Source organism: Pedobacter gandavensis (genome assembly GCF_032678465.1).
GTDB lineage: Bacteria > Bacteroidota > Bacteroidia > Sphingobacteriales > Sphingobacteriaceae > Pedobacter > Pedobacter gandavensis_B.
In genome coordinates this window covers 403,700-461,370 of the sequence record NZ_JAVTSK010000003.1, presented here as the reverse complement: position 1 = coordinate 461,370, position 57,671 = coordinate 403,700, and the positions used below count along the sequence as shown (strand labels likewise).

The 57,671-nt window shown below is 40.6% G+C and carries 47 protein-coding genes and 1 riboswitch (1 of these 48 cut by a window edge); of the genes, 11 read left to right on the top strand and 36 right to left on the bottom strand.

Annotation, left to right across the window (positions count from 1 at the left end; all coding sequences use genetic code 11):
- Positions 1-18: the 5' portion of an ABC transporter ATP-binding protein gene (locus tag R2Q94_RS08070; RefSeq protein WP_316820938.1), read on the bottom strand. The gene continues 615 nt to the left of window position 1, outside the view; the window shows 18 of its 633 coding nt (coding positions 1-18); it begins with the start codon at positions 16-18; its stop codon lies off the left edge, out of view.
- Between the two features lie 86 nt (positions 19-104).
- On the opposite strand from R2Q94_RS08070, the gene R2Q94_RS08065 reads away from it, so the two are divergent.
- Positions 105-950, top strand: a complete 846-nt coding sequence (locus R2Q94_RS08065) for a S1 RNA-binding domain-containing protein (protein WP_316820937.1) — start codon at positions 105-107, stop codon at positions 948-950.
- 65 nt (positions 951-1,015) lie between these two features.
- Here R2Q94_RS08065 and R2Q94_RS08060 read toward each other — a convergent pair whose 3' ends face one another.
- From R2Q94_RS08060 to R2Q94_RS08040, 5 genes are read right to left on the bottom strand one after another with little or no spacing between them, the layout of a single operon-like run.
- Positions 1,016-3,631 carry a BamA/TamA family outer membrane protein gene (locus R2Q94_RS08060; protein WP_316820936.1) on the bottom strand — a complete coding sequence of 872 codons (2,616 nt, stop codon included), beginning with the start codon at positions 3,629-3,631 and terminating at the stop codon, positions 1,016-1,018.
- 7 nt (positions 3,632-3,638) lie between these two features.
- Positions 3,639-5,999 carry a GAF domain-containing protein gene (locus R2Q94_RS08055; protein WP_316820935.1) on the bottom strand — a complete coding sequence of 787 codons (2,361 nt, stop codon included), beginning with the start codon at positions 5,997-5,999 and terminating at the stop codon, positions 3,639-3,641.
- 17 nt (positions 6,000-6,016) lie between these two features.
- A complete protein-coding gene (locus tag R2Q94_RS08050; protein WP_316820934.1) occupies positions 6,017-6,898 on the bottom strand; it encodes an SdiA-regulated domain-containing protein in 882 nt (293 codons plus the stop codon).
- Positions 6,899-6,911: 13 nt separating this feature from the next.
- Positions 6,912-8,909: a polyphosphate kinase 1 gene (ppk1, locus tag R2Q94_RS08045; RefSeq protein ID WP_316820933.1), complete on the bottom strand. Its 1,998-nt coding sequence runs from the start codon at positions 8,907-8,909 to the stop codon at positions 6,912-6,914.
- A 6-nt stretch (positions 8,910-8,915) separates the two neighbouring features.
- Positions 8,916-10,142: a Pycsar system effector family protein gene (locus R2Q94_RS08040; protein WP_316820932.1), complete on the bottom strand. Its 1,227-nt coding sequence runs from the start codon at positions 10,140-10,142 to the stop codon at positions 8,916-8,918.
- 209 nt (positions 10,143-10,351) lie between these two features.
- Between R2Q94_RS08040 and R2Q94_RS08035 the strand changes: the two genes are divergently transcribed.
- From R2Q94_RS08035 to R2Q94_RS07995, 9 genes are all read left to right on the top strand, one after another.
- Positions 10,352-12,751, top strand: a complete 2,400-nt coding sequence (locus tag R2Q94_RS08035; protein ID WP_316820931.1) for a heavy metal translocating P-type ATPase — start codon at positions 10,352-10,354, stop codon at positions 12,749-12,751.
- On the top strand, positions 12,748-12,933 hold the full coding sequence (gene ccoS, locus R2Q94_RS08030) for a cbb3-type cytochrome oxidase assembly protein CcoS (RefSeq protein ID WP_316820930.1): 186 nt from the start codon (positions 12,748-12,750) through the stop codon (positions 12,931-12,933). Before R2Q94_RS08035 ends, ccoS begins: the two co-directional genes overlap by 4 nt.
- Before the next feature lie 76 nt (positions 12,934-13,009).
- Positions 13,010-15,121, top strand: a complete 2,112-nt coding sequence (gene ccoN, locus R2Q94_RS08025) for a cytochrome-c oxidase, cbb3-type subunit I (protein ID WP_316820929.1) — start codon at positions 13,010-13,012, stop codon at positions 15,119-15,121.
- Positions 15,122-15,139: 18 nt separating this feature from the next.
- Positions 15,140-15,307 carry a hypothetical protein gene (locus R2Q94_RS08020; RefSeq protein WP_182959486.1) on the top strand — a complete coding sequence of 56 codons (168 nt, stop codon included), beginning with the start codon at positions 15,140-15,142 and terminating at the stop codon, positions 15,305-15,307.
- Positions 15,304-16,098 (top strand): cbb3-type cytochrome c oxidase N-terminal domain-containing protein, encoded by a 795-nt coding sequence (locus R2Q94_RS08015; protein ID WP_316820928.1) that lies wholly within the window; start codon positions 15,304-15,306, stop codon positions 16,096-16,098. The genes R2Q94_RS08020 and R2Q94_RS08015 overlap by 4 nt, the downstream gene beginning before the upstream one ends.
- 2 nt (positions 16,099-16,100) lie before the next feature.
- Positions 16,101-17,501, top strand: coding sequence for a cytochrome c oxidase accessory protein CcoG (ccoG, locus tag R2Q94_RS08010; protein ID WP_316820927.1), 1,401 nt, complete (start codon positions 16,101-16,103; stop codon positions 17,499-17,501).
- 4 nt (positions 17,502-17,505) lie between these two features.
- Positions 17,506-17,937, top strand: a complete 432-nt coding sequence (locus R2Q94_RS08005) for a FixH family protein (RefSeq protein WP_316820926.1) — start codon at positions 17,506-17,508, stop codon at positions 17,935-17,937.
- Positions 17,934-18,620 (top strand): sulfite exporter TauE/SafE family protein, encoded by a 687-nt coding sequence (locus R2Q94_RS08000; protein WP_316820925.1) that lies wholly within the window; start codon positions 17,934-17,936, stop codon positions 18,618-18,620. The genes R2Q94_RS08005 and R2Q94_RS08000 overlap by 4 nt, the downstream gene beginning before the upstream one ends.
- Positions 18,621-18,651: 31 nt before the next feature.
- Positions 18,652-19,053 (top strand): group III truncated hemoglobin, encoded by a 402-nt coding sequence (locus tag R2Q94_RS07995; protein WP_316820924.1) that lies wholly within the window; start codon positions 18,652-18,654, stop codon positions 19,051-19,053.
- 61 nt (positions 19,054-19,114) lie between these two features.
- On the opposite strand, the gene hemN is transcribed toward R2Q94_RS07995, so the two are convergent.
- The 4 genes from hemN to R2Q94_RS07975 form a co-directional block, all read right to left on the bottom strand.
- Positions 19,115-20,470 carry an oxygen-independent coproporphyrinogen III oxidase gene (gene hemN / locus R2Q94_RS07990; RefSeq protein ID WP_316820923.1) on the bottom strand — a complete coding sequence of 452 codons (1,356 nt, stop codon included), beginning with the start codon at positions 20,468-20,470 and terminating at the stop codon, positions 19,115-19,117.
- Between the two features lies 1 nt (position 20,471).
- The gene (locus tag R2Q94_RS07985) at positions 20,472-20,942 is read right to left on the bottom strand and encodes a lactate dehydrogenase (protein ID WP_316820922.1); all 471 of its coding nucleotides are present in this window, start codon (positions 20,940-20,942) and stop codon (positions 20,472-20,474) included.
- A gap of 84 nt (positions 20,943-21,026) precedes the next feature.
- Positions 21,027-22,085 (bottom strand): response regulator, encoded by a 1,059-nt coding sequence (locus tag R2Q94_RS07980; protein WP_316820921.1) that lies wholly within the window; start codon positions 22,083-22,085, stop codon positions 21,027-21,029.
- Between the two features lie 8 nt (positions 22,086-22,093).
- The gene (locus R2Q94_RS07975) at positions 22,094-23,278 is read right to left on the bottom strand and encodes a PAS domain-containing sensor histidine kinase (protein WP_316820920.1); all 1,185 of its coding nucleotides are present in this window, start codon (positions 23,276-23,278) and stop codon (positions 22,094-22,096) included.
- A gap of 2,079 nt (positions 23,279-25,357) precedes the next feature.
- On the opposite strand from R2Q94_RS07975, the gene R2Q94_RS07965 reads away from it, so the two are divergent.
- Positions 25,358-25,552, top strand: a complete 195-nt coding sequence (locus R2Q94_RS07965) for a hypothetical protein (RefSeq protein ID WP_316820918.1) — start codon at positions 25,358-25,360, stop codon at positions 25,550-25,552.
- Positions 25,553-25,759: 207 nt separating this feature from the next.
- Here R2Q94_RS07965 and R2Q94_RS07960 read toward each other — a convergent pair whose 3' ends face one another.
- From R2Q94_RS07960 to R2Q94_RS07835, 26 genes are all read right to left on the bottom strand, one after another.
- On the bottom strand, positions 25,760-28,297 hold the full coding sequence (locus R2Q94_RS07960; RefSeq protein WP_316820917.1) for a family 20 glycosylhydrolase: 2,538 nt from the start codon (positions 28,295-28,297) through the stop codon (positions 25,760-25,762).
- Between the two features lie 100 nt (positions 28,298-28,397).
- Entirely contained in the window at positions 28,398-29,519 is a 1,122-nt protein-coding gene (locus R2Q94_RS07955; protein WP_316820916.1) for a DUF5009 domain-containing protein, read from the bottom strand.
- 83 nt (positions 29,520-29,602) lie between these two features.
- A complete protein-coding gene (locus tag R2Q94_RS07950; RefSeq protein WP_316820915.1) occupies positions 29,603-31,387 on the bottom strand; it encodes a RagB/SusD family nutrient uptake outer membrane protein in 1,785 nt (594 codons plus the stop codon).
- 19 nt (positions 31,388-31,406) lie between these two features.
- Positions 31,407-34,967: a TonB-dependent receptor gene (locus tag R2Q94_RS07945; protein ID WP_316820914.1), complete on the bottom strand. Its 3,561-nt coding sequence runs from the start codon at positions 34,965-34,967 to the stop codon at positions 31,407-31,409.
- 175 nt (positions 34,968-35,142) lie between these two features.
- The gene (locus tag R2Q94_RS07940; RefSeq protein WP_316820913.1) at positions 35,143-36,189 is read right to left on the bottom strand and encodes a FecR family protein; all 1,047 of its coding nucleotides are present in this window, start codon (positions 36,187-36,189) and stop codon (positions 35,143-35,145) included.
- A gap of 73 nt (positions 36,190-36,262) precedes the next feature.
- On the bottom strand, positions 36,263-36,841 hold the full coding sequence (locus R2Q94_RS07935; protein WP_316820912.1) for an RNA polymerase sigma-70 factor: 579 nt from the start codon (positions 36,839-36,841) through the stop codon (positions 36,263-36,265).
- A 162-nt stretch (positions 36,842-37,003) separates the two neighbouring features.
- Complete coding sequence (locus R2Q94_RS07930) at positions 37,004-37,930, bottom strand: transporter (protein WP_316820911.1); 927 nt, start codon at positions 37,928-37,930, stop codon at positions 37,004-37,006.
- 46 nt (positions 37,931-37,976) lie between these two features.
- Positions 37,977-39,023, bottom strand: a complete 1,047-nt coding sequence (locus tag R2Q94_RS07925) for a cytochrome-c peroxidase (protein ID WP_316820910.1) — start codon at positions 39,021-39,023, stop codon at positions 37,977-37,979.
- 6 nt (positions 39,024-39,029) lie between these two features.
- A complete protein-coding gene (locus tag R2Q94_RS07920) occupies positions 39,030-39,881 on the bottom strand; it encodes an MbnP family protein (protein WP_316820909.1) in 852 nt (283 codons plus the stop codon).
- A 118-nt stretch (positions 39,882-39,999) separates the two neighbouring features.
- On the bottom strand, positions 40,000-41,115 hold the full coding sequence (locus tag R2Q94_RS07915; protein WP_316820908.1) for a cytochrome-c peroxidase: 1,116 nt from the start codon (positions 41,113-41,115) through the stop codon (positions 40,000-40,002).
- A 6-nt stretch (positions 41,116-41,121) separates the two neighbouring features.
- A complete protein-coding gene (locus R2Q94_RS07910; protein WP_316820907.1) occupies positions 41,122-41,922 on the bottom strand; it encodes an MbnP family protein in 801 nt (266 codons plus the stop codon).
- Between the two features lie 169 nt (positions 41,923-42,091).
- On the bottom strand, positions 42,092-42,481 hold the full coding sequence (locus tag R2Q94_RS07905) for a hypothetical protein (protein ID WP_316820906.1): 390 nt from the start codon (positions 42,479-42,481) through the stop codon (positions 42,092-42,094).
- A 4-nt stretch (positions 42,482-42,485) separates the two neighbouring features.
- Positions 42,486-43,124 carry an SCO family protein gene (locus R2Q94_RS07900; protein WP_316820905.1) on the bottom strand — a complete coding sequence of 213 codons (639 nt, stop codon included), beginning with the start codon at positions 43,122-43,124 and terminating at the stop codon, positions 42,486-42,488.
- A complete protein-coding gene (locus R2Q94_RS07895; RefSeq protein ID WP_316820904.1) occupies positions 43,124-43,558 on the bottom strand; it encodes a hypothetical protein in 435 nt (144 codons plus the stop codon). Before R2Q94_RS07895 ends, R2Q94_RS07900 begins: the two co-directional genes overlap by 1 nt.
- Positions 43,559-43,766: 208 nt before the next feature.
- Positions 43,767-44,141: a hypothetical protein gene (locus tag R2Q94_RS07890; RefSeq protein WP_316820903.1), complete on the bottom strand. Its 375-nt coding sequence runs from the start codon at positions 44,139-44,141 to the stop codon at positions 43,767-43,769.
- An 83-nt stretch (positions 44,142-44,224) separates the two neighbouring features.
- Positions 44,225-44,611, bottom strand: a complete 387-nt coding sequence (locus tag R2Q94_RS07885; RefSeq protein WP_316821054.1) for an acyl-CoA thioesterase — start codon at positions 44,609-44,611, stop codon at positions 44,225-44,227.
- 66 nt (positions 44,612-44,677) lie between these two features.
- Positions 44,678-45,682, bottom strand: coding sequence for a beta-ketoacyl-ACP synthase III (locus R2Q94_RS07880; protein WP_316820902.1), 1,005 nt, complete (start codon positions 45,680-45,682; stop codon positions 44,678-44,680).
- Between the two features lie 57 nt (positions 45,683-45,739).
- Entirely contained in the window at positions 45,740-48,058 is a 2,319-nt protein-coding gene (metE, locus tag R2Q94_RS07875; protein ID WP_316820901.1) for a 5-methyltetrahydropteroyltriglutamate--homocysteine S-methyltransferase, read from the bottom strand.
- 169 nt (positions 48,059-48,227) lie between these two features.
- Positions 48,228-48,416, bottom strand: a riboswitch (cobalamin riboswitch).
- Positions 48,417-48,473: 57 nt separating this feature from the next.
- Positions 48,474-50,228, bottom strand: a complete 1,755-nt coding sequence (locus R2Q94_RS07870; RefSeq protein WP_316820900.1) for an ATP-binding protein — start codon at positions 50,226-50,228, stop codon at positions 48,474-48,476.
- Between the two features lie 108 nt (positions 50,229-50,336).
- Positions 50,337-51,464, bottom strand: a complete 1,128-nt coding sequence (locus tag R2Q94_RS07865) for a sensor protein KdpD (RefSeq protein ID WP_316820899.1) — start codon at positions 51,462-51,464, stop codon at positions 50,337-50,339.
- Positions 51,465-51,470: 6 nt separating this feature from the next.
- Positions 51,471-51,593 carry a hypothetical protein gene (locus tag R2Q94_RS07860; RefSeq protein ID WP_316820898.1) on the bottom strand — a complete coding sequence of 41 codons (123 nt, stop codon included), beginning with the start codon at positions 51,591-51,593 and terminating at the stop codon, positions 51,471-51,473.
- Between the two features lie 157 nt (positions 51,594-51,750).
- Positions 51,751-52,821, bottom strand: a complete 1,071-nt coding sequence (locus tag R2Q94_RS07855; protein ID WP_316820897.1) for a porin — start codon at positions 52,819-52,821, stop codon at positions 51,751-51,753.
- A gap of 256 nt (positions 52,822-53,077) precedes the next feature.
- Positions 53,078-53,644: a K(+)-transporting ATPase subunit C gene (locus R2Q94_RS07850; RefSeq protein WP_316820896.1), complete on the bottom strand. Its 567-nt coding sequence runs from the start codon at positions 53,642-53,644 to the stop codon at positions 53,078-53,080.
- A 45-nt stretch (positions 53,645-53,689) separates the two neighbouring features.
- Positions 53,690-55,723 carry a potassium-transporting ATPase subunit KdpB gene (gene kdpB / locus R2Q94_RS07845; RefSeq protein ID WP_316820895.1) on the bottom strand — a complete coding sequence of 678 codons (2,034 nt, stop codon included), beginning with the start codon at positions 55,721-55,723 and terminating at the stop codon, positions 53,690-53,692.
- Between the two features lie 83 nt (positions 55,724-55,806).
- Positions 55,807-57,525 carry a potassium-transporting ATPase subunit KdpA gene (gene kdpA, locus R2Q94_RS07840; RefSeq protein WP_316820894.1) on the bottom strand — a complete coding sequence of 573 codons (1,719 nt, stop codon included), beginning with the start codon at positions 57,523-57,525 and terminating at the stop codon, positions 55,807-55,809.
- 9 nt (positions 57,526-57,534) lie between these two features.
- Positions 57,535-57,612, bottom strand: coding sequence for a potassium-transporting ATPase subunit F (locus R2Q94_RS07835; protein WP_082035969.1), 78 nt, complete (start codon positions 57,610-57,612; stop codon positions 57,535-57,537).
- Positions 57,613-57,671: the final 59 nt, after the last annotated feature.

Genomic DNA, 57,671 nt, shown 5'->3' with positions numbered 1-57,671 from the left:
TAATTCTAATCTGACCAAGTTCGTTTCTTTTTGCATTTAGATGTCTACATCATGGATATGTTACTCACGATATCGCTACCTTTGGCAAAAAAGCCTGCAAGAACATGATAGAAATAGGAAGATATAACGATTTAAGAATTATAAATAAAACAGAAAACGGCCTCATCTTAACAGAGGGTGATAAAGAAGTGTTGTTACCATATGTAGATGTTCCTAAAAACATCGAAATTGGGGATAATATCAATGTTTTCGTGTACATGCACAAAGACGGCAGATTAATGGCGACTACAAAAAAACCTTACGCCTGCGTAGGTGATTTCGCTTACCTGACCGTTGTTGACGAAACTGAAGATGGTGTGTTTATGGACCTTGGTATCGATAAAGACATTTATGTTCCTCAGCGAGAGCTGAAACGCCCGATGTTTAAAGGCGACAAACATGTGGTTTATGTTTACCTGGATGAAAGTAATGACCGTATGGTCGCTTCTTCCCGATTAACCAATTATGTGGAAGATCAGGACATCGATCTTGAAGAAGGCGACGAAGTAAGTTTATTGATCGTTGACCGCTCTGACCTGGGTTACAATGCCATTGTAGACAATAAATACATTGGCTTGTTGTATGCCAACGAGCTATTTGATCAGTTAAATCCTGGAGAAATCAGAAAAGGATGGATCAAAAAGATTCGTGTGGGAGGTAAAATTGACCTAAGTCTTCAGCCAATGGGTTATGGACATATCCTGGATAATAAGGACGTGATTCTGGATGAATTAAAAGCCTGTGGTGGTGTGGTTCATTTGGGCGACAAAAGTGCTCCGGACGACATCTATGACCGTTTCAAAATCAGCAAAAGCGCGTTCAAGAAAGTAATTGGAGGTTTGTATAAGGACCGTTTGATCACGATTTCTGACCACGAAATCAAGTTATTCGTAGACGAAGAGGCAGACTAAGCCAGTTTAAATATTAAGCATAAAAAAACCGGTTTCTTTATAGGAACCGGTTTTTTTATGTTCATTTAGAAATTGAAACCTACTGAAAAATAAGGCATGGTTGCTTCATTTGAAAAGCCCAGTGTCCCTTGAATCAGGAACTGATCACCCGGCATCACGTACAATCCCGCTCCGTATCCCTGATGCCATTTATTACTGGATTCCCCTGGCTGCCATACCCTGCCCACATCATTGAAGGCAATCATGCCCACTGTTCCAGGCACCAGATAGGACGTAAAATTAAACAGCTTCATCCTCAGATCCAGGTTATGATATAAGCCTGTCCGCCCTGTAAAACGTCTGCTATTGAACCCTCTAAGACTGTTTACGCCTCCCAATTGAATGTGTTGAAAGAATGTCGGATCCCCAACCGTAGTCCCGGCACCAATTCTATTGGCAATGACAAAACCCGATTTCCCAGGGTTTAGGTAAAAGCGAAATTCCGTATTCAGCACACCATAACGTTCATCACCACCACTGACCCGTTGTTGTGCAGAGATGGTCGTTTTCCAGAACACTCCTTTAGTAGGAATCGCAATATTATTGCGGGTATCATAAGTCAAACCTCCGGTTAAACCTGCATAAAAACGATTGGTAAACACCTCTTGCTCTGGATGTAAAGCATCATAATCATTTAAGAAGCGTTCTTCATTTTCCTTACGATTGCTGGTATAATAAGAAAATAAAAGTCCGCCTTCCACCATCCAAGACTTATCCAATATTCTCCTTAACCTGATATTGGCATTCAAATAGTTATATCTGTTGCGGTAATAAGAGATCCCGTCTTCCCGATCCTGCCCTTCCGGGAGCTGCTCATCATGGTCATCTTTCTGATATACCGTATTATTTCCCAGGCCAAAGAAATTACTTAAATTATTGGGGCCCAACATATTGATGGCCACATTCAAATCGTTATTACCGATTGCCTTTTTAAAATCCCCGGTATAGTCCAGAATAAAGGATTTTCTTCCTGTTGAATAATGTGCCCAAATCTCTTGTTTAGAAGCATAAGGCGATTTTCTGAAACCTTGTTTCTCTATGATATAGCCTAATCCAACCTGAATGCCCTGGTCGATATTATAGTTTCCATCAACAAGTATCCCTTTTCTATCGTATAAGAATCCGTTTTTATTGAATTGGTTGACTGCAGAATCCTTAGCCAACCTTAATTTGGCATCACCTTTAGCGGGGAGTATATTCTTCTCATCTGCGCGATCATAAATGAAAAGATTTGATTTATCAGGTACATCAGTAGCTACTTTAAAATCATCAACATCCTCTCCTCCAATCATTCTCACTTTTATTGGAGATTCATTTCTTCCCCGGACATTAAAAATATCCTTCCCCCCCAGTCCGAATAATCGGATTTCTTTAGTTACCTGAGGATCGAAAGTACGGTTAAAAAAACGGCGTCCTTTTGTCCCATCTTTCTTGATATTGAAAACATGGAGCTTTACTTTTCCATCTGCTTCCTTAATAATATCAAAATATTCAGCCTTATCAGAGGCTGGAATATCTACATTAATGGATAGAAAACGGTAATAATGCAGGGCCAACTCCTCCAGCTGATCTCTTCGGGAAGTAAAATTGAAAATCAACTCCTCCCCACACTGTTTATAGATCGGTGCAGGCATTTCTTTGAAAGCTTTAGCAATCAGCTCATCCGTCATCCTGTTTTGTACCAGTTTTATCGCTTCTTTCCAATCTTCCTCGTTGAGTTCATTCAGGAAATACCGATCAAAATACCGCTCATTAAAGTTCCAATGATCCACATCTCTAATCGTAGGTGAATAGGGCTGTAAATGGGATTTAAGCCACTGGTGGCTCAATATCCAGGGAAATACGCCTGAAGTTTTATAGAATACTTTATCGCGATCCCGGGGCACTGGCGTATATGTTGTACCATCTACCGTTTTATCCGCAGCCCAGCGCCAGTTGTCCTCATGCCTATCCCAATCTCCCAATAGAAAATCCAGCAAGCGTGCCCTCAGCGTCATTTTCTGATCTGCTTTGGTATCATTATCCTTTTGAATTTTCTTTTGAACTTTCTCTGTATTGTCTGTCTTCTCCTCTGAAGGGGACCTTTCTTCGAATATATAGGCGGCATTGGCGAACTCTTTACGGTACTCCCCAAGCCCTGGATCATCCGCTATGTATACCATTTCCGGTTTTGCATGATCCAACTCTAGTGCTTCAGCCAATGGGGGTACGATTAAAGCGGCAAAAGGATGGTTGGTAGACACCTGATCCTGAGTAATGTCTTTGGCAATAGTTGCCCTTAAATTCTCTGGCAAGCTTCTGTCTGCATATTTCTGAACAGTTCTCAATACCCATTCTTTTCCTGTTGGATCCACCAAACGTAGAGAACGCGTCTGCATCCCACCACCTAATTTGATGATTTTTAGTCCGCCTTTTTCCTTCTGAAGGTCCATAACCCTTAAAGTTACCGGCGTTGCCCATAACTTACGATAGCTTTCTCCCAGCCAGAACCGGTGAAAACCACTTACTTTATCATATTCCGGAGCAATGGCCACCGTTATAGAATCTGATTTTACTGTGCCTTGTGAAAAAGCCACAGCTGGAATGGCTCCAAGCGCCATATTTATCATTAGTGCCGCTTGCAGCTCCTTTTTAAAACGCATATTAACTTTATTTAAGCGTTACTCCTACTCTTAGGGCTTTTAAGCCTTCAACTCCTTGCAATTCTTCAATATCCAGATACTCCAGGTCGTCATTTAACAATCCTATTTCCTGAAGTGCTTTGATGTAGCCCAGGTATTCTCTGGCTTCCCAGCTATTGAAATAGACAATGGCAATCTTTCCTGGTTGTGTAATTCGCTCTGTGGTGTCCTTGACATGGGCTTTATCAATCCGCTTTTTAACCATCTGGTAACGGATATTATAACTCCCTTCTACATCAAACCGCTGCTCATCAGTCCTAAAACTGATATCTATCAATTTTTCATAAACAAAGATGAGTTGCGTAGTTTCCAATGGCAAGGAAAAATAAGGAGCTAAACTATGACTCGTTTGTGCCACTTCTGCCAGGACTTTGAGTTGCTTCAGTCGAAATTCATGTAAAATCTCTTCTGTAAATTCGGTATCCGGAGCAATAGAATTCCCCAGGTAAATGTCGAATTCTACCCCATCTGTACGAAACTTTTCAAAGTAACATGGATAAATTTCTTGGATTTCTCTATTGAACACATCTAAATGCCTGGTTACCGCCAGATTAATCATCTGTAAACTTTTTTCATACCTATCACGATGTTCATAGCTTTTTCCATCGACGGCCGTCCAGGCCAGGTATTCATCTACAATAGGTTTAAGTTCCGGATGTGTTTCTTTTAAATGTATCAAAGCCGAAGGAATCTGCCTTTGCAGGTAATCTTCCGTTTTTAAAATTTCACGGTCTGTCAGGTCTTCAAATCTGGTCTTAGTCCAGATTTCATACTTCTTGGGAAGCTCATTATCCAGTGATTCACAAACCCTCTTTTTAATGGTATCCAATGTATTTTGCAGCATTTCAAAATGCACCTGCAGATCTTTACGAACTGCCATATTTCTCAATATACTGGAATTTCTGATATCTACAGCACCATAAAAGGGGTGTACATTTCTGAAAAACACCTGTTCAACGGGCAGGTTACGTTTTTTTCCTCCTGAACGCAGGTAATGATAGGCTGCTTCATTAAATCTCCATTGAACTGAAGGTTGCAATGCCGTAAATTTATCTGTTACAATTTCGGCGATTTCCTGATTGAAATCAGTGACGATATTCTGATATAATTGTGCGAGTAATGGAAAAGCCAGGTCTATTTTAGTGAGTGCATTCCCATTAAAATGAATAGATTCTTTGGTGTATAATTCCAGACAACCTACCAATTTCGCATTGTAGTACAACGGAAATAAGCCATAAGACTTGATTCCTGTTGCCCAAAGCAGGCGAAGCATCGGATATTTCTCTTGTTCCTCCAGGGTAATTTCTGGGAAGATCAGGGTTCTGGGGTGTTTCAGGTAATCATTTACAAGCTGGAAATCTTCATTGTCCATCCATCCGGCCTCATCGGCCAGTTTGATCAAAACACTTTGAAAACCAGACTTCTCATTCAGCAAAAGTTTATTATTTAGCTTCAGATAAGGCAGCAATCCAAATTCCAGATGGTTAGATCCCGCTAATGCCTTCAAAGCATTATTGATCTCTTTACCATAATCTACGGTTTTGGATTCATGGTGGTCAATCATCACATTCTTAATTGATTCCAGTGCATATTCTCCTGTGACATCTGTTAAGGTGACAATAGAGATGCCTTCAATTTTGAAAATTGAAGGTGGAATCAGTTTGGTCAGGATATCAAGGGTATTGTTTTCATCCTGGATATAATCCTTTACAATATTCAGGTCATATTCCGGTAACTCCGCATCAGTGCTGATGGTAAGAAATCTTGTATCGACGTTTAAGCGGTAATACTTTGGCAATTTTGTTTCCGGATCAACAATAGAGTTGACTGTAAATTCGCTGGCTGTTAATGAAAAGTTATAAAAGCGATGTAATACCATATTATAAAAGGCAGACAACATGCTTTTCTTCATTTCTGATTTTGAAGGCAGCGAGAGGTCGGCTTTTAAGGTGCAGGTAGAAGGTTCCAATAGCACATTGTAAAAGGCATTGGTTCCATAATGAAAACAAGGCATCAATGGTGTGCTTATCGCCCAAAAATGTTCCTTTTCTTCATTAATGATCGGCGATAAAGCCGTATATATCAATTCAAACAAAGTATTGTACTTACGGACATTCTCCATTGGAATGGGATCCTTCAGCTCAGGATATTGTTTGAATTGTTCAAGAATATAACGGTAGAAGTTGATTTTTGCAGTCTTCTCTGTATTTGCTTTCTCCTCCACAAAAGAAATAAAGGGTTGCAAAGACAGTTTAATCTCAGCACCTAATGGAGGGCGTTCTCTTAATTCAGTAATACTATTATTCAAATCCAGCGTGATAGCTTGCATTTTTCGTACTTATTATTTTACTTTTTTACTGATTTCGTGTATTTAAACTTTAGGATATTCCCATTGGTCAGCTCATCTCCTTCATTTGAGATATACAAGTTCATATTTTTATCAAAAGCTATGCCTTCCGGTTGATTGTAGACCGAAGAATTGAGACGATGCACTTCTTTTACCTTCCAGTGCTCATCTGCAATGACTAATAACTTATTGGCAGAAGCGAGGATATACCATTCTTTTGTGACTGGGTTTTTAGTCAGTGCCGAGGGACTAAGACTGGCTTTTAGCTTAGGGTTCAACGCTTTTATTTGCTCAAGATCAATGCTAAAACTACTTTCAGGAATTAAGCTATCGAGTTTGGCATCGTAATTTAACACATAACCGGTACTGGTTTTCCTTTTCTTATCTACCGGACAGGTTTTGCATAAAACATACACTTTATTGTTTTCCGGATCGGCATATAAACTCTCATATTCCCCTTTAGGCACCAATTTCTTATGCACCTTCACCTGCTCCGCTTTTTCTTTCATTGTTTCAGAGAATGGAAAAGTATAAAGCTGTCCATTACTTTTTAAGACAAATACTTTTTCATTGAAAATCGCGATGTCTTCGTAATCTCCTTTACCCGCAAAACCTACGTTCTTTTGCTGTTTTACGTTCCATTTTTGTCGGAATACACTCCCTTCCTCATCCTGTATAGAATAAATAGTATCTGGAATACCTTTATAAAAAGCAATTCCTGAGATTTCCAATAAGCTTTCCGGCATACTGAACTTTTCCGGATGTTCCAGATCGTAACCTATAGGGTTGCTAAATTTTGAAGCGGCCGGTTTACAGGCATAAAATGCGATTAATGCCAGAAAAGGCAAGATATATAATATTTTAGTAGAGATTTTTTTCATAAAATAGGTCCATTTACTCCTTATTAAACGATTGTAACAAATGATAAATAGCTTCCTGAGAACGAATTGCAGGCGAACCATTGATTTCTTCATTCTGCAGCTGATCTGTAATATTTACTGCCTGAACATTATCTTGAAGCTGCAAGGTAATAATTTCCTCGATTAGACGTTTCAGATCCAGGTCATATAAAGGAAAACAAACTTCAATTCTACTGTATATATTCCGATTCATCCAGTCTGCCGAGCCTAAATAGATTTCCTGCTGCCCATTATTCGCAAAGATAAAGATCCTTCCGTGTTCCAGGAAACGGTCTACGATTCTCCTTACATGAATATTTTCGCTGAGCCCCTGCTTTCCCGGAACTAAACAGCAGATACCTCTGATAATGAGTTGTATTTTTACCCCTGCCCCTGAGGCCTCATACAATTTATTGATGAGTACCTGCTCCTCCAGGTTGTTCAGTTTTATGGTAATACTGGCCTCTAAACCCTGTTTGGCATGCTCAATTTCCCGCTGTATCAGGTTTAGAAAAGTATCATGCAGGTTAAATTGTGCAACTAATAAATGCTTAAAGTCAATTGGTTCTTCTGCTGCAGGGCTTTTATCCTTTCTACTCAAAAAGCTGAACAAAGATTCTAATTCCTGTAACATTGGTTGATGTGCAGTCAACAAAATATGATCGGTATAAAACTTTGCAGTGCTTTCATTGAGGTTTCCGGTTGCCAGAAGGCCGAGATACTGGTTTTCTCCATTGATAGATCTTTTAACCAACGCCACTTTAGCATGTACCTTCAGGTCAATACTGCTGTAAATAATTTTTACACCTGCTGATTTCATTTGTTTTGCCCATTTGATGTTATTTGCTTCATCAAATCTGGCTTTCAGCTCTACGAGCACCAGCACCTTTTTTCCATTTTTGGCAGCAGTCATCAATGCATTGACGATTCTTGAATTCCGGGCAACCCGATACAAGGTCACATAAATTTCAGTAACATGGATGTCGTTTGAGGCTTCATTAAAAAAGCGCAATACAGCATCATAATTTTGATAAGGAACATTCAGTAACAGGTCCTTGCGGAGGATATGATCGAATAGGCTTTCATTTTCAGCAATTTTAACTCCGGTTACAGCTGGCCATTTCGGATAGCCAAAAACCTTTTCATCAAGAGGAAAAGCACTCAGATCTTTCAGGTTATGATAGGTTCCTCCCTGTACCAATGCTGCTTTTTGCAGCTTAAGTGCATAGATTACATAATATAAATTTCTTAATGGGATTCCAGGTTCAAAAAGGACACGGGTGGCAAAGCCATAATCTCTGACTTCCAACTGCTTTTCCAGTGCAAGGGTAATGTCTTCGGCATCATCCTGCCCGATTTTTAAGGCTGCATTTCTGGTGATCTTCAGGTTATAAGCACCCTGAATTTGATCATTAGGGAACAAATAAGCCAGATTATATTTAATGATATCTTCCAGGAACACAATATACTGTGCCCCATTCACCGGAATCGCATATAAGCGCAATAAATCTTCAGAAGGAATACTGATCAATTCCATCCGTTCCTCCCCTGCATGGTTTCTAAGGATTACCACCTGATAAAGCCTGTTATTTTCAGCAAAGAAATCCAGCAATCCATCCGCTATACATTCCGAATGGATATAAGTCAGAACTTCGTTAAAAAACAAGGCTGTTACTGCTTCGGAGATCATGGAGGGAATTGGTTTATTGTATAACCAATATATTTTTTGTGCTTCCAGTTCCGGTAAAATCTGTGCACCGATAATCTCACCATAGCGTTGCTGCTGTTGATCTATTTTCATCTTCGCAGCTTCATAATCCCACATCATCACCGGCATCCTTACCCGATAAAACTCATCCAGATTCGAGGAATAAATCGACAGAAAACGGATTCTTTCCAAAATGGGCAGGTTTGGCTTTGCAGCCTCCATCAGCACGCGCTCATTAAAGCTCAGCCAGCTTAAATCCCGGTTAAAATATACAGCAGACTTCATATTAATCTATAAGGTCACCAATACTGAGGCCGTAATAAAAGCGAGTACCGAGGCGATAATACCAAACATAAATACATTGTAAGCGACCCTTAGAAGACGATATTTACGACCTAAGACCACGCCCTGCGCATATAAATCCCGGATCAGACTGCCATAAAGAAATTCACGGTCTTCCATCATTTTGAGCATTCCCCCTTCATATTCCGGAAGAGACATTCTATAAAAATTCCCAAAAAACAAAAGGTTTACTCTTTTCTGTGCAATGTCTTCCGGAGTAAACACTCCTTTTGGTATGGATGGTCTGGTTGCTAATATTGAGAATACCATAGTGACCACACAAATGATCAGTAAGATCAGTGTAGGGATAATTAAATGTGGATTATCTTCCAATTTCCTAAGTAGAATACTCAGGATCACGGAAAGAATAATGGAATTGGTAGAAATCATGATGTGTGCCTTATTATCAGCCATATCACTTAACCTTTGGTGATTTCCGGAAGTGATTCGGAACATCGTTTCAATTCCTTTATCAGGTCGGTCGCTCTTTTTCTTCTTTTCCTTTTTCAATTCAGGATGATTGGTCTTTTCCCTTAACAAAGGTGTATTTATTCCCGCATTACCATTATCCTCATAAACTGCTTTTTCAGCTTTACTTTCTAACTCGGCCAAATTCTGGGCCTTTTTAGCATTGAGTAAATGCTGGCAATAATCGGTATGATAATGGTGTGTTTTAAACAACTGAATGGTTTTCAACCTCCATTCATCTTTGTCTAATGCCCTGGAGCAAAAAGCTTCTGCTTCCTTTCGCATCAATTTATTTCTTTCCTTAAAGCTATCGCTTCCCAAATGGTATAAATCTGCATCACAGACAATCTGTTCCAGTAGAATTTCAGGGTGTTGTGGCATTTTAGTGGCTAGAATACACTTCACTATTTTATTAATGACCTCTTCATTGAGCCCTTTTTCCTTTAAAAACTCAGCCGCAAGACCTGCACCACTCCGTTCATGTTGTGTACAATCGAAAAAATAGCCCAGATCATGAAACCAACTGGCAGCTGTAACGATAAAGAAGTCTTCGTCGGAGAGCTGATAATGGTTGGCAATCTTAATGGCATTCTCTACAACTTGTTCTGTATGATTTAAATTATGATAGATGAGTCTGGAATCGCTTTGCGCCTGAAATACATTCGCAACATGTAACCTCAGCTGATCTAATATTTCCCTATAATTCATGCGATGTATTTTTGTTTTTCATTCTTAAAACAATTTGTTCCATTTATGGTTGATGATATAAATATGAGGCTTTTAATTTTTATAATTAATAGAAAGTTTAAAAGATGTCATTACAACAGTTTTTCTGATTTGTATCAGGACCGAAAGTGATGAGCATCATATTTATACTTGGGGGGAAGATAGAACTTTGACAACATCAATTTGCCCCTATGATTATACAAAAAAACATAGCCAAGGAAACCCAATGTTATCATTGTGGTGATGATCTTCCGAATACACCTTATCTACTGGACAACAAATCTTTCTGCTGTCTGGGTTGCAAAGGTGTCTACCAATTGCTCTCCAATCATAATTTGGGTAACTATTATGCGTACAATGAGGTACCCGGACAAACCCAAAAAGCAAAAGCCTCACATTTTGACTATCTGGATGAAGCTGCGATTGCTGAAAATTTAGTCGATTATACCGACGAGAAAGTAAGCATCATCACACTTTACATTCCAGCCATTCATTGTAGTTCCTGTATATGGCTACTTGAACATTTACACCAGATCAATCCTGCCATCATGCAATCCAGGATAGATTTCCTAAAAAAACAGGTGGTTGTTACCTTCAAAAACCAGGAATTATCTTTACGTCAGCTGATAGAGATACTGGCTTCCATAGGCTATGAGCCATTGATTAGCTTACAGGATATCGTAAAAAAGCAAAAATCAGATCATTCTGAAAACCACCTGATTCGCAAAATTGCTGTAGCAGGATTTTGCTTTGGAAATGTGATGTTACTCAGTTTTCCTGATTACTTCGGTTTAAGTGCGCTGGAACAAGAATTCAGAACCTTCTTTGGCTGGTTAAACCTTGCCTTTGCCATCCCGGTAGTATTTTATAGTGGCCGTGATTATTTCAGTTCCGCCTGGAACAACCTTAAAAATGGCATTTTAAACCTAGATTTCCCCTTGGCTTTAGGGATCGCAGTGATGTTTATCCGTTCTATAGTAGAAATCCTGGGGAATACCGGAGCTGGTTTTGTAGACACCCTATGCGGGCTCGTTTTCTTCCTTTTGATTGGAAAATGGATGCAGCAACATACTTACCATCACCTTTCCTTTGAACGAGATTACCGCTCCTATTTCCCTGTTGCGGTGACCTTAATTGAAGAGGAGAAAGAAAGGCCGCTCCCGCTAAATGAATTGAAAGTAGGCAACAGAATCCTGATCCGCAGCAATGAAATCATTCCGGCGGATGCTATCCTTTTAAAAGGAGAAGCAGAAATGGACTTTAGTTTCGTCACCGGTGAATCCTTACCTGTTAAAAAAGTACTGGGTGAAGTGGTTTACGCTGGTGGCAGGCAGCTAAAGGGCGCAATAGAACTGGAAGTCGTAAAACCTGTCTCTCAAAGTTACCTGACTCAATTGTGGAACAATGAGGCCTTTTTTGGTGATAAGACCATGATCAGGACCTTTGCTGACCGTGCCAGTAAATACTTCAGCATTGTTTTACTCAGTATAGCCATCGCTTCAGCAGCTTATTGGATGTTGCATGGAGATCCCACTAAAGCCCTGGCTTCTTTCACTGCAGTGCTGATCATCGCCTGCCCCTGCGCACTCGCTTTAAGTTCTCCATTTACCCTCTCTGCAGTATTGAGCATTTTCGATAAGAACAAGTTTTACCTTAAAAACACAGCTGTAGTTGAAGAACTTGCCCGTATTAACACCTTTGTATTTGACAAAACCGGTACGATTACCAATCCGGAGAATACTGGTTTCAGTTTTGAAGGGCACATCACAGAACAAGAAAAACAATGGGTAAATGACCTGGCCAGAAACTCCGGTCACCCTCTAAGCAGGGAATTGGTAAAATGGTTAAACCTTCCTTCCAAATACACTGCCCTAAAATACATGGAAAAAGTGGGACGCGGAATCTCCGGAACCATCAATGGACAGGAGCTGAAACTGGGAAGTGCTTCCTTTTTAGGACTTAAAATGAAATCACCTTCACAAGGCGCTGTAGTCCACATCATTATTAACAACAGGTACCTGGGATTTTTCTGTTCTAAACAACAATGGAGAAATGGTTTTAAAGACCTGATTTTCAGGCTAGGTAAAGATGCAGATTTGCATCTTTTATCCGGCGACCAGGATCAGGATAAACAAACATTGATTCCATTTTTTCCCAGAGCACAGCAAATGCACTTTGCCCAAAGCCCGCAAAACAAACTTGATTACATTCGTAACCTACAATATTCGGGTAGAAAAGTACTCATGTTTGGGGATGGATTGAATGATGCAGGCGCCCTCAAACAAAGTGACCTGGGAATTGCCGTCACAGACAACATCAATAACTTCTCGCCCGGCTGCGATGCCATTCTTGATGGCGCTAGTTTTCAAAAGATTCCCTTGTTTATCAAACAGGCAAAAGATGCGGTAAAAGTAATCCACATCAGCTTTGCCATCTCTTTGACCTATAATGCGGTAGGCTTATATTTTGCCGTACAAGGTATGCTCTCCCCATTGATTGCAGCTGTATTGATGCCCATTAGTACCATCACCATCATCCTATTCACCAGTATTGCAGTGAGACTGTATGCGAAGAAAAATCAACTCTTATGAACATCCTCTACCTCCTGATCGGCTTTAGTATTTTATTGGCATTGATCTTTCTTGCAGCCTTTTTCTGGGCCAGTAAAAGTGGACAGAATGACGACACTTATACTCCTGCAATCCGGATACTCTTTGATGATGAGGTTCAGGAGAAAAATGACGACATAAAAAGTGATCAAGATCACGCATAGCCACAATTGATGTCATTCTGTACCTAAGCACACCGACCTAATTTTACATCCATAAACAAGCAATCCATTTTTTAACATGACTGAAAAATTTTACTACGACAACAAGATCGTCAGAAACTTCGCAGTAGCCACCATCATATGGGGCATCATCGGAATGACGGTCGGATTGCTCATTGCCATGCAGCTCTTCAAACCTGCATTAAATATGGGCTCCCAGTACACTACTTTTGGCCGGATCAGGCCCTTACACACCAATGCAGTTATCTTTGCCTTTGTGGGGAATGCGATCTTTATGGGTGTTTACTACTCCCTGCAGCGATTGCTCAAAGCGAGGATGTTCAGCGATGTACTCAGTAAAATTCATTTCTGGGGCTGGCAGCTGATCATCATTTCGGCAGTCATCACACTTCCTTTAGGATTCACTTCCTCCCATGAATATGCGGAGCTCGAATGGCCAATCGACATTGCCATTACCTTGATCTGGGTGGTTTTTGGTGTGAATATGTTTGGTACCATTATTAAAAGAAGGGAGAAACATATGTATGTAGCCATCTGGTTTTACATTGCGACTTTCGTTACTGTTGCTGTATTACATATTGTAAACTCCTTCCAGCTACCAATTTCTGCCTTTAAAAGTTATTACCTATACGCAGGTGTACAGGATGCACTTGTACAATGGTGGTATGGACACAATGCGGTTGCATTCTTTTTAACCACACCCTACCTGGGGATGATGTATTATTTCCTTCCAAAAATGGCAAATCGCCCGGTATATTCTTATAAACTGAGTATTCTCCATTTCTGGTCATTGATTTTCATTTACATCTGGGCAGGTCCTCACCACTTATTATATACTTCTTTACCGGGTTGGGCACAGTCGCTTGGTGTAGCCTTCTCTATTATGCTGATTGCCCCTAGTTGGGGAGGGATGATCAATGGATTGCTCACCCTTCGTGGCGCATGGGATAAAGTAAGAGAAGACTCCAGACTTAAATTCATGGTGGTTGGGATTACCGCTTACGGTATGGCCACTTTTGAAGGACCAATGCTTGCTTTAAAACAGATCAACGCCATTGCACACTATACCGACTGGATCGTGGCTCACGTACATGTGGGTGCCCTTGGCTGGAATGGTTTCTTAACCTTTGGTATTTTATATTGGTTGATTCCAAGAATCTACAGAACAGAACTATACTCTAAAAAACTGGTTTCATTCCACTTCTGGATCGGAACCTTAGGTATCATTTTCTATGCGGTACCTTTATATTTCGCCGGTTTCACACAGGGCTTGATGTGGAAAGAGTTTACAGAAGATGGAATGTTACGTTATCCTAACTTCCTGGAAACCATCATCCAGATTCTTCCAATGTATGTGCTTAGGGCTATTGGCGGTGCATTGTACCTGATTGGTGTGATCGTAATGACCTATAACTTAATCAAAACCGTTCGCTTAGGTAAATTATTAGCGGATGAGCCTGCAGAGGCGATGCCATTGCCTGAAAATTATGTTCCTCAAGGATCTGAGAAGAAATTCCACAGGGTATTGGAACGTAAACCAATGGTTTTCATGGTACTTTCTTTGATTGTTATCCTGATTGGTGGTATGATTGAAATGATGCCGACGTTTACGATCAAGTCGAACATTCCAACCATTGCCAGTGTAAAACCCTACAGTCCACTTGAATTACAGGGAAGAGATTTATACATCCGTGAAGGTTGCGTAAGTTGTCACTCTCAAATGATTCGTCCATTCCGCTCAGAAACAGAAAGATATGGCGAATATAGTAAAGCAGGAGAATTTGTTTATGACCATCCACATCTATGGGGCTCTAAACGTACTGGTCCTGATTTGCAACGTGAAGGTGGCAAATATGGTAATGCATGGCATTATAACCACATGTTAGATCCGCAAACGATGTCGCCGGGAAGTATCATGCCTCCTTACGAGTGGTTGATTACCCAGACGCTGGATACCACCACCACCATCAGCAAAATTAATGCGATGCGCACTTTAGGTGTTCCTTATGAAGAAGGTTACGAACACAAAGCCAATCGAGACCTGGATAAGCAGGCTAAAGAAATTGCTGCAGACCTTCGTCAGAACAACATCAAAGTGAAAGATGATAAAGAAATCATTGCGCTTATTGCCTATCTGCAACGATTGGGAATAGACATTAAAGCACAATAAAACCTAAACAACTAAATTATGTTTAAGCAATTTTTAGATCAAGTAGATGGAAGCCAGGTGTATTTAATCACCTCCCTTGGCATATTCCTGCTCTTTTTTATCCTAGTCGGCATTCTATTGCTGACCATGAAAAAAGAAGAAATAAAATATATGAGTGAATTACCTTTAAAAGACGATGTACAATGACAGATTTATTAATTTGGGCCCTACTTTTTACTGCAATCATCATATTGGTGGTTTCCTTACTAGTACTGAGGGTCATCAAAGTCTACATCAGGGAGACACTTCATCCCACCCGATTTGCGACTGAAGAAGAAAGGGAAAAATACAGGCTTGAAGAAGAGAGACGTGCTGCTGAAGAAGCTCAAAAACCATCATTCTGGACCAAATTAATGGGACTAAGACCGATATCTGAGGAGAAAGATATCATGATGGAACATAAATTCGATGGCATTGCTGAGCTGGACAACCCTACTCCTGCCTGGTTTATGGTATTATTTTACGGAACGATCATTTTCGCCATCGGCTATATGCTCAATTACCATGTATTTGGCTGGGGCAAATTACAGGAAGAAGAATATGCTGTAGAACTTCGTCAGGCAGAGGCGGATCGCATTGCATTCTTACAAAAACCGGGTTCCGGAGGTCCTAAGATCAACGAAAACAACATGGAAAAAAGTGATGATCCTGCGGTGATTCAAAAAGGTGCGGCTTTATTTAAAACGGTTTGTACCCCTTGTCATGGCGAGCATGGAGAAGGTGGTGTTGGGCCGAATTTAACGGACGAATACTGGTTGCATGGCGGAACACCAAAAGACATTTTCAAGACCATCAAATACGGTGTTCCTGAAAAAGGAATGGTGGCCTGGGAAAAATCTATGAATGCCCAGCAAATATCAGACATTACCAATTATATCCTCTCTATACAGGGAAGTAATCCTGCTGGTGCTAAAGCACCTCAGGGTAAAAAAGAATAAATATGTCATCACAAAGCCCAGATCATTTCAGAGATCAGATCTCCACTTTAACTGACGATGGACAGCGCCGTAAATGGCTTTATCCAAAGGTGATTAAAGGAAAATTATATCAATACCGCTCGATGGTCAGCTATTTTTTCCTGACCTTACTATTTGCCGCCCCATTTATTAAATTAAATGGGGAGCAACTAGTCTTACTTAATGTTTTAGAGCGGAAATTTGTATTCTTTGGGGTCATTTTCTGGCCTCAGGATTTCTACCTCTTTGTACTGGCCTTGCTCAGTTTTATGGTATTTATTGTGTTATTTACCGTAGTTTTTGGACGGGTCTTCTGCGGATGGGCCTGTCCACAAACCATCTTTCTGGAAATGGTATTCAGGAAAATAGAAATCTGGATAGAAGGTGATTCCAACAAACGCAAAAAACTGGATGAAGGACCTTTAACCGGAGAGAAGTTTTTTAAAAAAGCACTGAAACACGGACTTTACCTGTTGATTTCTTTTTTTATTGCAAATATTTTTCTCTCCTATCTCATTGGTTCGGCTGCACTCCTCAATATCATTACAGAACCTGTATCCTTACATTTAAGCGGCTTCATTTCAATTTCTGTATTTACATTGGTATTCTACCTGGTATTTTCCAGAATGAGAGAACTCGTGTGTACCGTAGTTTGTCCATATGGACGCCTGCAAGGGGTGCTATTGGACAACCAGAGTATAATTGTTGCCTATGATTATCAACGCGGGGAACCTCGTGAGAAGCGTGTCAAAGGGCTTACCAATTCCGGTGGAGATTGTATTGACTGCAAGCTTTGTGTACAGGTTTGTCCGACGGGAATTGACATCCGCAATGGAACTCAAATGGAATGTGTGAACTGCACCGCCTGTATTGACGCCTGTGATATGGTCATGGAGAAAATTCAGCGTCCTACCCGTTTAATTGGTTTCAAATCCGAGGATGAAATCAAAACGAAACAAGCCTTCAGGCTCAACAAAAGAGTCTATGCTTATTCGGCGGTTTTACTGGTACTGATCTCCGTACTTAGCTATCTGCTAGCCAGCAGAACGGATGTTAAAACCACCATTTTACGTGCCAGTGGAACACTGTACCAAATCAGAGCTAAAGAAAAGGAAGTGAGCAACTTATTTAACGCTGAACTGATCAATAAAACCAGTAAAAGCCTTAAATTTGAAATTGTACCGGATGATCCGGATGTGAAAATACAGTACATTCAAAAACAAGATTCCATCGCTTATGGTGGTGTGGCAAAACTTACTTTTTTTGTGATTATGCCACAAGAGAAATTAAAGAAATACAAATCAGATATTGGTTTCAAACTGGTGTCGGATGGAAAAATAGTGGACACTTTTGAAACTACTTTCATCGCACCGCTTAATGATTAAAGAAATGAAATGGAATTGGGGAACGAAATTAGTAATTGGGATGGTATGCTTTATGAGTTTTATCATCGTGCTTGCCATAAAAATGTTTAACAGCTCCCCCGATGCGCTGGTAGACAATGACTATTACGAAAAGGGACTGAATTATGATAAGGAGTACCTGCTAAAAGAGCAAGTAAAGAAAGACCAGGCAAAACCTGTAATTGAGCTTAGTCCTGAAGGGATTATCCTGACTTTTAAAGATTCCGCAGAAGGCAAAATAAACATGGTCCGTACAGCGGATAAACGAATGGATAAAATTATTCAAATCCATACAGATGAACTTCATCGGGCAGCGATCCCCTTAACAGGGATTGCAAAAGGTCACTGGAAACTGATCATCAATTGGAAAAGTGCAGGCAAATTCTATTTAGACGAGCAGGAGGTCATGGTAGAATGAGTAATGAGAAGCTTGCCTTCATGATTGGATTGTTAGGGAGCGTACATTGCATCGGCATGTGCGGTCCTCTTGCTTTTGCCGTCCCATCCTTAAAAAAGGGATGGGCTTTCCTGGTAATGGACAAATTACTGTACCAATTGGGAAGGATAATTTCTTATTGCTTTCTAGGTCTGTTGATCGGTTTAATCGGACAGCAACTATGGATGGTTGGTTTGCAACAGGGACTGAGTATACTAAGCGGGGTACTGATCGTCATGGCAGCCTGCTCCAGATTGTTCAAGATCCAGATGCTAAAGAATACCCCATCTGTATTACTTAGCCCTTTTCATCGATTATTTGGCTACGCTCTTCAGCATAAAGCCAATCACTTGATCATTGGCATTATCAATGGTTTTCTGCCTTGTGGTTTCGTTTATCTGGCTATGGCGGGAGCACTAAATACTGGCAGTGTCAGCAGCGCTGCACTTTATATGGCTTGGTTTGGCTTTGGAACCTTACCACTAATGTTTATAGCCACACTCAGCATTGGTTTCACCGGAGCTTTAGTCCGCAAAAGGATCAACCGGATCATCCCATATTTCATGCTCTGTCTGGGCATCTGGTTTATATTGAGAGGAATGGAATTGAACATCCCTTATCTCAGTCCCCCAGCTATGGAGCAAGGCGCTCCGGAATGCAGGTAATCCCTTAAAATTATCGTAAATTAGCATCATAATGACAGCTTCTATAAAATCAGACATTCAAGATCAGAAAGACATCCGTTTTCTGGTGATCGAATTTTACAATCAAGCCTTAACAGATGAAGTCATAGGGCCGGTCTTTAAAGCAGCAAACTTCTCTCTGGACGCTCATATTCCTGTAATGGTTCGTTTCTGGGAAACCATTTTATTAGATGTAGTCACCTATAAGGGAAATCCAATGTTGAAACACATTGCATTAAACCATGAAGTACCACTACATGCTGAACACTTTGAACGATGGATGAAAATATGGGAAGAGACCATCAGGGCTCATTATGAGGGGCCTGTAGCCGATCAGGCGATTTCCAGAGCCTCTTCTATCGGACAGCTGATGCAATACAAAATTAAGCAGGTTACGACAGCAAATGGCTTATAATGCAAAATTGGTGAAGCTTATCGCTGTCACCAATCTTAACATTTGAGCACCAAAAAATTCTTTAAGTGAGGCTAAACAACTCTGTTTTAGGCTGATCTGCCCAATATCTGTAATCGAGTGCCATACAGATGTTTCTTAGGAATCTTTTTCCTAATGGTGTGACGCTTAAGCTATCTTCCGACAGGAATACCAATCCATCCATTGCCAACCAGCGCATGCGCTGCAATCCCTCTGAAAAATCCTCAGATCCGGCTTCTTCTTTTGTCCATGAAGTGTGTCCTTTACACATGATGTTCAGAATGTGCTTACGGGTTTGCATATCTTCTGCATTAAGCAAATGTCCCTTCACTACCGGAAGCTTTCCTGAGTTCACAATTTCCAGGTACTCCTCTACTGTTTTTACATTTTGAGCAAATGCAGTCCAGGTATCGCTGATAGAAGACACGCCCAAACCAATCATTAACTTACTATATTGATGGGTATAGCCCATGAAATTCCGGTGAAGCTTTCCATTGCGTTCTGCATCATACAGACTATCTGTTACGAGTGTAAAATGATCCATTCCGACATCCAGATACCCACCTTCTCTCAGTCTTTTATATCCAAGATCATACAGTTGCTGCTTTAATTTCTGGGAAGGAAGGTCTTGTTCTGTATATCTTCTTTGGCCTGGTTTAACCCATGGAACATGTGCATAACTATAAAAGGCGATACGGTCTGGTTTTAACCTCAATACCGAATCCAGCGTGTTAGACAGCCCTTCTATTTTTTGGTGTGGAAGACCATATATCAAATCGTAATTAATAGAAGTATAGCCCAATGCTCTTGCTTTTAGCGTCACCTGCTCCACCTCTTCATAGGTCTGAACCCTATTGATGACCAGCTGTACCTGAGGATCAAAATCCTGAATGCCTAAACTCAGCCTTTTGAAACCCAATTCATTTAAGGTCGCTAGATGTTCATCTGTCGTATTTCCAGGATGTGCTTCAAAGCTAAATTCTGCCTCTTCATGCAGATCCGCATATTTTAAGATTCCTTCCATCATGAGTTTTAAATTCTCTGCGCTGAAGAAAGTTGGGGTTCCACCACCTAAATGCAATTCCTTGATGAGTGGCTTAGTCACAAAAAGATTGAGGTACAACTGCCATTCTTTCAATAAAGCTTCAATGTAAGGGGATTCTACTTTATGGTTTTTGGTAATTCTGGTATTACAACCACAATACGTACACAAACTCTCACAAAATGGAAGGTGGATATAAATACTGATGCCTTCTTTATCATTACTTTCCCTAAAAGATTGGGCAACAGCTCTCTCCCAGTCTTTTACAGTAAAACCCGCTGTTTTCCAATATGGCACAGTGGGATAACTGGTGTAACGGGGAGCAGCAACATGATATTTTGAGATCAGATGATTCATATTAGTGGTGATGAGGTTTACGATTTGGATTCACTAAGGCATGTGGCTGATCACAGGATCTGGAGCACACGCAAGAGGTACCTAAACACTTCTTTTGTTGCCATTTATCAAGATTAACAATCGTTTCTATCGCAAGTGCCATAGGCAATTCTTTCTCCGAAAGCGCCAGCAAAGCATCTAAAGGAACATTGGCAATCTTTATATTTCTAAGAGCAGCAGCTTCCTGATCGATATGACCAGTAGCAGTAGATCGTGTCGCAATAAATTTCACCCCAAGATCAGCCAATCGATTGATGACCTGAGCAGAAACATCGTCCTCACTGAATACAATTACAGCTTCTTTGCCTGCGGCATAAGAAGCTGTCTCAGAACCCAAAGAATTGGATATCAATGTAATATCATGTTTTTTATTATTGGCGATTGCCAATGGTTCTTTTTCAAAAGATTTTATACTATATGCGACAACTCTCATGCTGGTTCGATTTATTAATAATCAAAGTTAGCATGTAGCGATATCGGGGGGAATGAGTTTAATCAATTGAAAAAATGATCTTCGTCAGTTTTTCATCTGTTGAAGCCTTAGCTGATCCAGAACAATGATCTGACTTCCTTTTCTTTCGATGATCCCTTCGTCTTTGAAGTCGCTCAGAATCCTGCTCACAGTTTCTGTTGCCATTCCAGCCATTGCAGCGAGGTTATCCCTGGAAACCCTCAACACCAATTCCATTCCCTGTGCTTCCTGTTTGCACAGTCTGGCCAGTACTTCGGCCATTCGTTTCCTTACAGAATGATAAGCCAATTGCAGCAATTGCTCTTCTTTATCCTGCAGATCATTGGAGATCAACTGAATAAACTGCCTGGCTACATCAGGATAACGATTCAATAAATCTTCCATTAAATCCTTTGGAAGCATACATACTGTACTGTCTTCCACCGCCTCTGCAGTTTCCGTATAAGGCGCAGTAAGTAATAAGGAAGTCAGTCCAAAATACTCCTCCTGGCCATACATGCCTGTGAGTAATTCCCTCCCATCCTCACTCAGTTTGAAAGTTTTCACCTTTCCATCCATCACAAGATAGAGACCTGAAACATTATCTCCCTCATAATAGACCACTTGTCTCTTTTTAACTGAGCGTACTTTCCTTGCAGCAATGACTTTTTCCAATTCCTGTAATCCTGAACTATTACTGAAAAGGACACTTAGTTTTTCTAACGACTGGCTATAAAAAATTTGTTGTTTATCTCTTTTACTCAATCTGCTTTCGATGGCATTCAACAGTTCTACATCATCAAAAGGTTTCGTCAGGTAATCATCTGCACCCATTTCCATCCCTTTACGCATGTCAATGCGTTCCGCCTTTGCCGTCAGGAAAATAAAAGGAATCGTTGCTGTTTGCTCATTTTTAGAAAGCAGATAAAGGACACCATAGCCATCCAGTTCAGGCATCATGATGTCACATAAAATCACATCTGGTTGCTGATGAATTGCCATATCCACCCCTACACGTCCGTTAATGGCTTGTAATACTTCGTAATTTGCGAGTTCTAATATCTCAGCAGTGCTTTCCCGGATGTCATCGTTATCTTCTATAATGAGTATCAGTGTCTTCTTCATTCGTATTATTATTTATTAAAGGACAAAACAAATTTAGTCCCGGTATGGATGCTACTTTCAAAATACAGTTCACCTTTCATTAGTGTGGCATATCGGTGTACGATATTTAATCCTAATCCTGTTCCTGGAATATTGCCTGTATTATGTGCGCGAAAAAACGGCTGGAACAAGTGTTTATGATCTGATTCTGGAATCCCGATCCCATTGTCTTTTATTGTCACCATGCATTGGTTTTCCGTAATTTCCGTATTGAATTCAATAAATGTATTTTCACCTGAATATTTGATGGCATTAGAGATCAGATTAATCATACAATTTTTTAAAAGATTGGGATCGAGTAATACTGTACTTTCCAATCCGGTATGCTGGTAAATGATATTCTGATCTTGCTTGGCCATCATCTGCATTTCTTCAGTAATTTCTTCTGAAAGTCTAACCAGATCAAAAGCCGTAAAGGTGGGTTCTACTTTTCCTGCTTCCAATCTTTCGAGTGAAAGGAAATCGTTCAATATTGTGGTGAGGTTGCTGACTGCATTCTTAATCTTGCTGACATGCTTACTGATATTTTTATTGTCATAAGGTTCCGCATACTTATCGATTAATGAAGCCGAAAGCTGTACAGAACTCAAAGGTGTTCTGAATTCATGAGAGGCCATAGACACAAATCGACTTTTCAACTGATTGAGCTCCTTTTCTTTTTCAAGAGAAAGACTAACTTCTTCTTTGGCTTCACTTAAAGCCATTACCGTTTTTTTGAGGGATTTGGTACGTTCTTCAACCAGTTCCTCCAATTCTGAAGCATACTCTCTCAGGCGTTCTTCGGCCTCCTTTTCTTTGGAAAGGTCATGAATAAACCCTGTATAAATAATCCGGTTTTCATATTGCACTTCACTTACGGCTAAACGAAAAGGGAAGGTACTCCGATCTTTTCTCAGACCTTTTACTTCCCGGCCTTTGCCAATGATTCTTTTTTCTCCCGTAGATTGATAACGGTGAATATAGCCATCATGACCACTTCGATCTGGCTCTGGCATTAAAAAAGAAATGTTCTTCCCTTCTACCTCTTCAATTGAATAACCAAATAATTTTAATGCTGCTGGATTAAGGCTTTCAATTTTACCCCTGTCATCAATGGTAATAATTCCGTCAATTGCAGTTTCAATAATGGCCTTCAATAACCTTGCCTCTTCCATGGTGTACTTTTTACAAATATAATGATCTCGATTGCAAGAGGCTTATAACCTCAATCATACAAAAGTGTGACTAATATCATGTTTTTAAAATTAAATACTGTGTTCTTTTGCGATTCAAGTACTATTTATCTGATCCAATGAACCATACTTTTCACATCCCAGTCTTAGGTTTAGGCTATTCAATTGATACTCCATTAAAAGTAGCCAGATATGGCATTTCCTCTGTTGTTTCCATCGTAGACGATGAACTCACGGAACGTATGAGAAAATATCATGAGGAACAAAATTCAGGAACATTCAGGCTGATCGAAAAAAAAGAAACAGATAGCAGAGCCAGAAGAATTACGGCCTACCTCGATTTACTGGATGTGCAGGTGAAGCAACAATTTGCAGCATTGCAAAGCCAAACCTTTGAAGAAGGAACAGAGCTGAGCTATTACTTTGAGCTCTTACCAGAACATTCCGCTTTGAAAAAGAAATACCAGGACATGAAAAACATGGACAATGGCCAGCAAAAAACGAAAATTCAGGCAGAATTACTTCAATCTATGGTACCGGGTGCCATTGATGTCAACATTATGTCTAAAGTTGATAAGGTCAATTACAATGCAAACCATGAAAGTGAAGGTGAAGACTTTACAGATGCATTGGCTGCTATGCGTGGTTTTAGCAATAGTACATTGAATTCTTCAGTAATCATTTCCGCTGGCTTGAACCCTCGTTTATACACCTACATGGAAAAATGCAGTGACTTTTATCCGGATAAAACCGGCACATTTCAAAAGAAAATCATTCTTAAAGTCAGTGATTTCCGCTCTGCTTTAATTCAGGCCAAGATGCTGGCAAAAAAAGGATTATGGGTATCAGAGTTCCGGGTAGAATCAGGTCTGAACTGTGGCGGACATGCATTTGCTACGGAAGGATTCTTATTGGGACCTATCCTGGAGGAGTTCAAACAAAAACGTAAAGAGTTGTTAGAAGAGCTGTATCAGCTTTATATGAATGCCTTAAAAAGCAAGGAAATCGAAGCAAACCTGATCCCAGAACAACGCATTACTGCACAGGGTGGAATCGGAACTGCTGAAGAACACGAATTCCTGCTCAATTATTATGAGTTGGATGCTGCAGGTTGGGGAAGTCCTTTTCTACTTGTTCCGGAGGCCACTAATGTAGACGAGGAGACCTTGAACCATCTGGCTTCTGCAGTTGCGGATGATTATTACCTCAGTAACTCTTCTCCCCTGGGAGTCTTGTTCAATAACTTTAAAAAGAGTACTGCAGAGGATCAGCGACTCCAACGTATAGAAAAAGGCCGACCAGGAAGTCCATGTACCAAGAAATTCTTGTGTACCAATACAGAATTTACTACAGAACCCATTTGTACGGCATCCAGAAAATACCAGAACCTGAAAATAAAGCAACTGAAAGAACAAGTGCTTTCCGAAGATCATTACCAACGTCAGTTTGAATCCATTACAGAAAAAGTATGCCTGTGCGAAGGACTTTGTGCTTCTACCTATTTAAAAGTAGGTATTTTGAAGCCAAAGGAAAATAAGGCGGTCAGCATTTGTCCTGGTCCAAATCTCGCTTTCTTCCAGGGGAAATATACTTTAAGAGAGATGATCAATCATATATATGGAAGGGATAATCTTCTGAAAGAGGTATCTCGCCCCAATTTATTCATCAATGAGCTCAATTTATATGTTGAGTATTTGAAAAAAGACATTGCCAGTCAACTTGAAGAAATCACTGTCAAAAAAGAAAAGTATTTCAGCAAATTTAAAATGCAGTTATTGGATGGTATCGCTTATTATCGCAAACTTATCCCTGAATTGAAATTCCAGCAGGGCTCCTCTATTGAGGAAATGTTACAGCAACTGTTGTTGGCAGAAAAGAGTTTAGCTTAAAAGGCTAACCTATAAAAAACACCCCTAATGAAATAATGACATATAGCCACGCGATTGAAAACGGACTTTTGGTGTACAGTTCTTCCCCCCTTCTTTGCGTGGCTTTTATGAAAACTATTTTTTCACTATATTAGATCAAAGGAATTTCGATACGATTATAATCAAAAAGACCATGGAAAAAGAAGCTATGAAATCATTACTGGGTATCATCGACCAGCAAGTTAGTTCTTCGATTTTAGGAGGAATGGAAGACGAGTACGAAGAATTAGAAAGACTAGGATACATCCACATCAATCGGCATCGCGTTCAACACGCCGCCTCTATCACTCCTGAAGGCATGGAATTCTTATATCACGATAAAGAATAAGCGGAATTTGTCATTAAATTGTTTTTATTTTTCGCATTAAAAACTTTTTACTCAATCTATCCGTTATAGGTGTAGTTTGTTTGGTTTAGGTTGATCTGTGGTGGGTCAGCCATTAATTAAAACAGGGATAAATCTCTCCGATTAATCCCTGTTTTTTTTGTTTGTATGCTAACCGTTAGAAGTGCTGACAGCTCAAGCTCAGCAGATTTAGAAGGCTAAAAAATCAGCTGAGGATTTGACCATGATACTTCTTCCGCCTCTGTTTTTTCCATTAAAAACACGGAACCTTAGGCCTTCCTTAAAAGGAATTACAGTGGTATAGAGTTTACTACTGAGCTCGGGCTCAGTACCATCAGTAGTATAACGAATGGTAAATCCTGGAAATAACACGTTTGCAGCAACCTGACCATTACTGATCTGTAGTCCTGGAGTTGGAATCCGGTAATCAAACCCACCCGCATAATCATTCAACCTTGGCAATTCTTTTTTCGCCAAGACATTGATAAATTCAGACCAGGCCTGATCATACAGCAGTTTCCCTTTTTCAGGATCTTGTTCAGTAGCCCATTCAGGATCTTTTGCCCAGGCTCTTTCTGCTAATCCTAATAACTTTGGCAATAACATATATTCGAATTGCGCAGGAGTTTTAATATTTTCACTCCATAATGGTGCCTGTAAACCAATGATATTTGATTTTCCGTACATCGTTAATCGGTCTTTATTCTTATAGCGCTCCGGATCTACAGGATTGCCCTCCTCATCTTCCTTTACATTCCTGTAATAATCAAATGGGATAAAATAGAAAAGCTTGTCGACATCCACGTAACCTCCCCAGTTTTGTCCGGTTTCTTCAAAACTCTTATTTGCCGCAAGATCTATGTAGAAATTCGTCACCGGACTGAGTACTACTCTATACCCTTCATTGGCCATTTTATAAGCAAGATCTTCATTCCCATGCAGATTATTCCAGACATCCACATGAAAATCCTGCTTAAAGAAACGAGGTTCCGGTAGCATTTTCATCTTTCCATTTACGTTTTGTTTTCGTAAGCCTATTTCTTCCCATCCAGACAAAAACAACGATTTTGATTGCAACATTTTGTTCAGTTTACTGAAGAAGTAAAACCACAATTCATCGGTTCCTTTTACTGCCGGATCAGTGATGGCCAGTTGGCTTGCTGCCGGCGATTTTTCCCAGACACCTGCAGGCACCTCATCCCCGCCAAAATGAATAGTAGTTAATGGCGCATTCGCCTCCTTATGCATTGCAATCAATTCATCAGCTACTTTTTCAAGAAAATGATAACTGGATGGTAAGGCCACATTAATTACATTATCATCAAAACCCTGCACAGAACGGTATTGACTTTCGTCTTTCAAATCCCTTAACAAATAGTACTCAGCACCTTCCTTATCTCCAGCTTTAATCAGCCTGTTGTATCTGGCATCCATCGCCTTAATGGCGGCTCTGGCATGCCCTGGTGTTTCAATTTCAGGGATGACACGGATATGTCTTGCAGTAGCATATTTAAGTATTTCAATATAATCTGCTTTAGTATAAAAGCCAGTTCCTGAATTTAGGCCAGCGATAGGTCCGGAACCATAAGCGGGATGAATCTGTTCATCTTCCTCAAGGGAATGCCCACGCCGAGCACCAACAGCGGTCAGCTCCGGCAATCCTGGAATTTCCAGGCGCCAGCCTTCATCTTCTGTCAGGTGAAAATGAAAAACATTCAGTTTGTATAATGCCATTAAATCGAGGACCTTCAATACTTCTGATTTGGGCTGAAAGTTCCTGCCTACATCCATCATGAAGCCTCTAAATCCGAACCTTGGCTTATCCTGAACATAGGCTTCAGGAATTTTGATCCGCTTTTTAATGCCCGACCAGGAATTTGAAGGAAACATACTCTTCAAGGATTGTATGGCATAAAAAGCCCCCTTTCCTGAAGCTGCCCAAATAAGCACTTTATCTGTGTCGATGCTTAAATGATAAGCTTCTTCAGAGAGCCTTGGTTCCCGGAGAAAAACGATTTCTTTGCCATTTCTTTTAACTGGCCCCGCAGGTTTTTTACCCAAAACTTTAGTGATCTCCTGTGATAACAATGCGGCTTCATTTTCAAAACCTTCCTGCGCTTTTATTTTCACATCTGCGGTTAGATCAAACGTCCCTTTCCATTTGTAGTATTTTAAAGGTGTCGGAAAAATCATTGGAAGGTCTTTTTCCCGAATGTCTTTGATCTTTTTATTTTCTTCAAACGTATTTTTTGCGATCTCCTGTTCTGCCATTTCATGGGTACTGAAAGGTTTAAAGGTCACATTCTTGATTGCAATACCCTTTTCAGGCTGATGGTCCCAAACCAGGTAAAAGCCTTGTGGCCTTTCGGATTGATTAGACATCCCTTCAGTGACCATATGAAGTTGTATGGATGAACCTGGTGCCAATGCTTTAAATCCTTCTAATGGTGTTAAGCGGAACAAGGCGCCATTTACCAGTTGAACCTTCGCTAGCAAAGTATCTGCAGCTACCACTTTTAGCTCCCTGGAATTGAAATATATTTTCCAACCGGAAGCGGGAAAAGGACTATTTCCATTGTTATTTATCGCTAAAATCAGTCCATCTTTAGCATTACTTTGCGTCCAATTCAAGCTCAGGTCTGTAGCTGAAATCGCGCCGGACTCCTGAGCAATACCGGCACTGACCATACTGAATAAGAAGAAAACTGCCAGGAAGTAATTTTTCATAAGTATATCTTTTTTGTCCTTTATTAATGAGTTATTAGGAAGGGAATCTCAAATTAAATTCCTTCCTGTTGAATTCTTAAAATAGCTGAGTCCTTCTCTGTTAAACCCTGATGTAAATCTTTTTTTTATCCAGGATATACCCAATAAGCCAGCAGACCAGCATAAAGCAAATGGCAAACAATAAGGAACCAAAAGGCCCTGGAGCAATGGCCTGAAAAAAGACGGTATTTATCCAACCTGCAAAATCTGATTTTGGAAATATGGTATTGATAATGATCAATAAAAGATCAGCTACGATATAAATAAACAAGGGGTTTTTCCCAAATACAGTGAAGAAACCTGTCCATTTCACATACGATTTCAGTTCTATAAGGTAGATTAATCCGGCAATGATGAGCAGATCCAGACCGCAAGTAATCAGCACAAAAGAACTTGTCCATAGTTTCTTATTGATCGGAAAGAAAAAATTCCAACACCAGGCCAAAAACACCAGTAATACACCTGCCAACAATAGTTTTGCAATACTTTCATAGCCTTTGCCCTTTTCCTGAATAAATTTTCCGGCAAAATAACCAATCACTACATTGACACAGGAAGGAATGGTACTCAAAATTCCTTCCGGATCAAAAGGGATGCCCTCTCCATGGTAAAGATGCGCATTGCCTAATAAAAACTGATCCAGATACTGCCCTGCGTTTCCAGTCATGCTTAAAGGGTCAGCAGCATCACCAAAAAAAAGCAATATCAGCCAGTATCCTATTAAGAACAATACACTCAGCAGCAGTACCGATCTACTGGATAAATAATGGATCATTAAGGAAACAATCCCATAACAAAGGCCAATCCGTTGTAATACACCCATAATTCTGGTATTACCAATAGCTGCGAAACTAATCCCAGCACCCTCATTATAATGAAAAAAGGGGAACCAATACATCAGATAGCCGATCAGAAAAATAAGGAGGGTTCTTTTAAATATTTTAGCAAGTACCTCAGCGTCCTTCATGAGGGCAAATTTCTTCATGGAAAAGCTCATGGCATTACCCACAGCAAACAGAAAAGAGGGAAACACCAGGTCTGTAGGCGTAAATCCATGCCAGGCAGCATGTTCCAACATAGAAAAAGGTTGTGCTCCACTTCCAGGTGTATTCACAATGATCATAAAACAGACGGTCATGCCTCGGAATACATCCAGCGATAAAAAACGTTGTGCTTGGTTCATCAAATAGTTTAGATAAAGAGGTTAAAGAAATTAAAGAGTGGTACGGCCACTCCTTAATTAAATATAAAGCAAAATTATGATTACTAGTATCCTGTGTTTTGTTTAAGTACAGCAGCACCATTTGCTCGACTCAGGTCAATTTGTCGCTGTGGAATCGGGTAGATATCATTCTTACCTTTGATGAACTTCCCGTTTCTTACATCGGAGGTAATTTTCCCCTGATAATTAAAATAGGCATTCAATTCTGTTTCCGCGATTCCCCAACGCACCAGGTCAAAGAAACGGTGACCTTCCATGGCCAGCTCTATTTTTCGCTCAAAGTAAATTGCAGCCAGTGCATTATCCTTTCCTTTAGCCGAAAAATCACCTGCAGGATATTCACTTACTTTATAGTTTGCTGCTGGAGTCGTAGAAAACCCTGCCAAAGGATTCTCTTCATCTTTGTACTGATACACCCAACCCACAGGATTGGCGGCACGTGCCCTGACAATATTTACATATTCCTGAGCTTTAGATAAGCTTCCGGCCTGGGCTTCTGCTTCCGCTCCCATCAACAGCACATCTGCAAAACGAATCACTAAATAATTAATTGCTGAACCTGGAGCCCAGGTCGTTTTATCCTCATCAGTTGCCCTGGTTGCCTGCCAGTAAATATTCTTTTTAGGGCCATAAGGGCCTCCGTAACGCTGATCTCTGATCCATGGTTCTCCTGGATAATTTCCCCAATCCAGATAAGGAATACCACGTCTCCCTGCAGTCCAATCCAATCTGGGATCTACAGTTCCCTGATCTGGCTCAAAGGGATCAGCACCTTTAATCCCCATATCATTGAGGATAGCATGATCGTTGTAATCGTTCAGGTATGGAAGTCCGCTTTGCGCATCCGTTCTAAAATGGTTCACCAAATCGACCGATGGCTGGAAGAATCCGCAGCAACCAAAAGGACTCTCTCCATATGGAAAGTTCAGCATATCACCATTATTACCCAGGGAAGGGCCATTCGCATCTACATTGGCCGACATCTGGATGGCAAAAACCACCTCAGAATTATCTTCTTTACTCGGTTTAAAATTATCCGCGAATTCCTCATTCAGTGCATATTTTTTACCGCTGCTGGTTACTCCAGTAGAAATCACTACTTCAAATAAAGCCCTGGATTCACTGAACTTATGCTGATATAAGTAAGCTTTGGCAAGATAAGCGCCGGCAGCCCATTTATTGACCCTACCAATTTCCGATTGTATGGATGGTAAATTGTCGTATGCAAACTTCAGGTCATCAGTAATTTTTGGCCAGATATCTGTCGTATTAGGCTGATTAAATACTGTAGTAGTTTCATCAATCCATGGCACCATATTCCACATTTTCTTCAGCTCAAAATAATAATGTGCACGTAAAAATCTGGCCTGGGCTTGTATTTGCACACGTTCTTCCGGAGTAAGATCTTTAGCCAGTGATAAAATCAGCAGGACATCATTGGTTCTTTTTACCCCCTCATATAGGGCTTTCCATTTGCTATTAAAAAAAGCATTGGTAGCATCTGCATAAAACTTGGCAATAGGATCTATTCCTGGCTGATCACTGCCGTCACTTCCCTTTGAAGCATCTCCACCAGCAATAGCACCGAAAACCCAATTACTTGGAGAAGCCGCCCAGGCATCTCCTCCACCAAGGGAGGTATTTCCACCAGCCATCCCATCCAAAGCTGCATAGGCACCTATTAACAGATTATTGACCCCATTTTTGTTGGTGATAATTTCTTTAGTTAATGCGCCCAGTGGTGGTTGCTCTAATGCCTTCTTGCAAGAAAAAAAAGATTGTCCGGTAAAAAACAGTACCGTTAACAATAGATATGTTGATTTTTTCATCTGTTTAAACCATTAATAATTAAAATTTCAAACTTAAACCTACAAGGAATGTCCGCTGACTTGGGTAGGCACCATCATCCACACCAAAAGCGGTCTGGTTATCTGTTTCGCTGGAAGTGCCAATTTCAGGATCTATCCCAGAGTATTTCGTGATGGTAAATAGATTGGCTGCTGAAAGGTAAACCCTCAATCTACCTACACCAAACTTCTGTAAAGTTTTGGCAGGTAGCGTATAGCCAATCTGAATGTTTTTTAATCGCAGGTAAGAACCATCTTCTACGAAGTAAGAGTTAGGAACCCCATTTGTACTAAAAGACTGTTCCTTTTCCTGAATGGGCGCCTTTGCATCTCTATGATCAGGTGTCCAGGAGTTGTAAAGTGCGGTATAACTTTTTGCCCCTCCAAAAGATGAGGAAAAATCGGTCCACCATTTCACCTGATTCCAAATGGAATTGCCTTGCACACCATAGAAGAACATGCTCATATCGAAATCCTTATAGGTCATATTCAGGTTCAGACCATAGCTAAAATCAGGATTTGCATTCCCGAGAAAAGTACGGTCATCGGCATTAATCAGTCCATCACCGTTCACATCTTCATATCTGAAACGACCAGGAGCGACGGCATTTTGAAAAACTGCATTTGGGTCTGCGGTTTGTTGCTGCACCTTTAAATTTGCCGCATCAATTTCTTCCTGTGATTGCCAGAAACCGGCAACTTTATAACCAAAAAACTCACTTACAGAATGGCCAACCTGATTGCGGATGATATTACTTCCATCAAACCGACGCGCATCCAGATCATAATAATCTGCGTCACCAGAAACCTTCTGAATCAAATTATTATAGGTAGTGATCGTTGCGGTTGCACTCAATTTAAAGTCCTTACCAATATTGCTGCGTCCGGTAATGGCCAGATCCAGACCTTCATTTTTCATTTTGCCAATGTTCAAAAAAGGTGTGCTTGAAGCTCCTTCTGTGGCGATCATTTCCGGATTAAATAATAGGTCTGTGATATTTTTTCTATAGTAATCTGCAGAAAGCTCTAATTTTCCTTCAAACAAAGTGGCATCTATACCAATATTTGCATTGGTATTTTTCTCCCATTTTGCGCCAGGATTACCTGTTCTGTTTTTATAAAAACCAGCTACGATGTTGTTGCCACCACCAATGGCGTAATAAGAAGGAGCGATATCACTACTGTAAGTATCAAATGAGTTCCCTTCCGATACATTCAACTGGTTGCCCATCACGCCCCAGCCTCCTCTGATTTTCAAATCAGAAATCCATTTCACATCCTTTAAAAAAGACTCCTGCGAAATTCTCCATCCCCCACTTACAGCAGGAAACCATCCATATACATTTTCCAAAAACTTAGATGAACCATCTCTTCTCAGCGTAGCACCAAGTAAATACTTGTCATTGAAACTGTAATCGACACGCCCAATTAAAGAAAACATGGCACTGGCAATACGTTCAGAATTGGCGTCCTTAGGTCCGCTACCTGTGGTGAGGTTGGTATAGTCCGGATCAAAAGAGAAATAGCCCCTGTTACTGCCACTCATGGTACTGTAACGATTGCGCAAATATTCAGTACCTACCAAAGCTTTCAAACTGTGTTGCCCGAACTGTTTATTAAAAGAAAGGGTATTTGTCCAGGTATAATCAAAACTCGCATAGGAAGACTCTGAATAAGAATTACTGGTATTGTTCTCTGCATTTTCGTACTGTGGATATACAAATGAACGGCTATTTCCGGATGAATTAGAACCCCCAAATGAACTCCTTAAAGTTAATGAGGCGGGTAAATCAGCTTCAATAAATACATTCCCAAATAGCCTGTTGTCTGTGGCCTTATTATTTTTTGTTCTCTTGAGCATGGCTACCGGATTGTAGGCATCACCGAGCTCTCCACCATAGGAACCTGCATAATTGCCCATAATGTCATATACTGGAATAATGGGTTGTTCCCTAAAAGCATGACCAATCGCATTATCTCCGCTTAAACCTCCAATTTTAGGATTATTGGTAATCGAATAGGATAGATTTTCTCCCACCCTCACTCTTTTACCGATATTAAACTGGGTATTGGAACGTAGTGTATAACGCTCCAGATAAGTGTTCATCAAAGTTCCTTGCTGGTTAAAATAATTGGCAGAAAGGAGGTAGTTTCCCTGGTCAGTTCCACCGCTTACGGAAATGTTGTGACTTGTGATTGGTGCCGGACTAAAGATCTCCTCATACCAGTTTGTACCTGTTTTATTGGCCTTTGTAATTCTATAAAAAGCATTGTATTCCGCATCGGATGTGAAGAATGGTTTCAGGTTATAAAGTGCTGGATTTACAGAAGGGTCTCCTTCTTTTGCTCCTTTAGGCAGGATATAATCGGGTACCACGTAGCTTGGACCGTCACCATATAAATCGTCATTCAGGTCTGTTTCTCCGGAATTGATCAACATCTGTCTTTTCAAGGTGGCCATTTCATTTGGATTCAGGATGCTCCATACATTTCCTGTTTTTGGACGTTGCGTACCATAATAGGCATCATAGTTGACCTGCACCTTACCTTTCCCTTTTTTAGTGGTCACTACAATCACACCATTCGCTGCCCGGGAACCATAGATCGAGGCTGCACCTGCATCTTTTAATACCTGAACAGACTCAATATCATTGGGATTGATATCAGATACACTTTCAGTTGGCACTCCATCTACCACATACAAAGGGCTATTGTTTCCAAAAGTATTGATCCCTCTGATTTTGACCTGAGGTTCATCTCCGGGTTGACCAGAACCCAATACAGTTACCCCTGATGCCTGGCCCTGCAATAAGTTATTCACAGAAGCAGCTGGTTGTTTAAGCATGTCAGCAACATTGACAACAGATACTGCACCCGTCAGGTCTTTTTTCTTCTGACTCGAATAGCCCACCACCACCACTTCTCCGAGAGAAGTTGGCTCTTCCGTTAACTGCACGTTGAGTACTGTTTTACCTTCAGCTGGCACTTCTTTTGTCATAAAACCGATATAGGTAAATACCAGAACCACTTCTGCATTGCTTGCACTAATCGCGTAATTCCCGTTGGCATCGGTCATAGCACCGATATTGGTTCCCTTGATCTTCACACTTACCCCTGGTAAACTTTCTCCTTTTAAGGATGTAACCTGCCCCTTGATCGTGACAGCCGGTTTTTCTAGCCCAGCTTCAAGGGCAGCATTACTCCCCCTGTCGTACAGTAAAATGTGTTGATCTACTACCTTATAAGTAATATTTAATGGCCCAAAAGCCTCTGCAAGGATATCTCCCAGCCGCTTGTTGACCACATTTAAAGAGGTGACCCTTTCAGATTTAATGGCCGAAGGACTATAAATAAACTTCACGTTCGTCAGAGTTTGTATCTCCTTCAGAATCTGTTTGATTTTACCCTCGGTAATGTTTATGGAAATTTCTTTATTGAGTACACCCTGAGCCTCTGCAGTTTTCGCAAAAGTACTACAGCTGAACAAGATGACAATAAATATTTGGCTTACAGATATCCGCATTGCTGTTATTATTAAAGCAACAAATCGCTTTTTATTCATACCTTTAGAAGTTTTTGTTCGTTAATGTGAAAAGTTTCGTTCAAAATCATTTTAACTGGCAATGTTCCGCAACATTGTCAGTTTTTTTATCTCCGGATTTTCTAGTAAAAGTCTCTCTTTTTCATACGCATTTGGTTTAGGTTGCTTAGGTTTGGTTAGTTACAAGGCCTTGCTGTTAATGAGGCCCATTTTTACTTTTAATGATGATGGTAGTACCAGAAATCTCATAGGAAGCCTTAACAGCTGCACATAAAAAATCCAGTTTACTGTATAAATTCTGCTCCGTAAGATCGCCTGTAAAAGTATCATCCAGCAAAGCAGAATCTGCGATCTGAAATTCTATACCATAGGTCTTTTTAAGTGAAGCAATCACCTCCGCAAGTGTTGCATCATTAAAAGAGAACAATTCTTTTACTTCTGTTTGATTTGTAGGAATAATAGGTTCAGGATTGGACACCAGACTTTGCCTGAAACTGTGATCATCAGCCTTAAATACCGTTTTTTGATTTGGGCTTAAGATGATTTCTTTGTGATGCCCAAGTATATTTTCGACCAGCGCCAGTCGACTACAAATAGGAGAAACGGCTACTTTTCCTGTTTTCACGACTACTTCTGTTCCCTTTTCACCTGTAGGATTACTCACACTAAAACTGGTTCCCAAAACCTTAGTAACCACATCTTTGCTGTACACCAGAAAGGGTCTGGAGGCATCCGTCATGATTTGAAAAAAACCAGTACCTTCCAATACCACTTCCCTTTTATCACTTAAAAAATGGGCAGGGTATTTAATGCTTGCATTGGCTTCCAATACCACAAAACTGCCATCATCAAACACTACCTTTTTTGGTTTTCCGTCCAGGTTGACCTGTTGCTTGATTTCATTTGATATGGAAGCAGTAATAAACTGTGGACTGGCCACTTTTTCTTTTAAAAATAAATAGCCTGTGATCAGGCAAAAACCAGTAATTGCAGCAGCAACCGCAGTCCAGCGCCAAATTTTGGAGTTGCGGATTTCAGGTAAGTGTTCCGGACTGATAGAAATATCTGTATGAATCCGATCCCAGAGTTTTTGTTCAATGGCATTGATTTCCCTTGAACTGATGTCCTCCAGTTCTTGTTTATCCAGCATCGCGTACCACTCCTCCACCACGCGTTTTTCTTCTGTGGTACATTTTCCTTCCAGATACCGATCCAATAAAAGATGAAATGCTTCTCTACTCATTATTATAGCTTTTAAACTATATGTCAGCTAATTCAGGCAGAGCCCTAAAGAAAAATAAAATATTTATTTTTCTTTATAGAAACAGCGTTGAAAACACGGCTAAGAAGAGGTAATCTTTCAGATGAAAACGCATAGATTTCAGCGATTGTGTGATGTGGTATTCAACTGCTTTTTCGGAGATATTGAGTTCTCTGGAGATGTCTTTGACAGAATAATGCTCCATTCTACTCAACTTAAATACTTCTCCTGTTTTTTTAGGCAAACGTGCGATGCCTTCATTCAAGGCCTCTCTCAGTTCATTTAACATTAACAAATAATCGGTATTGTCTACCTGGTCAATCTTCTGCAACTTGAGGTGATCCTGATACTTTGTCCTCACAAGCTGCGATTTGTAATGATTGATAATGCTATATTTTAAGCTTCCGAACAGATAGTTAGAAATCGAAGAGATTTCGACACGTTCGCGCTTATTCCACAATGCGACAAAAAGATTTTGACTGAGTTCTTCGGCGAGCTCTTTATGGTGGACCTTTTTAAAAGCAACCTGGAACACCCCCTTCCAATACCGGCTATAGATTTCCTTGAACGCAGACTCACTACCGTGCTTAAAAAGAACGATCAACTCATCATCAGTGAGAATTGAGAGATTCATACGGTCGGCAAGATTGGTTAGTTATGGTCTGGTTATAACAAACTTAACAATTTAAACCGAAGGTTTATTAGTTTTTTTTACGGGAGATGAGCAAATGATTCAGCAGGATTACCCATCCTGCTGAATCAGATTTCAACTAGAATTTATGGTTAATAAATTCCCTTAAAAGGGCAGGGAAACATGAACCATCATACGGTTCCCGGCCCTGGCCCTACCTTCCGCAAGATCCTGCGAACGTACATTCTGGTAATTTGCACCTAATGTCAAGCCCTTCAATGCGACTTCCACACCCAATACTGCAGATAAAGAATAACCTCCCGAAACCTGTACTTCGTACTTGTTGTTTTCTACATCTTTTTGTGCAGTTTCATACAGTACCCCGGCATTTGGTGCCAGCGTTATTTTTTCTGCAACGCGGAACTTATAATAAGCCAGTAAATTAGCCGTCAGTTTATTTCCATAACGATATTCGTATCTGTTTTCTGTATTCAATTTATAATTGACATTTGCATTTAAGCCCAGGTCATTGTAACGGATGTCATAAGCAGCATTGATGGTGAAATCAGTACTTGCTGTTCCCAGTTGAAAGTTATTAGGCGATTCACTCACCGCCAATCTTTCCGTAGGTTCATATTTTCCGGTAGGTACTTTAATTCCGCCACCAATCCAGATCGACTGCAGCAATAAACGGTCTCCTAACGTTCCCTTCTGATCCAGTAATTTATAGTATCCCATTAGCGCAATATCTCCAAGACCTGTTTTAGTTCCATTTCCGGTCTGACTTCGTCTGTCATTAAAATTATAAGGCAGGAAAGCCAATACCCGGAATTTAGTACCAAAATTCCATCCTCCCCAGAGCTCCATACTTTGATAGGTTTCATCGGCTGTAATTGGGCTTCGTTCTCCAAGCGGCCCCAGGTGCGTTTGCAATGTTTTATGTTGGTATCTTAAGCCTATAAAACGCTTATTGTATTCCGGCAAAATCCCCAGGTAATAACTCCCTACCCCACAACCACAAATGTCACAAGCCTTAGTTACACTCACTATAAACAACATTATGATGCTCAGCAATATTATTTTATTTCTCATTTTATCTATCTTTTATGGCACAGACCTACTGTGCTAATCTTCAATTTTATTGTTCTGAGAAGCGTTTATCATTGATAAAAACTTCATCATTTAGCGTTCCTAAAAATACACTTAGTTTTACCTTGTCTGATGTCGACAGTTCAATGCCCAATTTTCCATTCTTACGCAGCAGCGGATCCAGATTCGGGCTATCCTTTACTTCTGAACTGTAATGTTCCAACATGCCATCCAGCGACAAAAAACGGCCATCATGAGTATAGGGAGCCGTATATTTCAAATTCCTCAAGGAAGGCACCTTAAATTTATAACGGTCGGTTTCTATCAGCGTGACTGCGTATAAGCCCTGGTCATTTACTGCGCTAGTTCCCAGTCCATTGTTGCGGAAAGAACCATCAGTAAACAGGGGTTCCGAATGACAGGAAGCACATTTCTCTTTGAACAGCACATATCCTTCCTGCTCTTCAGTGGTAAATACTGCTCCTTCCTTTCGCATCACCTGATCATATTTTGAATTACTACTCACACACATGACCATGAATTGGGAAAGTGCCTTCATAAATCTTGCAGTAGTCACTTCTTCGGTCCCAAAAGCCTGCTTAAATAGCGCGGTGTACTTAGGTACTGTCCTGATTTTATTCAACACATTATCCAGGCTTTCATCCATTTCTTCATGTGTGGTGATGGGCGTGATGGGCTGAAGATCCAGGTCGTAAACCCCACCACCCCACATAAAAGCTTTACTCCAGGCCAGGTTCATGATCGGGGGTGAATTTCTGGTTCCGAGACGATCGTCGATTCCATGACTCACATCATGTCCATGTTGTGTAAATGCCGAAGATTGAATATGGCAGGAACCGCAGGTAATGGTATTGTTCCTGGAAAGTCTGGGTTCATAAAACAAGGCCCTTCCCAATTCAAAACCTTCCTTTGTGACCGGGTTATTTGAAAAATTATACACCGGCTCCGGAAAATTTGATGGCTTTTGAAAACCCAGGAACTTCTCTATTTCTTCTTTAAGGGGATGGTCTTTCTTACAGGCAAAGATAAACAAGCCAAAAATCAGTAAAACCACCCAATGTTTCTTCTTCATCATTATCAATTAGTTCTCCGTGTGATCGTGTTTAAACATCTCTACGTAATTCCCTGCTACTGTGCTGCTAAAATCATTGAACATCACATTTGGATGATCTGCAATCCTGAAAGGTGTTTTTCCATTGAAAACCTTCATTAGATCCACAAACAGGTGCACATTGCTTTGTCTGTCTTTTCTCACTTTGGCAATCCCTGCAGCATTTAAATCCATGGTAATTACTTTGATATTATTAATGGTAGGCACAGAGTAGCCTCCGAAGAAACCGATATGATATTTAAACTGCTTTTTGCCCGTAGGATCACCGCTGGCATCATCAGAAATCACCTTAGAATTTCCTTCGTATTTGAAGAAGATATAACCGTTGTTCCAGCCCCAGTACATTCCGCCGTTTTCATGATCGCCACCCGCTGCAGGATCTAAAACACCGGTACGCTTGTCGATAGGCATGGTACTGCGCAAGCTATCTACACCTAAAGTGAAAGTTACTTTGGTATAATCTCCCTCGGGTACCCTTACTTTCGCAAAACGCGTAGCTTTATCCGAGCCCTTTATCAGGAAATAACTGCTATCAGGATTTACGGTATAACTTTTCCCTGCCGCAGTTTCTACTTTAATATTGCTGATAAAATACTGTAAAAAGGAAATACTGAATTCTTCTCCTGCTGCATTTTTATAGGGACTGCCGGTATTGTTTAAGGTAAAAGTCCGGGCACCAACTATGTTATCGAATTCTATAGATAATGGCGCCAGATTTGTTTCCTGAAACTCTGGTACAGGATTGTCTTTTTTAGAACATCCGAAAAGGCTGATGCTCAATACGGAAATCAGGCCGGCTATAATTTTAGTTGTGTTTTTCATTTTGATATTTTCTTTTTGCATCCTTTTAATCATGTCACATTTGAGCACTATCTTTTTTCATTTAAGCTGCTCGTCCTTGATCATATGGATACTTATTCCCTGGGCTTTCCTCCCAGGATTAATTGTTTTCACTTTGTTTTTTATTGCTAATAAATTCACTATCGCTGAGCGCATTCAAAAAGGCAATTATTGCTTTTCTTTCCGATACTGACATGGGAATTCCTGGCTTACCCTGATTTTGGAATAAACTGACATCAGTAGTTAAAGATATCTTGATACCATACTGATAATGATCCAGTACCTCTTCCAGGCTCTTGAACCTGCCATCGTGCATATAAGGCGCAGTTAACCGGACGTTTCTTAAGGAAGGAGTTTTAAACTTCCCCAGATCTGCAGGATTTAAACTTACCCGGAAATGTCCTTGATAAATCCCCTCATTTTCATCTGAAAATGCTGCGTCTATTCCGTTGTTGTGGAAACGCTGATCGGTAAATAAGGCTCCGGAATGGCAAGTCCCACATTTTTCAGCAACCAGTTTCATGCCTTGCAGTTCTTCTCCATTTAAAGCTTCGGATTTCCCCCGAGCGGTATACTGATCATAGGCCGAGTTTGCAGAGATCAGTGTCCGCTGAAACTGCGCCAATGCTTTCAGCACATCTGTCGATCGTATTTCTGATTTAAAGACCTGTCTGAACTGATTTACATAGTCCGGTATGGCTTTTAATTCGGATTCCAGTTCGTAAAGATCCTGATGCATTTCTTCTTCAGATGTTAAAGGTCCCAATGCCTGGGATTCCAGATTTTTTGCGCCTCCATCCCAGAACAAACCCTGATCAGCCCAGGCCAGGTTAAACAAAACCGGGGCATGTCTGCTCAGTTGTTTCCCGGAAAAACCCTGATTGCTCAATGCCAACCCATCCGAAAAAGCCAGGTCCTGCCGGTGACAGGAAGCACAGGAGATCTTGTTATTCCCCGATAACCTTACATCATAGAACAATTTCCTGCCCAATTCAATCCCTTCAACTGTTAAAGGATTATCAGGATGTTCCTGCAAGGCAGGGAAATTTGCCGGAGGCAACAATTCAACAGGATGCAATCCCCTTAAATCCTGCGGCTCCGGCAATTCCTCCTTTTTACAGGAACTGAAAATAGCAAGGCTGATCAGTATAGCGAAAAACCAGGCTGATCGTACATGGAAAGCAGCAGAAATAAGAAATGCGATAGCAGCTTTCATAGCACTTTAGTGTACCGTTTTTACACTGAATACCTTCGTACTGTAATTGCCTGCTACCGCAGCCATTGTGCTGGCCTGTGCTGCACCCACCACAGGTGTAGTCATCACATCAATTCCATCCAGGACTTTGGCCAGATCCACATTCAGTACAATTCCTGATGATTTTGTGGCGCTAACTTTTAAAAATTGTGGCAGCTCTAGTGTGACTGTTTTATAATTGGCATTCAGGCCAGTTTCAATCTTTAAATTTTTAGTATTTGCAGCTTCTGTTACTTTGCCTGTTGCGGAAGTAAAAATATAGCTGGTGAGCCACATCCAGGAAACATTGGTCATCCCATTAAGTGGAGAAAGTTCTCCAGCCAATAGACTCAGGTTGTCATTATACCTGGAATCCACCCCAACGGAAAATTTCAGGGTTTTATAATCCCCGGCTTTCAGGTCTTTCAACACCACATCTTCTCTTTTCGTAGCAGGATAAACCGTGGTAGGAAGGTCATTATTCACACCGGTAAGGCTAATAGTGCCTGTTTCTTCCAGCAAATAATAGGAAGCAGGTACTTTAAATTCTTCCCCATTGGTATTCACCAACACTACATTACTGATCCAATATCTGAATTTATTGAAATTGAAAGTTCTTCCGCCAGTGGTAAAATCAGTATTCAATGCGAAATCCTGATTGCCAAATCTGGCATCAAAAGTTACAGTAGTTTTTCCAGTGGATTCTACAGCATTAATCGCGTCTTTATCTTTTGAACAAGCGGTAAATAGTAAGGATGATAAGGTAACTATGGTCAATATTTTTTTCATTTTATTTAATATGGATGGGCCATAACTCTTCCGTAAAGCCGAAAGAGCGGCATTTTTATAAATGGATAGCCGGGAAAATCAAATGGCACAAAAAACAAGGCCGGTGATTTCCAGGAGGATGCCAATTGATCTTCGCATAGTCATACGAATCAATACAGACAGCAATTTTTTATGAAAGGAATAAAATGCCGCTGGGTGGCGGGTGCGGGATCTCGCTATGGTGTTCAGGAAGATCAAAGGATACTTCTACAGGGACGGCTGTTGTCTGGACCGGCAGAGGCAGCAGGGGTTCAGCAACTGCGCTTAAAAAGAAGACATCGGAAACTGTTTTCTTCAGTGCATCTCTTTCCTGTTTCTTTTCCTTATCCTCAGCCTGTTTCAGTTTTTTCATCAGGTAACACTTACCATTACAATGCATTTCCGGCTTGTCTTTATTTTCACAAAGTACAGCAGCAATGTATTGCTGGTTCAGCTCAAAACCTGCATATACGAACACCTTACTGAACTGTGCCAGCAGCAAGGTGAACAATAAAATAAAGCAGGTAAAGCGTTTGAGCATGAGCTTATTTTTTATATTCTTTTAACAAGGTGTCCATATCAGTCATCAGTTGCTGTACATCGGAATCCAGCGTACCATCATAAGCCCCTCTGATGCGCTTCTCTTTATCTACCAAAACCAGGTATCCCTGATGGATAAAACCACCAGGTGCATTTTTGTCTTCTTGTGCAGCAACCAGGTAATTGCGTTCGGCAAGGGCATAGATTTCATCCCTGCTGCCCCACAGGTACTCCCATTGCCTTCCATCAACACCAAGTTTGCTGGCATAAGCTTTCATCCTGGAAGGCGTATCGTATTTTACATCAATGGTATGGGAAGCCAGCTTCACTTCCGGGTTCCCTTTATACTTTTCATAGACTTTCATTAAATTTCTATGCATAGTGGGACAAATCGTCGGACAGGAGGTAAAAAAGAAATCGGCCACATAGATCGTTCCATCGAAATCTTTTTCAGTGACCACTATACTATCCTGGTTAAAGAGTTTAAAGGCCGGAATTGGCCTAAAAACACTATCTATAACGGTCTTACCATCTACTACCCGCTCCTTCTGTTCCAATTGTAGATAAGGCAGTCTTTTCGGCTTTTCTTTACAGCTCATCAGCAACAATAAAGAAAGCGTCATACCTGTTAAAAATCTCCTCATTACTTTTTGAATTTATTGAAATAGATTTCAGATGATTTGATCTCTTTTTTATAGAGACTGTCGACCGCCACAATCTTTGCTTTTTCGTTCTGGAAATATCTGATCGCCTCTTCATTTGACTTCCCGCTGATATCAGGTTCAAATTTGTGCATCCAATCATTCATACTGTCCTCTGCAGCAGTCAGCTCTTTTAAAAGTAATTGAATGTTTTCCTTTTCTTTTAGGGTATCAATTTCAGGAAACTTTGTTTTCAAATCCGCCATGTTCTGTTGCAGCGTATCCAGTTTCATTTGATAATTTACAAGGGTACTATGGTCGCCCATCACCACATCATGAAACTTCATGACTTCATCACGTTCTTTTTTATAATCTGCGGGTTGCGTACAGGCGATAGCGGTAACCGCCAGCAGTACTGCGCCAAAAATTCTTTTCATCTTATTCAATCATTAACACCGATAGATAGCTCCATATTTTTCCAAATGCAATACATTTCCATTGCAGGCAATGGCCAGGCATTCCAAATGAACAACAAGAAAAAATGGATACAATAATTTCGCGCTTAAAAAACAGCGCATAGTTAAAATAGGCGGATGACTAATTTTTTTTAAAATCAGACATTCGTTTTTTTACCTAAAAATCTGGTTAACCGATAAATTGAGGAGGGTGAAATATGGAATTACGAATCGCACTAGGCATTCCTGTAGAAACCGGAACATGGCGTGTAATTTCTGCAAAAGGATATTGTTTAAACACCAATGGTGTAACCACCAATGCATCTTGAATTTGTGTTTTCTGCGCTTGTCTTTCCTGCTTCTGTTCTTTGTCTTGTGCTTGCTTTAACTTTTTCATTAAATAGCACTTACCGTTACATTGCAATTGAGGTTTGTCTTTGTTGACACAAAGTTCAGCAGCGATATATTGCTGATTGATTTCAAAACCAGCAAATACAAAAGCATTGGCAAAGTTTACCGTCAGTAAACTGAGCAAAAGCAATATGGCTGTTGGTTTGATGAACATCTGGCGCAAAGATAAGGAACAAATCCCGGGATTTAACCATTAAAAACATAAAAAAAGCAGACCGGAGCCTGCTTTTCTTGTGATTACTTTAATATTTTAATCGGTTTTTTGTGTTCATCGATGGCTACAAATGAGAACTCCCCGGTGACCGCTTTTTCACGGACTTCAGAATACATTTGCTCCACATAAATTTCGACTCTCACTTTCAAACTGGTATTTCCGATATGCGAAACAGTACCGATCAGCTCTACAATGGTTCCGGCAGGAATAGGTCTTTTGAAGTCAATCCTGTCGCTGCTCACGGTTACCATAATCTGTCTGCTGAAACGTGTAGCAGTAATAAATGCCACCTCGTCCATCATGTGCATGGCTGTACCGCCAAATAGCGTGTCGTAGTGGTTGGTTGTATTAGGAAACACTGCTTTAAAAATGCGTGTTTCAGAAGCTTTAATTCTGTCTTCTACAGTAATACTGTCTTTAATGCTATCTTCTGCTATCATTTTATTTTCTTTAATCGTTTCCCTTCCAGGGAAATGCTATTTCCCTCTCAGTTTGCCCCATTTTAAATAGGTAGCACCCCATGAGAATCCAGCGCCAAATGCAGTTAACAAGAGCTTATCGCCATATTTGAAATCATCTTTGAAATCCCATAAAACCAATGGTATAGTAGCAGCGGTGGTATTTCCGTAACGTTCGATATTCACTTTCACTTGCGATTCAGTTAAACTCAATTGTTCTCCAACAGCCTGGATGATTCTTAAATTTGCCTGGTGAGGAATCAGATAGTTGATTTGCTTGATGTCTAGATCATTTGCCCTTAAAATTTCTTTACAGGTATCTGTCATCCCCTGGATTGCAGCTTTAAATACCACACGTCCATCCTGGCGCACAAAATGCAAATTCTGATCTAATGTTTCCTGAGATGCAGGGTGTTTAGAACCACCGGCCGTAACAATAAGGTTTTCTTTACCACTACCATCCGTTCTGAAATAGCTGTCAATTAATCCAACTTCTTCTTCTGTCTGTTCTAATAAAACCGCTCCGGCACCGTCTCCAAAAAGAATACAGGTATTGCGGTCTTTATAATTCACGATCGAGCTGTTTTTATCAGCACCAATTACCACTACACGTTTGCAACGGCCGCTTTCAATCATACTTGCCCCTAAAGTCAATGCATAAAGGAAACCGCTACAAGCCGCATTGGTATCGATACCCCAGGCATTCTTTAATCCTGCTTTTTCACACACCATACTCCCGGTAGAAACCATCACATAGTCTGGAGTCGATGTAGATACAATCACACAGTCTATATCATCCGGATTTACATTCCCATCTTCCATTAACCTCAACAAGGCTCTCGTAGCCATATCCGAAGTTGCGATATTCGCATCATTTACTATTCTTCGCTCCTTGATCCCTGTTCTGGAAACGATCCACTCTTCGTTCGTATCCACCATTTTTTCCAGGTCACGGTTGCTCAAAACAGTTTCCGGAACATAACCACCAACTCCGGTTATCACCGCATTTTTACGTATTCTCATTCTGTGTGCTGTATCTATTGAAACAGGCAAGCATGCCACTTGCCTGTTATATTTTTTTTACAAAGTTACAGCTTCTTCAACATATTCCCGCAGTACTTTTGCAGCAGCGACCATTTCTATGAGTGCTTTTTTTGTTTCCTCCCAGTGTCTGGTCTTCAAACCGCAATCCGGATTCACCCAAAGTTGAGCTGAAGGGATCACAGACCGGGCTTTTTCCAGCAGCAAAACCATCTCTTCTTTTGAAGGAACTCTTGGCGAATGAATATCGTAAACGCCTGGTCCTATTTCGTTTGGATACTTGAAATCGGCAAAAGCATCCAATAATTCCATCTGAGACCGGGAACATTCAATCGTAATGACATCCGCATCCATATCGGCAATGTTCTGAATGATGTCATTAAATTCAGAATAACACATATGGGTATGAATTTGTGTCTCATTTTCCACTCCACTAGCCGAAATTCGGAATGCACGCACCGCCCATTGCAAATATTCCTGCCAGTCGGCCTTCCGAAGTGGCAATCCCTCGCGAATTGCAGGCTCATCAATCTGAATGATTTTTATTCCTGCCTGCTCTAAATCCACCACCTCATCTCTGATGGCTAAAGCAATTTGTGTACAGGTTTCTGAGCGTGGCTGATCATTTCGCACAAATGACCATTGTAAAATGGTCACCGGACCAGTCAACATTCCTTTCACCCATTTACCGGTCAGCGACTGCGCATAAGCCGACCAACGTACCGTCATCGGTTCAGGGCGGTATACATCTCCGTAAATGATCGGGGGTTTCACACATCTGCTGCCATAACTCTGCACCCAGCCATTTTTGCTGAATGTAAATCCGGCCAGCTGTTCACCAAAATACTCGACCATGTCGTTACGCTCAAATTCACCATGTACCAACACATCTATTCCTGTTTTTTCCTGGAATAAAATCGTTTCTTTGGTCTCTTCAGCGATTAATTCGTCGTATTCCTGTTGCGACAGCAGACCTTTTTTATACCTTGCTCTCCAGCTTCTTACCTCAGGTGTTTGCGGGAATGATCCGATGGTGGTGGTTGGAAAAAACGGCAATTTCAAGGCAGCCTTTTGCGCTACACTTCTTAAGGCATAAGGGGCTAAACGGTGTTCATCTTTTTCCCTGATCGCCGCAACCCTTTGTTTTACCGCAGCATTGTGGATTAAAGCAGAAGTTTTACGGTTTTCATGTGCCTGAATATTGCTTTCCAGTTTAGGCAATGCCGATGGCTCATTTTCCGCCAGTTGTTTCAAAGTAACGATTTCATCCACCTTCTGTTTCGCAAAGGACAACCATTGCTTGATTTCTGGTGTTAAAACGGTATCATTGGTTTCCAGATCCAGGTCGCATGGCGAATGGATTAAAGAACAGGAAGGACTAATGATCAGGCGGTTTTCTCCCAATTTTGCTTTTGCAAGCTCAATCAATTGCAATGAAGTGCGAAAATCATTTTTCCAGATGTTTCGTCCATCAACCAAGCCTAAAGAAAGCTTCAGCTGAGCAGGAATCTGAGGTAATAAGGTTTCCAGTTGTTCCGGATTTCTTACCAGATCAATGTGTAAGGCATGCACAGGTAGTGATAGGGCCAGTTCAGTATTGTCTTTTAATGCTTCAAAGTAAGTAGTCAATAAGGTTTTCAGCTTAGGAAATTGCTTTTTAAGCTCTGCATAGGCATATTTGAAAGCTGCTTTATCCTTTTCTGTTAAGTCTAAAGACAGGAAGGGCTCGTCAAACTGCACCCATTCTACCTGTTGCTCTTCGAGTTTTTTAAGCAGGTCAATATAGACTGGCAACAGATTTTTTATCAGGTCAATTCTTTCAAAACCCTGCTCTTTTTCTTTTCCAAGCAACAGATAAGTCACCGGACCAATGATCACGGGCTTGGTTTTAATGCCTAGTCTTTTACTCTCATTATATTCGTCTAATATTTTTGTAGAGAATAATTTGAATTGCTGGTCTTTCGTGAATTCAGGAACGATGTAATGGTAATTGGTATCAAACCATTTGGTCATTTCCATCGCCGTAATGTCGAGTCCATCTTTCTGATAACCTCTGGCCATAGCGAAATACAAATCCAACTCTGAATTTGCAGGATTTAAAATCACCTCATGGTAACGCTTAGGAATCGCTCCTACGGTTAATGAAAGGTCCAATACCTGATCATAAAATGAAAAATCATTCGCAGGAATCAGATCAATTCCCTTTTCTTTTTGCAGTTCCCAGTTCTGCTGGCGGATACTTTTTCCTACCTGTACGAGATTTTGAAGCGTACCCTTCCCTGCCCAAAATTGCTCAGCGGCTTTTTTGAGTTCTCTGTTACTACCAATTCGCGGGTAGCCTAGATTGTTTGTTAGCATTTTCTTGCTTTTAAATTGATGAAAAGATCAGTTAAAAGTTCTTTGCTGAAATCGCAAAGCTGACGAAAAGAAGAAGGATATGGAAAAACAAATGTATAGGCAGGCACATGCCTGAAAGGCATATACAGCGGGTATACATCTACCTGACCCATGCTTCATCTCGCGAAAGCATTGTCAATTCGGTAAAGGCAGGTCTCCTGACTTGTAACATTTTTACCATCCTTCCCATTCCTTTTGGAACAGTGGATATCTTGGGTAAAAACCTTTTGTGTTACTTACAGTTGCGCGACAGCTCGTGATTTGCACACGATTCCCTATTAATCTACAGCTAAGTAAAACCTCTTCCGGTTGATGATGAAATAATTAAAGAACTTATTACAGCAAATGTAACGAAAAATCTCTCTCCTGGTATATGCTAAAGGGCAATAGGCAATGAAAAACAGAATTTACTACCTTCACCCAAGGCACTTTCCACCCAAATTGTTCCACTTTCTGCTGCTATAAAATCTTTGGAAATTGCTAATCCTAAACCAGATCCCGATTTATTGTTCCCATCTGTTGGCACCTGAAAATATTTATCAAATAATCTCTTTTGATAAACTTCTTCAATACCCTTTCCGAAATCACGTACGGAAAATTCAATATGCTCTCCTTTTTCAATCACCTGAATCACAACCTTAGACTTTTCAGGACTGTAACGCAAGGCATTGGAAAGGAAATTCACCATTACCCAGGCAGTTTTCTCTACATCCACATAGATCTTAGGCAGGTTATTCCTGCTGATCAATTCCAGCTCGATTGATTTTTGTTCTGCCTGAAAACGTACAGAATCCATCGCATAAATTGCAATCTTCCGGGGATCTGATTTTACGAAATTCAGCTGCAGATTACCGGTTTCCACTTGTGCCAGATCTAAAAGCTCAGAAGTTATTTTTAACAACCGACCACAGTCTTCCTTGATGTGTTGCACCAATTCTTTCTGCTCTACATTCATTGGTCCGACCCGCTCATCATCCATCAGTTTCAAGCTCATTTTTATAGAAGATATCGGTGTTTTCAACTCATGGGATACCGTTGCAATGAAATTGGTTTTTGCTTCATCCAATTCTTTAAACTGGGTAATATTTTTCAAAATATAGACCTCTCCAGCTGCTTTTGCGGTTTGGGACATCGCCACTTCCGAATCTGCATCATAACTGGGCACCATAATTTCCCTTTTTTCCAGTTGAAAATAGGACTCTTTCTGATCTGCATAAATCTTCATCGTTTTTTCTGAGGGTTTATCCTGAAGAATGCGGTTCAACAAGTCATTTCTTTTCATTAATTCTATGGCATTCTTCCCAATCACCTCTTCTCCGTTCAGGTTTAACAGTTCTCCCGCTACCTTGTTGAAAAATAGAATTTCTTTTTTCTCATTCAAACCAATGATTGCATCCTGCATTTGTTGGATGATGGCCTCTATCCTTAGCTTTTCAGATTGAATTTTGGAAAGATTACTACTCTCCCATTTATTCAATTCCTGGGCCATCGTATTGAAAGAAAGTGCCAGCTCAGAAAATTCATCAGTTCCTTTAAAGTCCAGCCGCTGTTTGTAATTCTTGCGACTAATTTCCCGGATCGCTTCGGAGAATTCCCTTAATGGATTGGCCACGAAACCAGGGAAATTTACAATGAATGAAAATAGGATCAGAAAACAAATTGAAGCAGCAAAGATGACATACATTGCTGATTTTTCTATTGATTTTTGAGCAATATCATTTTTACGGACTATAGCTGCCATATTCATTTGATCTATTTTCCGTAATTCAGCACGTATTGCGGTAACTGCCTCCTTCAATTGCTGATCAGTAACTCCCGGCAATACCATCCCTTCATAGGCTTTATGCAATGCCGCCACCGCAGCCCCTTCTCCTTTCTCAGTAATATTTTTTCCTTCCATCGCCAGATATTGCTCAAATCGAGCTTTTGCAGCCAGGGGCAGTGGCAGTGTATTTTGATCCAATACCTCCCGCATATTACTCGTATAACTGAGTGTTTCATAATTATCTTTGAGAATCACCTTTGAACTTAATGAAATCTGGTCCATGTAAAACAAAGAGACTGCTCCGAAAAATATCACCACAACGAATAGGAATCCGAATCCGAGGCGGAGTTTGGTTTTGATTTTCATGACTATATCTTATGATTAAGAATTATTTACTGATTGTATTTTTTGGTTTATTTGCATTGGGAATAAGCGCGTCAATAGCTGGGAAATTTTCTTGGCTGATCATACTCCTCAGGACAAAATAACAAGATCTGTTTCTGTGATAGAAATGTGTTTTAAAAGTTGATTAAAAATAGCCGTTCTCCAAACCACCTGAAATAGGTTTAAATGTGGCTTTCCGATACAAATTGTGGTCACCTCTTTCTCATCTGAAATTCTCATAATGGTTTCTGTCACATGATCACTCTTTACTTTAATCACTTCAGCACCAAGTTCTGTGGCCAGCTTTAGGTTATTGATCAAATGTCGTTGCAAATCTAACTTAATTCTATTCCCACTTTCTGCACTATTTTGAACATACAATACCATCCAGGGGGAATTATAGTAGGAAGCCAATCTTGCTGTTTTCCGGATCACCGTTTTTGCCGTCTCAGGATTACTGGAAATACAGGCCAGAAAACGTTCTGGTCTTAATTTAATTTGTTTAGGAATCTCCAGATTTATTTTTTTCTCGAGTCGGTGGGCGACCTCCTTCAATGCCATTTCCCTCAGTTGAAGAATCTTTTCCGACTGAAAAAAGTTATCTAAAGCCCTGCTCAGCTTAGATTTATCGTAGATTTTTCCTGCCTTTAACCGATCGATCAATTCATCTGCGGTCAAATCTATATTGACCACTTCATCAGCAAACTCTAGTATTTTATCAGGAATCCGCTCAGTAATGGCAATGCCGGTGATCTTTTCAATTTCAGCGTTCATACTTTCCAGGTGCTGAATGTTGACTGCGGAGATGACACTGATTCCAGCTTCCAGAATATCTACCACATCCTGCCAGCGTTTGGTATTTTTACTCCCCTCCACATTGGTATGAGCAAGTTCATCCACGATCACTACTTCAGGATGGATATTTAAGATCGACTGCAAGTCCATCTCTTCCAATTCTTTTCCTTTGTAAAAGATCTTACGTCTGGGAATGATGGGAATTCCTTCCAGAAGGGCATGTGTTTCTACGCGATTGTGCGTTTCGATATAACCGATTTGCAGGTCGATCCCATTCTTTAATAAAGCATGAGCTTCCTGTAGCATTCGATAGGTTTTTCCTACCCCGGCGCTCATACCGATATAAACCTTAAATTTCCCTCTGCGGGATCTTCTTACAAGGTCTATAAAATCCTTTACTGCGCTTGGCTTATTGTCTTCCATCGGTGCTTACCATTTAACAATCACGTATGCCTGATCTATCAAATACCACAAAACCATAACCAGCAATAAGCCAACACTTAATAGCGGAATTAGTTTAACAGTACTCGCATTATAATTTCTTGTTTTCATGAATATCCGTAATATATTTCAATATCCTTTCCTTCTCATTTTAATAAATATGTTCATCATTCTGAACTCCGCATAGTCCGCAGAACGGAGAAATACCAGGACTTATGCTTAGCAAAATGATGAACATATTTTAGCAAATGAGCAGCTATTTAAATGGCTAAAAAGCAACCGCTATACTTGCAGTAATCGCTGCATTATAATTCACTGCAGTTGCTTTGCGCACAAAAATTTTGTCTTTACTATCGTATAGTTTTCCTTCCAGTCTAACTACGGCATTACTTACCGGTGCATAATCAATATTCAAAGAATAACCAGTGGTTTTAAAACCTTCAGGAGTTCCGGTAGCGATCAATACCCCATTTTTATCTTCGTAATACTCTACTCTACCAGCCATAGCCCATTTTGGATGGAACCGATATTGTGCAATTGCTACCGGAGAAAACACTTCGTTTTTCGCTGATTTTCCTTTTTCTTTTTGTTGCGTACCATAGTCTAAGCCAAGTGTTACTCCAAAATGATCTGTCAGCTGAAATATCCCATACACATTGTGATAGAAACGTTGAACACGTACCGAATCTGCGCCTTCTGTTCCTAGGTAGTTACTGTAATTGACAGTAATCCTATCCGTAGGTTTCCAGGTCAACTGTACTCCGGCTGCAGGCTGAGAATTCTCATTCTGACGGGTAATCCTTTGCCATCCATTCAGATACAAAACTGTAGCACTAAACTTTCCGTCTTCCGTTCCATAACTGATTTTTGCACCAGTCTCAAAATATGGCGTGTTTTCAGAAGAGATATTCCTGCTGAGTACCCAGCAATCTTTTGACACCGCGCTTTCAAAACCAATATGTGAAGAGAACACCCCGGCATCTATCCAAAGATTCTGAGTTTTCGACAATTTAATTCCGGCATTGGCTTCATAAATATTTTTAAATACTCCGGGTTCGGCAGCTAAATTGGCATTGGCATAAGAACCAGCCATTAAAGCCAGATTAGCACGTACGGCACCATTGTCGTACGCCGCTTTAATAAAACCTAAATTAAGCGTTACTTCATTACTGCGATTATGAGAATATATAAAACCTGGTCTGTTATTGTCGGAAGGTTTATTAAAATCATAGCCATAAGAGGTTTCTACATAACCTGAGACTTTAATTTTTGATGCTTCCTGAGCATAAGAACAAAGGGCAGTGCCTAATACAGCTGATAAAGTGATTATTTTTTTCATTGATATTTATTTTTTATCTACCAGGGACCGATCAAAAGCCTTGCTTATTTGTTTTTAAGCATTATGCCGATGAGGATTCCATTTTTTCATTTGATTTACATTTTAAGGGATTTATAAAGGCTCCTTTCTATCCTTTTTTCATTGTTTTTGATCCTTACAGAGGGTAAAATTTCAAGCATAACTTTCCCTTTCGGGCTGCCAAACCTGGTGGTTTAGCAAACGCGATTAGTTTGGGCAGCACAATTGGGAGGGATACTTATTTCTTTAACTCATCGAGGGCAACATTTAACTTGAGTACGTTTACTTTTGATGGGCCGAACAGACCAAACAATGGCCCCTCTGTATTTTTAACAACCAACTCAGCAACCGTTCTGTCGCTCAGTTTACGGTAAGCTGCTACTCTTTTGATCTGCATTATGGCAGCCAGTTCTGAAATATCAGGGTCCAATCCACTACCTGATGCCGTCACCATATCTGAAGGAATGTCTGATTTTTTCAGATATGGATGGTATTTCAATAGCGTATCTACTCTGTCGGACACCTGTTTCAGGTAATCTGCATTTGTTGGTCCTTTGTTTGAGCCTCCGGAACCTGCTGCATTGTAAGCTACAGCGGAAGGTCTACCCCAGAAATATTCCGGTTTGGTAAAAGACTGACCGATTAAGGCATAGCCCAGCACCTTACCGTTTTTAGTGATTTTTTCTCCACTTCCTTCCCCTGGGCTAAATTTCCCGATATAAGCAATGAGGAGCGGGTAAATGATACAAAGCAGTACCATCAGTACTCCCGTTAATCTAAGTGATTGTATGATGTATTTTTTCATGACAATTTTTATGTTAGTATTTTTTGTGTGATTTTAAAAATGCGGTTAAGCCATCAATGAAATCACCATATCAATTAATTTTATTCCGATAAATGGAGCAATTACTCCACCTATTCCATAAATCAGCAAGTTGCGACGTAATAATGCCGTTGCACCAATTGGCTTATAAGACACTCCACGCAAAGCCACTGGGATCAACAATGGAATCACAATTGCATTAAAAATCACTGCGGAAAGGATCGCGGTTTCAGGACTGTGCAGGTCCATGATATTCAGACTACGTAAGGCAGGGATAGCTACGATGAACAATGCAGGAACAATGGCGAAATACTTGGCCACATCATTGGCAATAGAGAAAGTAGTTAATGTTCCTCTGGTGATCAGCAATTGCTTGCCGATTTCAACGATCTCGATTAGTTTGGTTGGGTCGTTGTCCAGGTCTACCATATTACCCGCCTCTTTTGCCGCTTGTGTACCACTGTTCATCGCCACGCCTACATCTGCTTGTGCCAGTGCCGGTGCATCATTGGTGCCATCCCCCATCATCGCCACTAATTTACCCTGAGCCTGTTCTTCTTTGATGTAGTTCATTTTATCTTCCGGCTTCGCCTCAGCAATAAAATCATCTACACCAGCCTTTTGCGCAATAAATTTCGCAGTCAATGGATTATCACCAGTCACCATTACCGTTTTCACACCCATTTTACGTAGTCGCTCGAAACGTTCACTGATGCCCGGTTTAATGATGTCCTGCAATTCAATGACCCCTAAGGCATGTTCATTTTCTGAGACAACCAATGGAGTCCCTCCATTGCTGGCGATTCTTTTCACTTGTTCTTCAATATCCATCGGGAATGGATTTCCTGCAGAAAGCACGATGTTCCTGATGGAATCAAAAGCCCCTTTTCTGATGCGACGACCATCTTGTGTATCTAAACCACTCGATCTGGTTTCTGCTGTAAATTTGATAAATTTAGAACCTTCCGGGGGAGTTGTGATCAGCTTAGCATCCTGAGCAGCGGCCAATTCAATGATGGATTTACCTTCCGGAGTTTCATCAGCCAAAGAGCTCAATACGCATGCATCTGTAAAACTTTTAATAATGATCCCAGCAGTTGGATAAAAGTTTGTGGCTTTACGGTTACCAATGGTAATCGTTCCTGTTTTATCTAATAGCAGGACATCAATGTCGCCGGCAGTCTCCACTGCTTTACCTGACTTAGTGATCACATTTGCTCTCAATGCCCTGTCCATTCCGGCAATTCCAATCGCAGACAACAAACCACCAATCGTTGTTGGAATCAGACAAACAAATAGTGCAATGAAAGAAGCAATGGTAATTGGCGTATTTGCAAAATCCGCGAATGGTTTTAAAGTAATGCAGACAATGATAAATACCAATGTAAAACCAGCCAGTAAAATCGTTAATGCAATCTCATTTGGTGTTTTCTGACGGGAAGCACCTTCTACCAAAGCAATCATTTTATCCAGGAAGCTTTCACCTGCTGCCGTACTCACCTGTACTTTAATCTGATCTGAAAGCACCTTTGTACCTCCGGTAACGGATGATTTATCCCCACCGGATTCGCGGATCACGGGAGCGGATTCTCCTGTAATTGCGGATTCATCAATGGTTGCAATCCCTGATATAATCTCACCATCTGTAGGAATCGTATCTCCGGTTTCGCAGAAAAACACATCTCCTTTTTTCAATTGATTGGAAGAACGGATTTCAATCGTACCATTAGCCAGAATTACTTTTGCCGGTGTTTCTTCTCTTGTTTTACGCAGGCTATCTGCCTGTGCTTTACCCCTTGCTTCCGCAATCGCCTCAGCGAAATTGGCAAACAAAACGGTCAGGAGCAAGACAAGAAATACGACAAAATTATATCCGAAAGAACCCTGACTGGAATTGCTAAGCGAGTATATTGTGACGAACAGCATGACAAATGTTCCAATCTCTACGGTAAACATTACCGGATTCCGGATCATCAGGCGTGGATCTAGTTTGATAAATGATTGCCTTAATGCCGTATTGACCAAGGCAGGTTCAAATAATATATTGGATTTATTTTTCATTTGGATCTTATTGTTTTTCAATGGTAATGATTGAGCATTGAGGTTTCATTACCCTATTTTTATAGTTTACCTAATACAGCTACTTATTTGATCATACTGAAATGTTCAGCTAATGGACCCAAGGTAAGTGCAGGGAAAAAGGCTAATGCAGCGATAATCACAATCACCACAAAAGTCATCACACCAAAGGTTAAAGTATCTGTTTTTAAAGTACCTGCAGATTCAGGGATGTATTTCTTAGCCGCCAGTAAGCCTGCAATAGCCACCGGACCAATGATCGGAAGGAAGCGTCCAAGCAACAATACAAAACCTGTCATTAAATTCCAGAAGGTATTATTGTCTCCCAGACCTTCAAATCCAGACCCATTATTTGCAGCGGCAGAAGTGTTCTCATACAACATTTCAGAGAAGCCATGGAAACCTGGGTTGTTTAACCAGTTGGCTGGTTTAACTACCCAATCCACATCAGGAAAATTAGTAACCGTATAAGCGGCCAGTGCTGTACCAACCAGGATAATAAAAGGATGTAAAAGCGCGATAATGGAAGCAATTTTAACCTCCCGGGCTTCTACTTTATGTCCGAGGAATTCTGGTGTTCTACCCACCATCAATCCGGAAATGAATACCGCAATGATGATGAAGATGAAGTAGTTTAAGATTCCGACACCACAACCGCCATAAAAACAGTTCATCATCATCGCAATCAATTGATACATTCCGGTTAAAGGCATGGCACTATCGTGCATCGAGTTGACCGAACCGGTAGAAATAATGGTGGTGACTGTACTCCAGTAAGCGGTAGCTGTAGGTCCAAACCGGACTTCCTTTCCTTCCATCGCCCCTGAAAGCTGACTGATCCCTAGTTTTGCGATATTCGGATTTCCTCCAGTTTCCGAAATTACCGTTGGAATCAATAATAACATCATCCCAAGCGTCATGATTCCGAAGATCACCCAAGCCATTTTCTTTCTACGGATAAAATAACCGAAAGCGAAAACCATTGCGATCGGAATAATCACCTGTGAAATCACTTCTACCATATTGCTGAGGTAGTTTGGGTTTTCCAATGGATGCGCGGCATTGACCCCAAACCAACCTCCACCATTTGTCCCTAAGTGTTTAATGGCTATAAAAGCAGCCGCAGGCCCACGGGAAACATTTACCGTATCCCCTTGAAGGGATATAAACTGATCCTTACCTTCATAACTGGTTGTGGTTCCATTAAAAGCAAGAATCGTTGCCACAACAATAGAAAGTGGTAACAATAAACGGGTAATAGAGCGGGTAAAGAATACCCAGAAGTTGCCAAGATTAGTGGTGGTTTTATCCCTGAACGCTTTAAATAAGACTACTGCAGCAGCAATCCCTGTTGCGGCACTTACAAATTGCAGGAACATAAATACGAAATGCTGGGTCAAATAAGTGGCTCCGGTTTCGCCAGAATAATGTTGCAGGTTACAGTTCACCACAAAACTAATGATGCTGTTAAAAGCAAGATCTGGCGACTGCCCCAGGTTTCCATCCGGGTTTAGCGGTAACTTATCCTGATAAATCAGTGCAAAAAAACCATAAACCAACCAGACCATATTGATCATTAACAGCGCTTTCATATGCTGTTTCCAATTCATGGATTCTTCCGGATTAATCCCGGATAATTTATAGATCCCTTTTTCAAGGGGTTTTAGAAAGTCAGTCCAGACTTTCTCACCTGCAAACATCTTTGCCAGATAGATACCTAAAGGTATTCCAATCAGCAAGGTCAGGGCATAGGTGGCAATAATACCTAGTAATTCAGTGTTCATAACAATTGGTTAAAATTTTTCGGGTTTAATCAGCACGTAAATCATATAGATAAATACGGCGATTGCGATAATGAATAATGCGATCATAATTTTAGATTTTTTCGAACCAGTCGATAGATTTGTAGAATACCCAGACCATGAGGAGC

Bases quoted from the DNA above. Each gene is read 5' to 3' on its own strand.
- R2Q94_RS08065 (WP_316820937.1), top strand. From the start codon at position 105: ATGATAGAAATAGGAAGATATAACGATTTAAGAATTATAAATAAAACA.
- R2Q94_RS08060 (WP_316820936.1), bottom strand. From the start codon at position 3,631: ATGCGTTTTAAAAAGGAGCTGCAAGCGGCACTAATGATAAATATGGCG.
- R2Q94_RS08055 (WP_316820935.1), bottom strand. From the start codon at position 5,999: ATGCAAGCTATCACGCTGGATTTGAATAATAGTATTACTGAATTAAGA.
- R2Q94_RS08050 (WP_316820934.1), bottom strand. From the start codon at position 6,898: ATGAAAAAAATCTCTACTAAAATATTATATATCTTGCCTTTTCTGGCA.
- ppk1 (WP_316820933.1), bottom strand. From the start codon at position 8,909: ATGAAGTCTGCTGTATATTTTAACCGGGATTTAAGCTGGCTGAGCTTT.
- R2Q94_RS08040 (WP_316820932.1), bottom strand. From the start codon at position 10,142: ATGAATTATAGGGAAATATTAGATCAGCTGAGGTTACATGTTGCGAAT.
- R2Q94_RS08035 (WP_316820931.1), top strand. From the start codon at position 10,352: ATGATTATACAAAAAAACATAGCCAAGGAAACCCAATGTTATCATTGT.
- ccoS (WP_316820930.1), top strand. From the start codon at position 12,748: ATGAACATCCTCTACCTCCTGATCGGCTTTAGTATTTTATTGGCATTG.
- ccoN (WP_316820929.1), top strand. From the start codon at position 13,010: ATGACTGAAAAATTTTACTACGACAACAAGATCGTCAGAAACTTCGCA.
- R2Q94_RS08020 (WP_182959486.1), top strand. From the start codon at position 15,140: ATGTTTAAGCAATTTTTAGATCAAGTAGATGGAAGCCAGGTGTATTTA.
- R2Q94_RS08015 (WP_316820928.1), top strand. From the start codon at position 15,304: ATGACAGATTTATTAATTTGGGCCCTACTTTTTACTGCAATCATCATA.
- ccoG (WP_316820927.1), top strand. From the start codon at position 16,101: ATGTCATCACAAAGCCCAGATCATTTCAGAGATCAGATCTCCACTTTA.
- R2Q94_RS08005 (WP_316820926.1), top strand. From the start codon at position 17,506: ATGAAATGGAATTGGGGAACGAAATTAGTAATTGGGATGGTATGCTTT.
- R2Q94_RS08000 (WP_316820925.1), top strand. From the start codon at position 17,934: ATGAGTAATGAGAAGCTTGCCTTCATGATTGGATTGTTAGGGAGCGTA.
- R2Q94_RS07995 (WP_316820924.1), top strand. From the start codon at position 18,652: ATGACAGCTTCTATAAAATCAGACATTCAAGATCAGAAAGACATCCGT.
- hemN (WP_316820923.1), bottom strand. From the start codon at position 20,470: ATGAATCATCTGATCTCAAAATATCATGTTGCTGCTCCCCGTTACACC.
- R2Q94_RS07985 (WP_316820922.1), bottom strand. From the start codon at position 20,942: ATGAGAGTTGTCGCATATAGTATAAAATCTTTTGAAAAAGAACCATTG.
- R2Q94_RS07980 (WP_316820921.1), bottom strand. From the start codon at position 22,085: ATGAAGAAGACACTGATACTCATTATAGAAGATAACGATGACATCCGG.
- R2Q94_RS07975 (WP_316820920.1), bottom strand. From the start codon at position 23,278: ATGGAAGAGGCAAGGTTATTGAAGGCCATTATTGAAACTGCAATTGAC.
- R2Q94_RS07965 (WP_316820918.1), top strand. From the start codon at position 25,358: ATGGAAAAAGAAGCTATGAAATCATTACTGGGTATCATCGACCAGCAA.
- R2Q94_RS07960 (WP_316820917.1), bottom strand. From the start codon at position 28,297: ATGAAAAATTACTTCCTGGCAGTTTTCTTCTTATTCAGTATGGTCAGT.
- R2Q94_RS07955 (WP_316820916.1), bottom strand. From the start codon at position 29,519: ATGAACCAAGCACAACGTTTTTTATCGCTGGATGTATTCCGAGGCATG.
- R2Q94_RS07950 (WP_316820915.1), bottom strand. From the start codon at position 31,387: ATGAAAAAATCAACATATCTATTGTTAACGGTACTGTTTTTTACCGGA.
- R2Q94_RS07945 (WP_316820914.1), bottom strand. From the start codon at position 34,967: ATGAATAAAAAGCGATTTGTTGCTTTAATAATAACAGCAATGCGGATA.
- R2Q94_RS07940 (WP_316820913.1), bottom strand. From the start codon at position 36,189: ATGAGTAGAGAAGCATTTCATCTTTTATTGGATCGGTATCTGGAAGGA.
- R2Q94_RS07935 (WP_316820912.1), bottom strand. From the start codon at position 36,841: ATGAATCTCTCAATTCTCACTGATGATGAGTTGATCGTTCTTTTTAAG.
- R2Q94_RS07930 (WP_316820911.1), bottom strand. From the start codon at position 37,930: ATGAGAAATAAAATAATATTGCTGAGCATCATAATGTTGTTTATAGTG.
- R2Q94_RS07925 (WP_316820910.1), bottom strand. From the start codon at position 39,023: ATGATGAAGAAGAAACATTGGGTGGTTTTACTGATTTTTGGCTTGTTT.
- R2Q94_RS07920 (WP_316820909.1), bottom strand. From the start codon at position 39,881: ATGAAAAACACAACTAAAATTATAGCCGGCCTGATTTCCGTATTGAGC.
- R2Q94_RS07915 (WP_316820908.1), bottom strand. From the start codon at position 41,115: ATGAAAGCTGCTATCGCATTTCTTATTTCTGCTGCTTTCCATGTACGA.
- R2Q94_RS07910 (WP_316820907.1), bottom strand. From the start codon at position 41,922: ATGAAAAAAATATTGACCATAGTTACCTTATCATCCTTACTATTTACC.
- R2Q94_RS07905 (WP_316820906.1), bottom strand. From the start codon at position 42,481: ATGCTCAAACGCTTTACCTGCTTTATTTTATTGTTCACCTTGCTGCTG.
- R2Q94_RS07900 (WP_316820905.1), bottom strand. From the start codon at position 43,124: ATGAGGAGATTTTTAACAGGTATGACGCTTTCTTTATTGTTGCTGATG.
- R2Q94_RS07895 (WP_316820904.1), bottom strand. From the start codon at position 43,558: ATGAAAAGAATTTTTGGCGCAGTACTGCTGGCGGTTACCGCTATCGCC.
- R2Q94_RS07890 (WP_316820903.1), bottom strand. From the start codon at position 44,141: ATGTTCATCAAACCAACAGCCATATTGCTTTTGCTCAGTTTACTGACG.
- R2Q94_RS07880 (WP_316820902.1), bottom strand. From the start codon at position 45,682: ATGAGAATACGTAAAAATGCGGTGATAACCGGAGTTGGTGGTTATGTT.
- metE (WP_316820901.1), bottom strand. From the start codon at position 48,058: ATGCTAACAAACAATCTAGGCTACCCGCGAATTGGTAGTAACAGAGAA.
- R2Q94_RS07870 (WP_316820900.1), bottom strand. From the start codon at position 50,228: ATGAAAATCAAAACCAAACTCCGCCTCGGATTCGGATTCCTATTCGTT.
- R2Q94_RS07865 (WP_316820899.1), bottom strand. From the start codon at position 51,464: ATGGAAGACAATAAGCCAAGCGCAGTAAAGGATTTTATAGACCTTGTA.
- R2Q94_RS07860 (WP_316820898.1), bottom strand. From the start codon at position 51,593: ATGAAAACAAGAAATTATAATGCGAGTACTGTTAAACTAATTCCGCTA.
- R2Q94_RS07855 (WP_316820897.1), bottom strand. From the start codon at position 52,821: ATGAAAAAAATAATCACTTTATCAGCTGTATTAGGCACTGCCCTTTGT.
- R2Q94_RS07850 (WP_316820896.1), bottom strand. From the start codon at position 53,644: ATGAAAAAATACATCATACAATCACTTAGATTAACGGGAGTACTGATG.
- kdpB (WP_316820895.1), bottom strand. From the start codon at position 55,723: ATGAAAAATAAATCCAATATATTATTTGAACCTGCCTTGGTCAATACG.
- kdpA (WP_316820894.1), bottom strand. From the start codon at position 57,525: ATGAACACTGAATTACTAGGTATTATTGCCACCTATGCCCTGACCTTG.
- R2Q94_RS07835 (WP_082035969.1), bottom strand. From the start codon at position 57,612: ATGATCGCATTATTCATTATCGCAATCGCCGTATTTATCTATATGATT.